General features: G+C 63.3%; 56 protein-coding genes (1 of these 56 cut by a window edge). 26 read left to right on the top strand and 30 right to left on the bottom strand.

The features are described 5' to 3' along the window. The first annotated feature begins 581 nt into the window (after positions 1-581). Positions 582-1175 (top strand): 3-keto-disaccharide hydrolase, encoded by a 594-nt coding sequence (locus J6497_RS28040; RefSeq protein WP_225707505.1) that lies wholly within the window; start codon positions 582-584, stop codon positions 1173-1175. Between the two features lie 168 nt (positions 1176-1343). On the opposite strand, the gene J6497_RS28045 is transcribed toward J6497_RS28040, so the two are convergent. From J6497_RS28045 to J6497_RS28065, 5 genes are all read right to left on the bottom strand, one after another. Continuing rightward, positions 1344-3638 (bottom strand): Wzz/FepE/Etk N-terminal domain-containing protein, encoded by a 2295-nt coding sequence (locus tag J6497_RS28045; protein WP_225707506.1) that lies wholly within the window; start codon positions 3636-3638, stop codon positions 1344-1346. 156 nt (positions 3639-3794) lie between these two features. Beyond that, entirely contained in the window at positions 3795-4547 is a 753-nt protein-coding gene (locus J6497_RS28050) for a polysaccharide deacetylase family protein (protein WP_225707507.1), read from the bottom strand. A gap of 4 nt (positions 4548-4551) precedes the next feature. Further along, a complete protein-coding gene (locus tag J6497_RS28055) occupies positions 4552-5358 on the bottom strand; it encodes a class I SAM-dependent methyltransferase (protein WP_225707508.1) in 807 nt (268 codons plus the stop codon). A 6-nt stretch (positions 5359-5364) separates the two neighbouring features. Beyond that, the gene (locus J6497_RS28060; protein WP_225707509.1) at positions 5365-6807 is read right to left on the bottom strand and encodes a lipopolysaccharide biosynthesis protein; all 1443 of its coding nucleotides are present in this window, start codon (positions 6805-6807) and stop codon (positions 5365-5367) included. Continuing rightward, positions 6801-7754, bottom strand: a complete 954-nt coding sequence (locus J6497_RS28065) for a DUF6492 family protein (RefSeq protein WP_225707510.1) — start codon at positions 7752-7754, stop codon at positions 6801-6803. Before J6497_RS28065 ends, J6497_RS28060 begins: the two co-directional genes overlap by 7 nt. A 384-nt stretch (positions 7755-8138) precedes the next feature. On the opposite strand from J6497_RS28065, the gene J6497_RS28070 reads away from it, so the two are divergent. Continuing rightward, entirely contained in the window at positions 8139-9125 is a 987-nt protein-coding gene (locus J6497_RS28070) for a glycoside hydrolase family 26 protein (protein WP_225707511.1), read from the top strand. 15 nt (positions 9126-9140) lie between these two features. On the opposite strand, the gene J6497_RS28075 is transcribed toward J6497_RS28070, so the two are convergent. Continuing rightward, the gene (locus J6497_RS28075) at positions 9141-10274 is read right to left on the bottom strand and encodes a radical SAM protein (protein ID WP_225707512.1); all 1134 of its coding nucleotides are present in this window, start codon (positions 10272-10274) and stop codon (positions 9141-9143) included. Between the two features lie 394 nt (positions 10275-10668). On the opposite strand from J6497_RS28075, the gene J6497_RS28080 reads away from it, so the two are divergent. Both J6497_RS28080 and J6497_RS41630 read left to right on the top strand, forming a co-directional pair. Next, positions 10669-11679 (top strand): glycosyltransferase family 2 protein, encoded by a 1011-nt coding sequence (locus J6497_RS28080; protein ID WP_225707513.1) that lies wholly within the window; start codon positions 10669-10671, stop codon positions 11677-11679. Then, a complete protein-coding gene (locus J6497_RS41630; RefSeq protein WP_225707514.1) occupies positions 11676-12989 on the top strand; it encodes an O-antigen ligase family protein in 1314 nt (437 codons plus the stop codon). Before J6497_RS28080 ends, J6497_RS41630 begins: the two co-directional genes overlap by 4 nt. On the opposite strand, the gene J6497_RS28090 is transcribed toward J6497_RS41630, so the two are convergent. Then, on the bottom strand, positions 12959-14077 hold the full coding sequence (locus J6497_RS28090) for a glycosyltransferase family protein (protein WP_225707515.1): 1119 nt from the start codon (positions 14075-14077) through the stop codon (positions 12959-12961). The two genes, J6497_RS41630 and J6497_RS28090, sit on opposite strands and share 31 nt — an antisense overlap. A 182-nt stretch (positions 14078-14259) precedes the next feature. Between J6497_RS28090 and J6497_RS28095 the strand changes: the two genes are divergently transcribed. The 3 genes from J6497_RS28095 to J6497_RS28105 all read left to right on the top strand — a co-directional run bounded on the left by J6497_RS28095 (position 14260) and on the right by J6497_RS28105 (position 16734). Further along, positions 14260-15195 carry a cupin domain-containing protein gene (locus tag J6497_RS28095; protein ID WP_225707516.1) on the top strand — a complete coding sequence of 312 codons (936 nt, stop codon included), beginning with the start codon at positions 14260-14262 and terminating at the stop codon, positions 15193-15195. Positions 15196-15206: 11 nt separating this feature from the next. Then, positions 15207-16394 carry a GNAT family N-acetyltransferase gene (locus J6497_RS28100; RefSeq protein ID WP_225707517.1) on the top strand — a complete coding sequence of 396 codons (1188 nt, stop codon included), beginning with the start codon at positions 15207-15209 and terminating at the stop codon, positions 16392-16394. A gap of 148 nt (positions 16395-16542) precedes the next feature. Next, on the top strand, positions 16543-16734 hold the full coding sequence (locus J6497_RS28105) for a hypothetical protein (RefSeq protein WP_225707518.1): 192 nt from the start codon (positions 16543-16545) through the stop codon (positions 16732-16734). Positions 16735-16817: 83 nt separating this feature from the next. Here the strand turns inward: J6497_RS28105 and J6497_RS28110 are convergent, their stop codons facing one another. The 3 genes from J6497_RS28110 to J6497_RS28120 form a co-directional block, all read right to left on the bottom strand. Then, entirely contained in the window at positions 16818-17765 is a 948-nt protein-coding gene (locus J6497_RS28110) for a DUF5996 family protein (protein ID WP_225707519.1), read from the bottom strand. A gap of 381 nt (positions 17766-18146) precedes the next feature. Continuing rightward, the gene (wrbA, locus tag J6497_RS28115; RefSeq protein ID WP_225707520.1) at positions 18147-18746 is read right to left on the bottom strand and encodes an NAD(P)H:quinone oxidoreductase; all 600 of its coding nucleotides are present in this window, start codon (positions 18744-18746) and stop codon (positions 18147-18149) included. 136 nt (positions 18747-18882) lie between these two features. Then, entirely contained in the window at positions 18883-19581 is a 699-nt protein-coding gene (locus J6497_RS28120; protein ID WP_225707521.1) for a pirin family protein, read from the bottom strand. A gap of 111 nt (positions 19582-19692) precedes the next feature. Between J6497_RS28120 and J6497_RS28125 the strand changes: the two genes are divergently transcribed. The 3 genes from J6497_RS28125 to J6497_RS28135 all read left to right on the top strand — a co-directional run bounded on the left by J6497_RS28125 (position 19693) and on the right by J6497_RS28135 (position 22206). Beyond that, positions 19693-20601, top strand: coding sequence for a LysR family transcriptional regulator (locus J6497_RS28125; RefSeq protein WP_225707522.1), 909 nt, complete (start codon positions 19693-19695; stop codon positions 20599-20601). An 85-nt stretch (positions 20602-20686) separates the two neighbouring features. Beyond that, positions 20687-21679, top strand: coding sequence for a tripartite tricarboxylate transporter substrate binding protein (locus tag J6497_RS28130; protein WP_225707523.1), 993 nt, complete (start codon positions 20687-20689; stop codon positions 21677-21679). A gap of 170 nt (positions 21680-21849) precedes the next feature. Next, entirely contained in the window at positions 21850-22206 is a 357-nt protein-coding gene (locus J6497_RS28135) for a hypothetical protein (RefSeq protein WP_225707524.1), read from the top strand. On the opposite strand, the gene J6497_RS28140 is transcribed toward J6497_RS28135, so the two are convergent. From J6497_RS28140 to J6497_RS28155, 4 genes are read right to left on the bottom strand one after another with little or no spacing between them, the layout of a single operon-like run. Further along, positions 22188-22688 (bottom strand): YbaK/EbsC family protein, encoded by a 501-nt coding sequence (locus J6497_RS28140; RefSeq protein WP_225707525.1) that lies wholly within the window; start codon positions 22686-22688, stop codon positions 22188-22190. The two genes, J6497_RS28135 and J6497_RS28140, sit on opposite strands and share 19 nt — an antisense overlap. Positions 22689-22691: 3 nt before the next feature. Then, entirely contained in the window at positions 22692-23438 is a 747-nt protein-coding gene (locus J6497_RS28145) for a haloacid dehalogenase type II (RefSeq protein WP_225707526.1), read from the bottom strand. After that, positions 23435-24286 carry a dienelactone hydrolase family protein gene (locus tag J6497_RS28150; RefSeq protein WP_225707527.1) on the bottom strand — a complete coding sequence of 284 codons (852 nt, stop codon included), beginning with the start codon at positions 24284-24286 and terminating at the stop codon, positions 23435-23437. Before J6497_RS28150 ends, J6497_RS28145 begins: the two co-directional genes overlap by 4 nt. Before the next feature lie 42 nt (positions 24287-24328). After that, positions 24329-25213, bottom strand: coding sequence for an amidohydrolase family protein (locus J6497_RS28155; protein WP_225707528.1), 885 nt, complete (start codon positions 25211-25213; stop codon positions 24329-24331). 253 nt (positions 25214-25466) lie between these two features. Between J6497_RS28155 and ykgO the strand changes: the two genes are divergently transcribed. From ykgO to J6497_RS28170, 3 genes are all read left to right on the top strand, one after another. Continuing rightward, positions 25467-25592, top strand: a complete 126-nt coding sequence (ykgO, locus tag J6497_RS28160) for a type B 50S ribosomal protein L36 (RefSeq protein WP_002718645.1) — start codon at positions 25467-25469, stop codon at positions 25590-25592. 99 nt (positions 25593-25691) lie between these two features. Beyond that, on the top strand, positions 25692-26351 hold the full coding sequence (locus J6497_RS28165; protein WP_225707529.1) for a tetratricopeptide repeat protein: 660 nt from the start codon (positions 25692-25694) through the stop codon (positions 26349-26351). 99 nt (positions 26352-26450) lie between these two features. After that, complete coding sequence (locus tag J6497_RS28170; protein WP_225707530.1) at positions 26451-26699, top strand: hypothetical protein; 249 nt, start codon at positions 26451-26453, stop codon at positions 26697-26699. Positions 26700-26734: 35 nt separating this feature from the next. Here the strand turns inward: J6497_RS28170 and J6497_RS28175 are convergent, their stop codons facing one another. Continuing rightward, a complete protein-coding gene (locus tag J6497_RS28175) occupies positions 26735-26914 on the bottom strand; it encodes a hypothetical protein (RefSeq protein ID WP_225707531.1) in 180 nt (59 codons plus the stop codon). Positions 26915-27174: 260 nt separating this feature from the next. Here J6497_RS28175 and J6497_RS28180 point away from each other — a divergent pair, with 260 nt between their 5' ends. Next, a complete protein-coding gene (locus J6497_RS28180; protein WP_225707532.1) occupies positions 27175-28158 on the top strand; it encodes an alpha/beta fold hydrolase in 984 nt (327 codons plus the stop codon). Positions 28159-28744: 586 nt separating this feature from the next. Here the strand turns inward: J6497_RS28180 and cycA are convergent. Beyond that, a complete protein-coding gene (gene cycA / locus J6497_RS28190; protein ID WP_225707534.1) occupies positions 28745-29140 on the bottom strand; it encodes a cytochrome c-550 CycA in 396 nt (131 codons plus the stop codon). 226 nt (positions 29141-29366) lie between these two features. Between cycA and J6497_RS28195 the strand changes: the two genes are divergently transcribed. Continuing rightward, positions 29367-30860, top strand: a complete 1494-nt coding sequence (locus J6497_RS28195; protein WP_225707535.1) for an FAD-linked oxidase C-terminal domain-containing protein — start codon at positions 29367-29369, stop codon at positions 30858-30860. A gap of 197 nt (positions 30861-31057) precedes the next feature. Here the strand turns inward: J6497_RS28195 and J6497_RS28200 are convergent, their stop codons facing one another. Beyond that, positions 31058-31393 carry a putative quinol monooxygenase gene (locus tag J6497_RS28200; protein WP_225707536.1) on the bottom strand — a complete coding sequence of 112 codons (336 nt, stop codon included), beginning with the start codon at positions 31391-31393 and terminating at the stop codon, positions 31058-31060. Between the two features lie 279 nt (positions 31394-31672). Here J6497_RS28200 and J6497_RS28205 point away from each other — a divergent pair, with 279 nt between their 5' ends. The 4 genes from J6497_RS28205 (at position 31673) to J6497_RS28220 (ending at position 36217) form a co-directional block, all read left to right on the top strand. Further along, positions 31673-32911 carry an FAD-binding protein gene (locus J6497_RS28205; protein WP_225707537.1) on the top strand — a complete coding sequence of 413 codons (1239 nt, stop codon included), beginning with the start codon at positions 31673-31675 and terminating at the stop codon, positions 32909-32911. Next, entirely contained in the window at positions 32908-34221 is a 1314-nt protein-coding gene (gene glcF / locus J6497_RS28210; protein WP_225707538.1) for a glycolate oxidase subunit GlcF, read from the top strand. The genes J6497_RS28205 and glcF overlap by 4 nt, the downstream gene beginning before the upstream one ends. A 212-nt stretch (positions 34222-34433) precedes the next feature. Further along, positions 34434-34808, top strand: a complete 375-nt coding sequence (locus tag J6497_RS28215; protein ID WP_225707539.1) for a histone — start codon at positions 34434-34436, stop codon at positions 34806-34808. A 398-nt stretch (positions 34809-35206) separates the two neighbouring features. Next, complete coding sequence (locus J6497_RS28220; protein WP_225707540.1) at positions 35207-36217, top strand: TorF family putative porin; 1011 nt, start codon at positions 35207-35209, stop codon at positions 36215-36217. A 100-nt stretch (positions 36218-36317) separates the two neighbouring features. Here J6497_RS28220 and J6497_RS28225 read toward each other — a convergent pair whose 3' ends face one another. Then, entirely contained in the window at positions 36318-38063 is a 1746-nt protein-coding gene (locus J6497_RS28225) for an ABC transporter ATP-binding protein/permease (protein WP_225707541.1), read from the bottom strand. 300 nt (positions 38064-38363) lie between these two features. Here J6497_RS28225 and J6497_RS28230 point away from each other — a divergent pair, with 300 nt between their 5' ends. Both J6497_RS28230 and J6497_RS28235 read left to right on the top strand, forming a co-directional pair. Further along, positions 38364-40028, top strand: coding sequence for an L-lactate permease (locus J6497_RS28230; RefSeq protein ID WP_225707542.1), 1665 nt, complete (start codon positions 38364-38366; stop codon positions 40026-40028). 164 nt (positions 40029-40192) lie between these two features. After that, positions 40193-40603 carry an META domain-containing protein gene (locus tag J6497_RS28235; RefSeq protein ID WP_225707543.1) on the top strand — a complete coding sequence of 137 codons (411 nt, stop codon included), beginning with the start codon at positions 40193-40195 and terminating at the stop codon, positions 40601-40603. A gap of 118 nt (positions 40604-40721) precedes the next feature. Here J6497_RS28235 and J6497_RS28240 read toward each other — a convergent pair whose 3' ends face one another. From J6497_RS28240 to J6497_RS28250, 3 genes are all read right to left on the bottom strand, one after another. Continuing rightward, positions 40722-41921: a hypothetical protein gene (locus J6497_RS28240; protein ID WP_225707544.1), complete on the bottom strand. Its 1200-nt coding sequence runs from the start codon at positions 41919-41921 to the stop codon at positions 40722-40724. Positions 41922-42162: 241 nt separating this feature from the next. After that, positions 42163-43800, bottom strand: coding sequence for a chaperonin GroEL (groL, locus tag J6497_RS28245; RefSeq protein ID WP_225707545.1), 1638 nt, complete (start codon positions 43798-43800; stop codon positions 42163-42165). 159 nt (positions 43801-43959) lie between these two features. Further along, complete coding sequence (locus J6497_RS28250; RefSeq protein WP_225707546.1) at positions 43960-44256, bottom strand: co-chaperone GroES; 297 nt, start codon at positions 44254-44256, stop codon at positions 43960-43962. Between the two features lie 333 nt (positions 44257-44589). Here J6497_RS28250 and J6497_RS28255 point away from each other — a divergent pair, with 333 nt between their 5' ends. Then, complete coding sequence (locus J6497_RS28255) at positions 44590-45105, top strand: hypothetical protein (protein ID WP_225707547.1); 516 nt, start codon at positions 44590-44592, stop codon at positions 45103-45105. 240 nt (positions 45106-45345) lie between these two features. Here the strand turns inward: J6497_RS28255 and J6497_RS28260 are convergent, their stop codons facing one another. Then, on the bottom strand, positions 45346-46134 hold the full coding sequence (locus J6497_RS28260) for a protein phosphatase CheZ (protein WP_225707548.1): 789 nt from the start codon (positions 46132-46134) through the stop codon (positions 45346-45348). A 306-nt stretch (positions 46135-46440) separates the two neighbouring features. Here J6497_RS28260 and J6497_RS28265 point away from each other — a divergent pair, with 306 nt between their 5' ends. Continuing rightward, on the top strand, positions 46441-47241 hold the full coding sequence (locus J6497_RS28265) for a L,D-transpeptidase (RefSeq protein ID WP_225707549.1): 801 nt from the start codon (positions 46441-46443) through the stop codon (positions 47239-47241). Positions 47242-47309: 68 nt separating this feature from the next. Here J6497_RS28265 and J6497_RS28270 read toward each other — a convergent pair whose 3' ends face one another. The 6 genes from J6497_RS28270 to J6497_RS28295 form a co-directional block, all read right to left on the bottom strand. Beyond that, positions 47310-48116: a DUF2076 domain-containing protein gene (locus tag J6497_RS28270; RefSeq protein ID WP_225707550.1), complete on the bottom strand. Its 807-nt coding sequence runs from the start codon at positions 48114-48116 to the stop codon at positions 47310-47312. Between the two features lie 208 nt (positions 48117-48324). After that, positions 48325-49179: a ChbG/HpnK family deacetylase gene (locus tag J6497_RS28275; RefSeq protein WP_225707551.1), complete on the bottom strand. Its 855-nt coding sequence runs from the start codon at positions 49177-49179 to the stop codon at positions 48325-48327. Then, positions 49176-50222 (bottom strand): glycosyltransferase family 2 protein, encoded by a 1047-nt coding sequence (locus J6497_RS28280; protein ID WP_225707552.1) that lies wholly within the window; start codon positions 50220-50222, stop codon positions 49176-49178. The genes J6497_RS28275 and J6497_RS28280 overlap by 4 nt, the downstream gene beginning before the upstream one ends. 74 nt (positions 50223-50296) lie before the next feature. Beyond that, positions 50297-51274, bottom strand: a complete 978-nt coding sequence (hisG, locus tag J6497_RS28285; protein WP_225707553.1) for an ATP phosphoribosyltransferase — start codon at positions 51272-51274, stop codon at positions 50297-50299. Beyond that, positions 51271-52434: an ATP phosphoribosyltransferase regulatory subunit gene (locus J6497_RS28290; RefSeq protein WP_225707554.1), complete on the bottom strand. Its 1164-nt coding sequence runs from the start codon at positions 52432-52434 to the stop codon at positions 51271-51273. Before J6497_RS28290 ends, hisG begins: the two co-directional genes overlap by 4 nt. Before the next feature lie 154 nt (positions 52435-52588). Beyond that, positions 52589-53338 (bottom strand): 16S rRNA (uracil(1498)-N(3))-methyltransferase, encoded by a 750-nt coding sequence (locus J6497_RS28295; protein WP_225707555.1) that lies wholly within the window; start codon positions 53336-53338, stop codon positions 52589-52591. A gap of 200 nt (positions 53339-53538) precedes the next feature. Here J6497_RS28295 and J6497_RS28300 point away from each other — a divergent pair, with 200 nt between their 5' ends. Both J6497_RS28300 and ubiA read left to right on the top strand, forming a co-directional pair. Continuing rightward, positions 53539-54219, top strand: coding sequence for a hypothetical protein (locus tag J6497_RS28300; RefSeq protein ID WP_225707556.1), 681 nt, complete (start codon positions 53539-53541; stop codon positions 54217-54219). Continuing rightward, complete coding sequence (gene ubiA / locus J6497_RS28305) at positions 54216-55142, top strand: 4-hydroxybenzoate octaprenyltransferase (RefSeq protein WP_225707557.1); 927 nt, start codon at positions 54216-54218, stop codon at positions 55140-55142. Before J6497_RS28300 ends, ubiA begins: the two co-directional genes overlap by 4 nt. Before the next feature lie 156 nt (positions 55143-55298). Here the strand turns inward: ubiA and J6497_RS28310 are convergent, their stop codons facing one another. Further along, positions 55299-55823 (bottom strand): DUF6101 family protein, encoded by a 525-nt coding sequence (locus J6497_RS28310; RefSeq protein WP_225707558.1) that lies wholly within the window; start codon positions 55821-55823, stop codon positions 55299-55301. A gap of 48 nt (positions 55824-55871) precedes the next feature. After that, the gene (locus tag J6497_RS28315; RefSeq protein WP_225707559.1) at positions 55872-56060 is read right to left on the bottom strand and encodes a hypothetical protein; all 189 of its coding nucleotides are present in this window, start codon (positions 56058-56060) and stop codon (positions 55872-55874) included. Between the two features lie 16 nt (positions 56061-56076). Between J6497_RS28315 and J6497_RS28320 the strand changes: the two genes are divergently transcribed. Then, positions 56077-56092: the start of a TldD/PmbA family protein gene (locus J6497_RS28320; RefSeq protein WP_225707560.1), read on the top strand. Its footprint extends 1370 nt past the window's final position; only the first 16 of its 1386 coding nucleotides appear in the window; its start codon is at positions 56077-56079; its stop codon lies beyond the right edge, outside the window.

The raw sequence follows: 56092 nt of genomic DNA on the forward strand, positions 1-56092 counted from the left end.
GATGGATGATGACCGTGCCACCCATGGGCCGAACAAACAGCCGTTTTGTAGATGGGTCTCATCCTCAGGGCTTCCTCGCCGCAAGCATGCGGAATGTGGGTCCGGACCACACCAGTCCGACCGGATATGAGGTGATGCAGTGAGCTGCAGAAATCTTCGGAAGCCAATCCTCGCCCGGAACACGGTCGGCGCGCTGCGCTACGCATGGCTCCGCGCGCCGCCCTCGCACCGTGCCAACCTCACTCAAGCCAATCGAAAGGCCTTGACTCACAAATCCCCATATGAGGGTGGGCAAAGCATGCCCGCCATCGCCGGCGGAGTACTTCACGGTGGGCACGCTGCGCTTTGCCCATCCTACGAAGCTGTCACTTCTCTTCCGCCGCCGTCTAGGCTCTCGATGCTATTCGGGCGCGCTGGCGCCGGACAAGACGCACACATGCATGCGTGATCGGCGGATGCGCGGCTTTTTGCACAACGCAACTTTGCACAACGCAACTGCAGCATCGAAATCGATTTACGCTTGCGCGGGGCAGTGATTAGTTTGCCCGCCCAATCAAGACAACATCGGGAGGATGCCTTTCATGAAACATGTATGGACGCTTGCGGCCGGTCTTCTGATCGGCGCCACTCTGTCCTTTAATCTCGCTTCCGCCGAAGGAGACGGCTGGATCACATTGGTCGACGGCGCCAAGAAAGGCGACTGGGACGAGGTGGGCAAGGCGAACTGGACGTTGAAGGATGGCACGCTGGTCGCCGACAAGCTCGACGGCAAGGATCTGTCCTATCTCGTCAGCAAGAATTCCTACAAGGATTTCCAGATCAAGGCTGAGTTCTGGACCGATGAGGAAGCCAACAGCGGCATCTTCATCCGCTGCGACACCAACAAAACCATCGATTCCAAGGTCTGCTACGAGGTCAATATCTTCGACAAGCGACCCGATCCGACCTACGGCACCGGCGCGATCGTTGATGTCGGCAAGGTCAATCCGATGCCCAAGGCGGCGGGCAAGTGGAACACCTTTGAGATCACGGCGCAGGGCCCGCATCTCGTCGTCGTGCTCAACGGCGAGAAGACCGTCGACGCGCAGGACAGCAAGCACGCGAGTGGTCCGATCGCGCTTCAATATGGCTCGGGCGTGGTCAAATTCAGGAAAGTGCAGATCAAGCCGATGTAGTGATTCTCCCTCCCCCTGAAAGCCCCTGAAAGGGGGAGGGCGGGGTGGGGGTCGGCCACGGGTGCAGATGTGCGTGGGGATAGAGCTGATCCCCACCCGGTTTGCGCGTTCCGCGCAAACCGACCTCCCCTTTTCAAGGGGAGGCGAAGCGGGCGGCTGGTGCGGCGATCACGCAGATTGCCTGGTTCGCTCACGGCTCTCCACCGTCGGATTGAGCTCGTTCAGGACGACACTGATCAGCTTGCGCTCCGCCCCGCCGAGCGCACTGATGATGTCTTCCATGCAGTCGTTGATATCGAGACGGACCGGGAGCACGGCGAGGAGACCATCGGCGAGATCGAGCAGCTTGCGGTCCGCCGCGCTCCACGGCAGAGCCGGCCCGTCGAGAACGATGAGATCGTAACCGCCGATGGATCGCGCTTGCGCGACCGACTTGCGGATCGCTTCCGCCACTTTGGCGTCGCCGCCCTGGATGACGGGCAGGATGGAAATTCCATTCGCCGTGTTGATGGCGCGCGTTGTCTTGCTGCCGATGCTGAGCCAGCCGAGGCGGCCGGCCTCGCTCTTGCCGAGCCTGATGACCTTAACAGACAATTCGCGATCGCGATGATCTGCATCGATCATCAGCACCTTGGCACCGTCTCGCGCCGCCGAGAGCGCGACGTTCAGCGCCACGACGCTGCGGTCGGTGGACGAACCCGCGCCGATCACCGCCATGACCGGCGCGCCGGTCGCGGCCGCGCGCTTCGTGAGCGTCGCGCGCACGTCGCGCATGACGTTGAGGAAGCTCATCAGCGGAAAGCCCGCGCGCAATGTCGGCCAGCCGAGCCGGGTGACGTCGGCGACCTGGCCGCCGGCGAGAATGCCGCCCAGCGTCCGCATCACGTCGGATTCCTGCAGCCGGGCGATCACGGGCTTCTCGATAGCGCCGACGGCCGCTTGCGGCTGCGGCTTGCTGGCGACCTGCTGTTTCGCTGGTACCGCCGTCGTCTGCTTCTCCGGCGCGGTCGACTTGCTCGGCCGAATCGGGTCGGCGCCGGGGGCAAGCTGGTCGGCGGCGATGATCCAGGCGGCGGCCGCGAGGCCTCCGAGCAAGAAACCGATCATGGCGAGCAGGCTCATCGCCGGCGGGAAGGTGCGCCGCTGCGGCACCGTGGCTTCGCCGATGACGCGCGCGCTCGAGGTGTTCAGGCTTTCCTGTTCCTCCGTCTCGCGCGAGCGCTTGAGGAAGGACTGGTAGACGTCGCGGCTCGCCTCGACATCGCGTTCGAGCTCGCGCAGGCGCACCGAGGCCTGACTCATCTGCACGCTCTGGCGCTTCTGCGCGTCGAGCGCCTTGTTCAGCGACGCCTCATAGTCGCGGGCGCGAGTCAGGTCGTTCTTCGCGGCCTGCGCGAAGCGGTCAATTTCTTCCTTGATGGTGCGGCGGAGATCCTCGACCTGCTGCTCGATCTGCCGGAGCGCCGGATGTCGTGGACCCAATTCGCCCTGCAGCTCGGCCTGCCGCTTCTTGGCGTCTGCATATTGCGCGCGCAGGTTCGCAATGGTCGGCGACTGCAGCGCCTCGGGGATCGCACCGGGGTCGCTCGAATTGCGCCGGCTGGCCTCGATCTGGTCGTACTTCGCCTGCGCATCGAGCGTCAGCGCCCGCGCAGCGGCGAGCTGCTGGTTGCTGGCGGAAAGCTGCTGGTCGGCGATCAGCGTGTCCTGGGTGCCGACGAAATTGTTCTGCGCCTTGTAGACCGCAAGCGCGTTCTCGGCGTTGCGCAGCCGCTCCTGCAATTCCTTCAGCCGCCCCGACAGATCTCTGGTGGCACGCCGGGCGGCGGCGGCCTGCGATTGCTTGGACTCGGCGAGATAGGCGCTCGAAAGTGCGTTTGCGAGCATCGCCGCCTTCGCAGGCTGATGGGACCAGACGTCGATGTCGACGACGAAGGTGCGATCGGTCTTGCGCACATTAATGTGGCGATTGAGCGCGTCCAACGCGCTCATCGTCGCCTGCTGTTGCTGTTCCGCGGTCGGACGCAGCTCAATCCCGATCAGGCCAAGCAGCGAGCCGAGGAGGCTCTTGCCATCGCCGCCGCCGAACTCAGGGTCCTTGTCGAGATTGGTGTTCTTAATGACCTGCAACAGGACGCTGTTGGAGGTGATCACGCGCGCTTCGCTGTCCACCACCATCGCAAGGCCCGAAACGTCCTGCGCGCGCGGGGTCAGCTCGCGCTCGACGAGCTGCAATTCGCGCGGGTCGACATAGAGCTGCGCGATCGCGGTGTATTTAGGCGTGAGGCTCTTGCCGATCGTCAGCGCGATACAGGCGCAGAGCAGTGCGGCGGCCGCGATCGCGGCCTTGCGCTGCCACAGCAGCAGGACCAGATCGACCACATTGAAACCCTGACCTCGGCGCGGCTCACCCGCAGCCTGGCCCTTGGTCTGGCTGTTTATCGGCTGGTCATAATCAAGCATCGACCCCAGCTTCCATTCCAAACGCCGCACGCATCGGCTGAGGGGCTACTCTCCGGGCTGCGCGATGCGCGACAGCGGACCGCGCGGTAACAACGCAACAGCAAAAATTAACCATAGTCTTTGAGGGACTATTCACCGAAAAGGCAAACAAAGCGTTTAAGCGCCCGCGCATCGGAACGCCTCCGCCATGGTGAGGACCCGAATATTCCGCTTTGCCGCGGTTTCGAGCGCGTGGTTCAGGAGCTCCGGCGAGCAGCCATAAAAACTGGGCGACGCGGCCACGTCGTGGCTGTAGAAAATTAACCAGCCGTTATGGATTTGAGTTTCGTCGAAGACGCGTTCGATCGCACCGCGATCCATCTGGCGGTTGATCAGCGGCATCGCGCGCAGGAACTGCAGGTCGACATTGCCGTAGTTGACGCCCTCCACGATCGAGCGGCAGGTCGCAAATCTGGATTTGAGCAGATGTTTGTGTGCGAACGAGCCGTAGCCGAACGGATAGGCGAAGGTCTCGATCTGCATCGAGGGATCGAGCAAGTCGAAGTAGCGGCGGTTGCAGGCGATATCGCCGGCAAGCGACCTCTCATCGAGGTCACTGGTGCGCCGGTGTGAAAAGGTGTGACAGCCGATCTCGTGGCCGCGGCGATGGAGCGACAGCACGTCGTCATCGTCGCCCGACCTCCAGTTCGCGGTATCGACGCCGACCAGGCCGCCCGACACATAGAATGTACCGCGGGCGCCGTGCGCCTCCAGCAGGTCGGCGCCCGATGTCGCCGCGCTCTTTGGAAGATCGTCGAAGGTGAAGCTGACCATCGGCGTGGCATTGCGCAGCCGGACGCGATCGACCGGCAGATGCATCGCCAGCCGGTGGCTGAGCTTCACGACCGCTTCGGACCACAATGCGTGCATCTTCTCACAGCTTCCGCAGGATCACGTGATAGTCGCCGTGCCGCACGTCGGTCTTGCCGGGCAGGAAGAAGTTCATCGCTTTCGCGGCGGCGTCGACCAGCGCGGCGAGCAGGGGCTTGCGCAGGCGCATCTCCGGATAGCGCGGGCTCTCGTAGACCTTGCGGTAAATCACCTGCAGGCCATGCGCCCTGGCGAAGGCGTCGAGCTTGGAGAGCGTGACCAGCGGATGGAAATGCGTCGGGAACGGCGCCTCGCCGGGCAGGCCGGCCTTCTTGTCACCGCGCACATAGCGATAGAACCAGACATGGAACCAGTGCGGCGAGTATTTCGTCACCACGCCGGACAGCGAGTGCGGATTGGGCGCGCCGATCAGGATCAAGCCGTTCGGCTTGATCGCCTCGCAGAAACCGCTGAGCGCAGCCTCGACATCAGGCACGTGCTCGATGACGTTGTAGCAAACGATGAAATCGAAACTCTTCGGTGCAAAACGATAGGTCTGGATGTCGCCCAGGATCGTTGCCTGCGCGTAGCTGTTGTTCTTGGCCTGGTCCTCATCGATGTCGACCACTGTGATGTGGCTGCGGCGTAGCACCTTGAGCGGCAGGAAGCTGGTCGAGCCGCCGCCCGCCTCGTAGATCGCGAGCGGGCCTGCCGGCAGCGCCGCCTCCAGGATGCTGTGTACAGTGAGGAGACTCTGCCGCGCCTCGCCCGGCGGCAAATCGAGCAGCGATTGCGGATGCACGGCCGGCCCTGCCGCGTCCAGATCGGGGAGTGTTGTATAGATGCGATCCAAAGTGAGGGTGTCGGTCATTGGCTGTCATCCAATGTTGCTGTTTGCGAATTTTGCTCTGAACGCTACGAGGCCATGCTTCAGCCGACCGCGAATCCGGGCGATGTCGAACAGCCAGGCCAGCGCGGCGTAGGTGAGGATGCCAATTCCCGCCAGCACGATGCAGGCGGCGAGATCCGGAATGCGCAGGATGCGATCGAGCGCCGCGACCGTCAGCGCCATCGCGAGCGCGGCGATCAGGACCAGCGCCAGCCGGCCGAGCGGCAGCGGAACGCGGAAGGCGTAGCGCGTCAGCACCAGCGCACAGGCAAAGCCGATGATGTCGGCACCGAGTCGCGCCCAGGCGGCTCCGACTGTGCCATAGTGGCTGACCAGGAAGTAAGACAGGATAACGTTCGCTGCGATCAGCGACGCCGTGTTGACGAGATAGAAGCCGTTGCGGCCCGACAGCAGGAAGCTCGCATGCAGATATTGCTGCGTCAGGATCTGGAACACCACGGCGACCGCGATCACCGGCATGATCTCCGCGGCGAGTTCGCGGAATTCGGCGCCGAGGATGATGTTGGCGACATGCCCGGAGATGATGGCAAAGCCGAGCGAAGCCGGCAGCGTGACTGAGAGCAACAGCTCGAGGCATTCAGCGAGATGCGAGCGCACCGCCCCGTCACCCTGCTTGGCGTGGATCTGGACGGCGAGCGGAAAGAACGCCGCTGCCATGCTCATCGCCGGCATCATCAGGGCTTGCCGCACGAGGTCGAGCGAGGCGACATATCGGCCGGCATCGGCCGCGCCGACGAGGTTGGCGATCATGAAACGGTCGGTGACGCTGGCGATTGCGAGCAGAGTCAGCGATACCGTCAGCGGCAGGCCGGTCTTGGCCACGGCGACAAGGCCGCTGCGATCGAAGCTGGGATGCGCGCCGCGCCAGGCGGTGCGTGACTGCACGAGCACCGCGAGGAGATAGGCGAGGGCGGACGAGAGCAACAGCCAGAAACCGTTCGGGCTGACCAGCGCGACGACAATGCCAAGCCCGAGCACGGAAACGGCGCGCGCCAGCGTCGCCTTCATCACCGAAACGGCCATCAGCCGCGCGCGAACGAGGTCCTGCGTCAGTTCGAAGAGACCGATCGCGACCGAGAGCATCACGGTAGCGAATGCCGCGGTGTTGTCGAGGCCGGCGAAGCGGGCGAGCACATAGGCGATCGGCGCAGTCAGGCAGCAGATCATATAACCTGACAGCACAATTCCGCGGACGTCGGTGCCGTCGTTGCGGGCGTGTCCGCTCAGGATCAGATTTCTGAACCAACCGACCAGGAACACGCTGATCACGGAAGCGAAGCCGATGCCGAGCAGGTAGACGCCGTAGTCATGCGGCGAGAACAGCCGCGTGAAAACGAACACGCTCAATAGCCCGAGCAGCGCCGAGAGGATGTTGGCGGTCAGGTTGATGCTGGCTTGCCCGATCAGCATAACGCCGCGAACTCCGCGCGTTCGCTGCCGGCGAGGGACAGAATCTCATTGCTCTCGGCGATCGCGGCGCGGATGGTCTCGACCGGCGTGCCGGAAAAGGACGCGATCGAGAAGGCGACGTCATCCTTGTTGGCGCGCCGCAAGAGATCCTGCAACTCGCTCTTGCTGAGCCTCGGATCGTCCCAGTAGCTGACGCAGGGCGTACTCGGCACGGCAGTGTGCCGCAGCGAAGCGGCGGCATCGTTCTGCACGAAATAGCCGTACAGCATGTATTCGGAGAATTCGCGGGTCTTGCACAGCGCATCGATCCAGTCGAGGCCGGTGACAGCCTCGATCCGTTCGGCCAGGGCGCAGGTGGTCCCCTTGTCCCAGAAAATGATGTGCCCGATGAAATCGTCGGCCGGGAACGGCGGCGTCGGCAGCCCAAGCAGCTCATGGCTGGTCACGAGCCACCGCGAATGCCGCGGCTGGTCTGCGGTTACCACGTTCGACATGGTCAGCATCGGGATCGCGTTCGGATATTCGAACCGCGTCAGGTCGAAATCACGGAAGAACACGATGTCGGAATCGAGGATGCAAAAACGCTGGTGGGGCAGCGCGATGGTCGCGGCGATCTTGAGGACTTGCTGCACGTGCCAGCCGTTCACCGGCTTGGCCCGCAGCGACCACCAGAACTGGCGGCGCCTACGCTGGATGATGCGCGGCAGTGGCCGCAACCAGTCGGGCAGGAAGGTCGAGGCCGGGATGATGACGCGACGCTCGCTGGCAAGCGGCGCAAACAGCGGCAGGTCGCAATCGGGAACGAGGAGATAATGCTTGGAGAACGAGGTGACGTGCCGGTCCACGCTCTCGCAAAGCAAGGTGCAGATTTCCAGGTCGCGCCCGTAAGTCGGGGTTAACAACGCAACTGAGTCCATCTCGTAGATCTCTCTGGCGATCACGTTCACGGCTTCGCCTTCCAGGCCGCCGCTCTTCCTCGGCTAGCCTTTCAGCAAGATCGGTGCCGAACCGGCACGCCGGCTTCGGTTGGGATCTCCGTTGGTTAATTTGGTCTGCAACTGACGACCGCTGCGCGGTTAACGGCACGCAGTAACCATAAGAAGCCGTGTTCTGTGCCCGTCTGCGCGGCTTGCGCGGATATTGCAGAGCGGGACCCGCGCATCGCCGATGCTGTTCGGCGCAGGTATGAGTGCATGCGGTATTACAGGTTTTCCGGGCGCGGCCTCGCAGCGGATGACACGAAGGCTGTGCAGCCTGTCCGTTTCGGCACAGCCGTTCCGTCCGCGATGTCCGCTTTTGAGACGACGTGCAAGAGCCCGCGAGGACAGCAAATGGCTCGAACTGAACGATTAAGCCGGCGGCGCTTCGTCGGTGGAATCCTGACGGCTTCAGCTGGCGCGGTTCTCGGCGGCGTCGCCGCTGCGCGGGATGCGGCCGGCGCAGCCTCGCGCTTGGGCGCCGATCCGGCCCGGTTCGCCGGCGCCTTCGTGGACTGGGGATCTGACGGCCGCGAGCATGTGCTGCAGGCCTGGGAGAAATGGCTGCGGCAAAAGCCGTCATCCGTGCTCGGCGTCGATTTCTACGGTCAATCTACCTGGGAAGATTTCCGCAAGGTCGATTGGGTGCCTAGCGTCTGGAAGAGGCTCAATCCGAAACGCAACGTGGTCTGGTCGATGCCGCTGACGATCATGGGAACGCCGCTCGCCGACGTCGCCGACGGTCTGCACGATTCCGACTTCGAGGCGGCAGCACGCGCGATCTCCGATGCGCAGCCGCGCGCCATCATCCGGCTCGGCTGGGAGATGAACCTTCCGCAGATGGGCTGGTTCGCCAAGGGCCAGGAAGCCGACTACATCAGGGCGTTTCGTCGCGTGGCCGACATCTTCCGCCGTGCGTCCGGCGAGTTCAAGTTCGACTGGTGTCCCGGCTGGGGCCCGCAGGAGATGCCTGCCGATCTCGCGTATCCCGGCGACGATGCCGTCGACTATATCGGGCTCGACGTCTACGATTTCAAATCGGAAGGCTCGGTGGAGGAGCGCTGGCAGACGCTCTATCTCAAGGCGCCCTTCGGTCTCGAATGGCACCGTGATTTTGCTGCACGGCATGGCAAGCGCATCAGCTTTCCGGAGTGGGGCGTCGGCCACGGCGGCGACAATCCCTACTTCATTCAGAAGATGTACGACTGGTTCGTCGAGAACCGCGACAGCATTGCCTATGCGGCGTACTTCAACGTCGATGGTCTATGGCCGACGCAGATCGATACCGGTCGTTTTCCCGAATCGGAGAAGCTGTTTCGCAAACTGTTCGGAGCCAAGTGACGTCGCGGCCTTTGGTTACGCTGCCGCTTCACCCGGGGTAGGGTTGCGACTGCCTTCGCTCGCCTGCGCCTTTGTTCCCGTCAACAGGGTCAGGCCCATCTTGAGTTTGTCCTGCAGCGTGCGCTGGGCGAGGCAGGTGAAGAGGCAGAGCTTGTCGCAGGCCACGGTTTCCTTGCGGCGCATGCGGGCTTCCTCGCTATACCAGATCTCGCGCGCGGTTTGCGTGCGGACGTTGCCGATCGGCTTGAAGAACCAGCAGACCTCGAGGCGGCCGTCGGAGCGGATGAAATAGTTGCGCATGCCGACCCGGCAAGGCATCACCTCCGGCGGCGCCTTCTCGCGGCGGAAATGATTGGGCCAGGCGTTCAGCACGGCCTCGCCGTTGAGGATCGGCGCGCCCTGGCGCTTCAGCCGCAGCAACTCGTCGCGAACGGCGATCAGATCATCCATCTCCTTTTCGCCGATCCACAATTCGTCCTCGACCTCCTGCGTGCCCATTTCGACCGGCTGGAAGCTCAGCGCGGTGGCGCCGATCTGCTGGATCCAGTCGACCATCTCCGGCAACTGGCGGAAATTCAGCCTGTGCACGACTGGCTTGATGATGATCGGAAAATCCAATCCTTCGGCCCGGCGCTTCTCGGAAACGTTGCGGATGCCCTGGACGATGTCATGCAGCGAGTTCTCGATGCCGCGCGAATAGTTGTGGATCTTCGGGTCCCGCGAGTCGATCGAGATATTGATGTTGAAGGGATGCGCCTCGACTGTCTGCGCGACGATCTTCTTGTTCAGATAGGCGCCGCCATTGGTGGTGACGCCCCAATGGATGTCATTGTCGCGGCAGAACCGGACGAGGTCGAGAAAGCCCTTTTTGATATAGGGCTCGCCGCCGGCAAATTCGACGTGATAGGCGCCGATGAATTCCTTGAGGCTGGAGAGTGCGCGCTGCCATTCCTCGATCGTCATCTCCTCGCGGTAATTCGGACGGCGCCAGTAATCGCAATAGCGGCACTTGTAGTTGCAGCGCTCGACGACCTCGGCGAAGATCGCGGCCGGCCGGGTGACATCGCGGCCGGTGCGCAGATAGAGTTCTTCCGACAGCGCGTTGCGGACATGCCGGCTGCCCAGCGAGACGAGGTCTAGCGCTTTCAAGGTGAAACCTCAGACATTTGCGAGTGTTGTTGCGAGCTCGGTCGATTTCTTTGTCGTACCGAGGGACAGCAAATCGGATGCCAGTGGGGATGAAGGCCTTTCGTGCCGGCGCTGCGGACGGGTTTAACCTTAATGAATTGCTGCCAACGCGTGGGCGCGTCCATGCGGATCGAATGGCAGTTGAGCGCAAAGCGCGCTGAATGCCGCCGGATTAACCCTCGCAAGAGATCGTCGCGGCTTCGCGCGCTGCTGGATCGGATTTTGCCACGACCTAGCCATATCGTTGGGAATCGCTTTCGTGCGGCTCCGCCCATCAACGATTTCGGGACGATTGCGTCTCATGATGGTGACGTGACCCGTTCTGGGACGGCGTGTCGCGGACTGGGAAGACGCCATGAACAAGATGTCGATTTCGACTGAGTTTCTTGCAACGGACCGCGCCTGGGTCGCAGCCTCGCCCGGGCTCGACTGCTCTGTCGAGACGGTGGTCTGCATCCCGAGCTTTCGCCGGCCGCAGCATCTGCGGCTGACGCTGGAATCGGTCGCCACGCAGCGCAGCACGCGCCGCTTTGCGGTCGTGGTGGTCGAGAACGACGCGGCCAACTGTGAAAGTGCGCCAGTGGCCGCGGAATTCCTGGCGTCGGGAAAGCTAAATGGTCTCTGCCTCGTCGAGCCGCGGCAGGGCAACTGTCACGCCATCAATGCAGCGTTCGAGACGGCGCTCGCAACCTTCCCGCAGGCTATGAACTTCCTGATGATCGATGACGATGAAATCGCCTCGCCCGAGTGGCTCGAGCGCATGATCGAGGCGGCAGAGACGACCGGCGCGGACGTGATCGGCGGGCCGGTCTGGCCGAAGTTCGACGATGAGCACAAGCGCGGATTGACGCGTCATCCCGCCTTTGCGCCAGCCTATCATGACAGCGGGCCAGTGTCCGTCATCTATGGCTGCGGCAACTGCCTGATCCGCCGCCACGTCTTTGACCGGCTTGGCAGCCCCGCCTTCGACCTGCGCTTTAACTTTCTTGGCGGCGGCGACCATGATTTCTTCGCGCGTTCCCGCCGCGCCGGCTTCCGATTCTACTGGGTGACGGATGCGACCATCACGGAGACGGTGCCGCGGAGCCGGACCAAGCTCGGCTGGATCGTGCGGCGCGGGTTGCGGATCGGGGCGATCAATTATCACATCGAGCGCAAGGGGGCGCAGTCGTTCTGGTCGCGCGCCGCTGTCGTGGCCAAGATGTTCGGCCTGGTGCCGTTCTCGCTGTTCCGCGCCACGCGTATCGTCTTAAGGGAGCACCAGCCCATCATTGCCATGCATCCGATGACGGTTGCGGTCGGCAGCGCGCTTGCAGTGCTCGGCCTCGAGCCGCAGCCCTACGCCGCCTCGAAGATCGTTTCGTGACCGAGTTCCTCATCACGTCCGAAGCCCGGGCCGTCTTTGCCGATGTCTGGCGACGGCCGGTGATGGACTTCGTCCGCGCCGCGGTCTTCATCGGGATTCTGCTGCTGTTGTGGATCTCGCTGCATCCATTCGACGATCTCAGCGACATGCGCATCGGCGAGGTGACGTCAGGCAAGGAAGCCGTGCTCTACGCGCTGTTCGGCGTGCTCATGGTGCTGATGCTGTTCTTGACCATGCGCGACAACATGCCGGCGCTGGCGTCGTTGCTGACCCCGACCTATGTGCTGTTCGGGACCTGGCTTTGCCTGACCGTCGTGCTGTCGTTCGATCCAGCCACCTCGAGCCGCCGTTTTGCGCTGTCAGTATTCGTCGTGGTGGTGACGGCGACAATGATGCTGTTGCCGAAGTCGCAGAGCGAATTGATGCGCTGGTTCGGCATCGCCGCGCTGGCTTTGCTCGCGGCCTGCTATCTCGGGTTACTGCTGGCCCCGAACCTGTCGATCCATCTGGCGACCGACCCGCAGGAGCCGGCGCTTGCCGGAAATTGGCGCGGCGTGTTCGGGCACAAGAACGTTGCCGCCGCGATGATGGCGATAATGATGTTTTTCGGCGTCTACTTCATCCGCGCCGGCGGATGGATCTCGGGCGTCATCGTCATAGCGCTCTCGGCCCTGTTCCTGGTCTACTCGGCAGGCAAGAGCTCGATCTCGCTTTGCCTGGCTGTGCTGCTGCTGACCTCGCTGACGTCGGTGGTCCGCTCCTTCTGGGGACGCGCATTGCTGTTGCTGCTGCCGCTCATCGCGCTCAATCTGTTCAGCGTCGGCACGGTGCTGAGCGACACGCTTGCCTCCATTGCGAAGCTCCTGCCGCTGGATACGAGCTTCACTGGCCGCTCCGACATCTGGGTCTTTGCTGTCGATTCCCTGCATCAGCGGCTTCTGACCGGCTATGGCTTCGAAGCCTTCTGGGGCAGCGAGGCGATCACAAATCTCAAGGAAGGCAAGGAATGGGCGGGTTATGCCTCGCACAGCCATAACGGATATCTCGACACCGCTCTCGGCGCTGGCCTGCCGGGTCTCGTGCTCCTGATCGTAGCGATCGTCGTCAAGCCGCTGCGCGACTTCCAGACCGCCGACGAGGGCGGCAATGACGGCCCGCTCTCGATGATGTTCCTGAGAATATGGCTGTTCGGGCTCTATTTGTCGTCGATGGAGAGCTTTTTCCTCGACCGAGCCGATCCGATCTGGGGGACGTTTCTGATCGCCGTGTTCGGTCTGCACTATCTCGCGCGATTCCGGCTACGGGCATAGATGACCGCGGCAACAGTTGTTGCCACATCGTGCCACCATCCGGAGAAGTCGAAAGGCGCTTCTGGCGGCGGCTGTCTCACCGCGGCCAGGATCGCATCGGCATAGACCTCGCGCGCCGACCCGCGCGGAACCAGGACGATCGCGCCGCGATCAATCAATTCCCTGAAACGCGGATGGTGACCGAATTCGCCAGGCAGGGCAGGGCCGGTCGCGATCAGCGGCCGGCCAGATTGCGCGCAGGTGAGGATGCTCGAACGGCGCGCCGTGATGCCTTCGTCCAGCGGATAACAGAATGCGTCGACCTCGCCGAATAGGCCAAACACTTCGGCGTCCGAGGCAACGAAGCCGGAGACGATGACGTCCTCGCCGAGACCAAGCTCGGCGGCGCGGGCGCGGAAATTCTCCTCGACTTTGTCGACGCCGCGGATGAAGGAGCCGATATAGACAAGCAGCGGCCGCAACCCGCGCGCCTTCAGGATCGCGCCGATCTCGAGCAGCGCATTCGGCTGCTTGCCCGGGTAGATCGAGCCGAAATGGCCGATCACCAATCGTCCACTGGCGCGTGCCGCTGATAGCCGCTGCCGCAACTCGGAATCGTCAATTTTCGCCGGCGCCTCGACATTGGGGGGCAAGGGCGCCAGCACAGATTTGTTGACGGCAGAAGCGACCACAGCGTCATCGGCAAGCTCCTTCCGCACCAGCGGCGAGAACATGACGATGCTGTCAGCAAGCCACACCGCGGGGATGTAGGTGATCCGCCGCATCCAGTTCAGCCCGGCCCATTCATGTTCGACCAGGATGATCTTGCGCCGCCTGAGCTTTGCGATCGCGAGCGTAAGGAGCGGCCGCAGGATCACGCGCTTCCAGGCGACGATCGGAAAATTGCAGACCACGCTCTGCACCGAACCGACTGCGCGCCAGATGTCGCGGAGCGATCCCTGGCTGCGCGTCAGGGTTAACGTCTGGCTACTCCCGGGGTCGAGCTTTTCGATCGCTTGACCCAGCAGCTGTGTGAACTGCCCGACGCCGCAATGCATCTCGGCTCCCGCGCCGAGAAACAGCGCCCGATATCGGGGTGTGGAGGTCATCGCTGCAGCGGCATGGCTTCCGGGCTGATCCTAGTTAGCCATATCGCGCAGACCTTAGCTTCCGGTAAGCGCCTCAAGAAGTGCCGGCACTGATTTTGCCAATCCTGGCGTGAAGGCCGCCCGGGCGTCCCGTAACGGGACATCGGAAGATCAAAACGACGCAAGGCGAGCAGGAGTGCGACATGACGGCAGGCAAGATCTTTACGAAATGGGACGCCACCCATTCGCAGCTCTGGAGCCATCAGCCGATCCGGCTCGATCACGTGATGCACAAGCAGCCCGCGTTCTCCATGGACGAGCTCGCGAAGCTGATCGAGAACTATCCGCGCGAGCATTACAGCCTGGTCAAGACCGGCGGGAAGGGTTCCAGCCGGGTCTGGCGCGAAGGCGAGATCGGCAAGCTGAGAGGTCGCCAGGTGATCGAGGCGATCTCGCGCGGCGGTCTGTGGCTCAACCTGCGCAACGTCACCTCCGTCGATCGCCGCTTCCGCGAGATGGTCGGCCGGATGTTTGCGGAGATCGGCGCCAAGGTCCCCGGCTTTGACGCGCCGACATATCAGGCGGGCATCCTCGTCTCCTCCCCGGACGCGCAGGTCTATTACCATGCCGACCTGCCGGGGCAGGGATTGATCCAGATCGCCGGCCGCAAGCGCGTCTATATCTATCCGAACACGCCGCCGTTCATCCGGCCGGCGCATCTCGAAGACATCGCGCTGTTCGACGTCGAGGTCGATATCCCCTATGCGTCCTGGTACGACCAACATGCCCAGGTGATCGATCTCGAGCCTGGCCAGATGTTGAACTGGCCGCTGAACGCGCCGCATCGCGTCGAGAATCTCGGCGTCGTCAACATTTCGATGACGGTATCCTACGTGAACGACGAAATCCGGCGCGCGCAGATACTGCACCTCGCCAATGGCATGCTGCGTCATCGCTTCGGCTACACGCCGAAGAGCCGCAGCCTGCGCGGTCCGTCATTCTTTGCCAAGCAGGTGATGCAGAAGCTGCTGCGCGACGGCAAATGGGTGAAGCGCGAGCGCTCGGTGCGGCGTCCGATCGACTTCCGCCTCGACGAGACCGAGCTTGGCAAGATCGTCGACTTGCCGAAGGCGGCGTAAGCGCGACGGCGATGACGGTACTCGCGACATCGGCGGGCAAGCTCTCGGCGCGGGCGAAGGCGCGCGCGGCCGGCTACCGCGTCGACATCTTTTCCGACTGGACGCAGGCGGCAGTGCGATGGGGTACGTTCGCTCCTCCGACCGCGTTCCAGAATCCGCAATGGTATGAAGCCTGGTACGCCGCTTTCGCCGACACCGAGGGCGTCTCGCCGGTGATCGCGTTGGTTACCGATGCCGCGACTGGCGAGCCGGCCGCGCTGTTGCCGTTGATCCGTCATCGACACGGCAGCCTTCGAACCATCGAATTCGCCGACCTTCATCTCACCGATTATAACGCGCCGTTGCTCGGGCCCGCCGCGCCCCGCGATGCCGCGGCAGCACGTGTCTTCTGGCGTGACTTGCGCGCTGCGTTGCGCAAGCTGCCCGGCGGCGCCGATCTGATCCGCTTCCGCAAGGTTGCGCCCGATCTCGACGGCCGGCCCAATCCGCTGGCGCTGCTCGATACCGCGGCGGTTTGCCCCGTCAACGGCAATCTCGTCACTACGGGCGAGGACTACGATGCCTGGCGCCACACGCTGGAGCGGACCACGCGCAAGGAATTGGAGCGGAGCTGGCGCGTGTTCACGCGCGATCCCGCCGCTGCATTTGGCATTGCGCCAGACCCTGACGAGGCGTTGCGCATTCTCGCGACGACCGAGGCTCAGCAGAGCTCGCGGATGCAGAATCTGGGAGTCAATTTCATCCTCAATGACGAAAACTGCGCTGCGTTCTATCGCAGTCTGGTCGGTAACGGTGTCGCCAGCGGCTATGCCATTGTGTCGGCTTTGACAGCGGGTGAAGAGGTGGTGGCAACGCTGCTCGGTGTCCGCAACGGCTCGCGCTATGTGATGATCCGCATCAGCAACGCCGGCGACAAATGGAGCAACTGCTCGCCGGGACGGCTGATCATCGAGCGCACCATGGCGGCGTTGCACAAGCAGGGCGTCCGCGAGTTCGATTTCTCGATCGGCAACTATGCCTATAAGCGCCGCTTCGGCGTGAAGCGCCTGCCGCTGCTCGATATCAGCGCCGCATTGAGCTGGCGCGGACTAGCCCATGCGCTCCGCGACCGCGCCGCGCAGGAATTGCGCCGCTATCCGAAGTTAACAACGTATCTGAAACGCGCGCTCGGCAAGCCGCCCACCCGCGAAGAAAGCTGATCTGCTTCAATGCAGATTTGTCACACTCACACGGATTGTGGGGATGTTCATTCTATGTTCGCAAAAGTCCACAATTGTGGTCGCTGCAGCGCCGTATGCTGGCTCTCGGGCAAAGGGCCACCGGGAATGTTCCGCAAGGAGAGCCGACATGCCAGCCTACATCCATCGCCATGCCGTGGAACCCGACTTCGTCATCTGCCCGAGCTGCGCAGGGCTTCCGATGTTCGTCACGGATGTTGAGCCGCATTGGAGCCTGGCGAAGATCGACTTTACCTACGAATGCTCCGATTGTGGCGCGCAGGTCAGGCAAACGGTGACAAAGCCGGAATTGCTGAACTAGAGCGTGATTTCCGAAGTGATCATGCTCAATCGGAGAGACGAGATCATGATCTTGATCGGATCATGATCCAAGGCTGGCGCTGCTCAGAGTTGCCGGACCACGCCGGGTCGGCCAAGCGGGCATTCCAGCGCTGTGCGATCCCATTTCCCGGCAATCGCGGCAGCCTCATAGGTGCTTTGCAGAAATTCCAGCACCGCCTGGTCGGGATCACCGGAGGTGCGCGCCGCATCATAGGGCAGGATGAATTCGCCAAGCTTTTCACTGAAGAAGGCTGCATCGGGTCGCACCTTGGCGGCGCGGAAGCCTGCGGGCTCAGGATAGGCGTAGGAATAGAACGCCGGATAGTCGATGGCGCCGCCGCCCGGCCAGAAACCTGCGCTGCTCACCTCGTGCGAATAGGCTTCATACGCCACCGCGTCCGGCAGATTCGGCACACCGCCGGGATGGCGTGGTGCGCTCCTGCCGGAGAAACGCGTCACCGCGAGATCAAAGCTGCCCCAGAAGAAATGCACGGGGCTGGCTTTGCCGAGGAAGCCGGTGCGGAACTGCTTGAACAGCCGGTCGCAGTTCAAGAGGATCTGGAAGAAGCGCCGCACCGCATCCGGATCGTAGGAGTGGTGCCGGTTGTCGTCAGAGAACCGGATCGGGTCAGGCAATTCGTTTGGCGTTTCGTCAATCGCAACATCGATGCCGAGCTCCCTCAGCGCAGCGAGCACCGCGGTGTAGAAGCTCGCCACCGAGAGCCCGGCCAGCGCAAAATGCCGCTCGGCGCCGTCGCTGGTCGAAATGCGCAAGGCGTGATCGATGAAGTCGAAATCGATTTGAAACATTCTAATGCCGTCAGGGATCGGCGAGGTGGTGAGCCCGCGCGCGGTGACATAGAGCGTGACGTGCCAGGAGTGATTCAGCCAGGGCGACTTCACCAGCCGGATCTTGCCGACGATCTGGGTCCAGAGATGCAGAGTGGCAGAGGTGTCACGCCACGCCGCGGTCGGCAGCTCTGGCCATAAAATTTGTTTGGTGTTGTTCATGCCTAGACCTCACGCGCGACGGCGCTTGAGCATTCATCCTATCACGAATTCGTTATGGCAACTCCCAGGATGCGGCCTGACAATTGACATCACGACTTCGTGCATTCCGGACAGCGGCGTCGCCCGCGCGTGGCGCGGAACAGACCCGTGCACCACCAGCGCCGCGCCATCGCCTGAAGCGGTCTGCGCACTAGCTGCGCCATGAAAAGCATTTCAACCATGTCGGGACCCCAACGCGCATGTGCCGCCAGGTCCGGGGGGCAAGGACCTGGCGGCTGCAGTCATGCGGTTTTGAACATGAAGGTGCGATCGAAATGAAATCTCCGACCGCACGCTCGATATAGGGCCACGCTCGTAAACGAGAACGCCCTCAAGCTCGTATCAGCCATGCAGTTTTTTCGCGGTCTCTGCGATCACACGTCCTTGATAGCGCGCGCCTGCAAGCTCGTTGGCGCTCGGTTGCCGGCTGCCGTCGCCGCCGGTGATCGTGGTGGCGCCATAGGGCGAACCGCCGGTGATTTCGTCGAGCTTCATCTGGCCGGCAAAGCCATAGTTGAGGCCGACTACGGTGAGGCCGAAATGCAGGAGGTTGGTGATGATCGAGAACAGCGTCGTTTCCTGCCCGCCATGCTGGGTCGCGGTCGAGGTGAAGGCGCCACCGACCTTGCCATGCAAGGCGCCCTTGGCCCAGAGGCCGCCGGCCTGATCGAGGAAGTTCGCCATCTGCGAGGACATGCGGCCGAAGCGGGTGCCGGTGCCGATGATGATTGCATCATAATTGGCGAGATCGTCGATCTTTGCGATCGGCGCTGCCTGGTCGAGCTTGTAGTATGAGGCCTTCGCGACCTCGGCCGGCACCAGCTCAGGCACGCGCTTGATATCGACGCTGGCGCCGGCTTCGCGCGCGCCTTCGGCGACCGCATTCGCCATGGCCTCGATGTGACCATAGGCGGAATAATAGAGGACGAGAACTTTGGCCATGATGGCTCTCCTTTGGTTTGGATAGGCAGAGTTGAACTTGGGAGGTCATTGCCGGGGACCCGGCAGTCCATCATCTCGGGAAGACTCTTACGGGAGAGATGGATGCCCGGGTCGAGCCCGGGCATGACGAGTGGAATTACGCCGCGTCGACCAGCACCAGTTCGGAATCCTCCAGCGCGGTGATCGTCAGCTTGGCTTCATCACGGATTGCGGCGCCGTCCCTGGCATCGACACGCACGCCGTTGACTTCGATGCTGCCGGTCGCGGGCACGAGATAGAGATGCCGCTTTTGCTCCGGCGCATATTCCGCGCTTTCGCCGCCCTTCAGCGTGGTGGCAAGCACGCGCGCCTTGGCGCGGATCGGCAGCGCGTCGGCATCGTCATCGAAGCCGCTCGCGATGGTGACGAGCGTGCCGGAGCGATCGGCTTTCGGGAACGGCTTGGAGCCCCAGGTCGGCTCGCCGCCTTGCGTCGTCGGCTCGATCCAGATCTGGAAGATCTTCGTCTTCGACGGCTCGAGATTGTATTCGGCGTGACGGATGCCGCTTCCCGCGCTCATCACCTGCACGTCCCCGGCCTCGGTGCGGCCCTTGTTGCCGAGCGAGTCCTGATGCGTGATCGCACCTTCGCGGACATAGGTGATGATCTCCATGTTGGCATGGGGATGCGGCGGGAAGCCGGTGTTCGGCGCGATCTCGTCATCGTTCCACACGCGCAACGCACCATGGCCCATATTGCCCGGATCGTAGTGGCTGCCGAACGAGAAGTGGTGCTTCGCCTTCAGCCAGCCATGATCGGCGCCGCCGAGCTTCGCATAGGTTCTGACTTCGATCATCGGAGTTTCCTCAAATTTCGATTGGGTTTGGATATGCCGTCGGCCGTGGTATAGAAATAGAAACTATCGAAACTCATTGTTTCCATTTACGGGCAAAGGCCAACCGCCAGAATGTCAAAGCTCCCGGATTTCGAAGCGCTCGCAATCTTCGCAAAAGTCGTGGAATTACGGTCGTTTGCGGCGGCCGCAACGGAGCTTGCGCTGTCGAAGGCCACCGTCTCCAAGGCGGTCAGCCGGCTCGAGGACCGGTTAGGAGCCCGGCTGTTCAACCGCACCTCGCGGCGGTTGGCACTGACGGATGCGGGGCAAAAACTGTCCGAGCGCGCGGCGCGCCTGCTTGCCGACGGTGAGGCGGCCGAGAACGAGGCGTTGGCGCAATCGGTCACCCCGCGCGGGCTGGTGCGGCTCGCGGTGCCCATGACCTTCGGGGTGAAATCAGTCGCGCCGTTGCTGCCGGAGTTTCTGGAGAAATATCCGGAAGTGTCGATCGACCTGCATTTGAGCGATGCCACCGTCGACCTGATCGGCGAAGGTTTTGATGCGGGCCTCCGCATCGCGCGCTTGCCCGATTCATCCTTGATCGCACGGCGGCTCTGCGCGATGCCGCGCTACACGGTGGCCGCGCCGTCCTACCTGAAGCGCTACGGCCGGCCGACGCATCCGATGCATCTCGCCGAGCACAAGTGCTTCGGCTACGCCCATCTCTCGACCGCGGGCGTCTGGCACTATACCAACGCGGCGGGCGAACAGGCGAGCGTGCGACCCTCGGGACAGTTGCGCGTCAACAACGGCGAAGCGCTGCTGCCGGCCGTTATCGCCGGCCTCGGCATCGCCGATCTCCCCGATTTCATCATTGGAGAATCAATCGCGCGCGGCGAGGTCGAGGTGATCCTGAAGGGCTGGAAGCAGCCCGAAGGCGCCGTGCACCTGGTGATGCCTCCCGGCGGCCCGCGCCCCGCGCGCGTCGAAGTGCTGGCGGACTTCCTGGCGAAGCATTTTGGCAAGGGCAGGAAGCGGTGAGGCGAAGGCCGCCTTTGCCTATCGCGCCCTCTATCGGCTACGCTCTTCCCACAAAGGAAAACAAAACCACTGGGAGAAAATGCCGATGAATCGCCGGGAGATTCTCAGAGCCGCGGCCGTCCTGCCGCTGGCGCAGGCCGCGCTTTCCCACGCTGCTTTCGCGCAAGGCGCTGTTTATCCCAACCGCAATATCACCATGATCGTGCCGTTTCCGGCCGGCGGGCAGGCCGATCTTGCGGCGCGGCCGGTGGCGGCGGCATTGGAGCGGATCCTCGGCAAGCCGGTGATTGTCGACAACCGCGCCGGCGGAGCCGGCGGCTCGGTCGGCAATGCGCAGGCGGCGCGCGCCGAGCCGGACGGCTACACGCTGTTGATGACGCTGTCCTCGCTCGCCGTACTGCCCGAAGCCGATCGGCTGTTCGACCGCCCGGTCGCCTATGAAGTCTCGCAATTCGCACCGATCGCGCGCGTGCTTGCCGATCCGACGCTGCTCGCGGTGCCGGCCTCCGCCCCATGGAAGACGCTGCAGGATTTTGTCGACGACGCCAAGAAGCGTCCTGGCCAGATTCCCTATGGTTCGTCCGGTCCCTACGGCACGCTTCACGTCGCGATGGAGATGTTTGCCGCGAGCGCCGGCATCAAACTGCTGCACGTGCCGTTCCGCGGCGCTGGCCCGGCGCTGACCGCGCTACTCAGCGGCACGGTGCAGGCGGTGGCATCCGCGCCGGGGACGCTGAAGCAGCAGGTTGCCGACGGCAAGATGCGGGTGCTCGCCAATTGGGGCGCCGAACGCGTCGCCAGTTTCCCGGAGCTGCCGACGTTCAAGGAGCTCGGCTACAAGGATGTCGAGTTTTACATCTGGGCCGGCCTGTTCGCGCCGCGCGCATTGCCCGCGCCGATCATGACGCGACTGCGCGAGGCGATGGCGGAAGCAGTGAGGATGCCGGAGGTGGTCAAGACCTTCGAGACCGCGGGCAGTCCGGTTGCCTATCTCGATGCGCCCGAGTTTTCCAAATTCGTTGCCGACGACAGCGCGCGGCTGATCGCGGCGGTCAAGAAAATCGGCAAAGTGGAGTAGGCGGTTTCACATTTTGTTGCGGGCCGCGAACCTTCCGCAGTCTCATTCATTTGCCACAGTTAAAGCGTGGCTTGTGCCCATGGTTGGAGTGTGACTTGTGCGTGGAACCCGCGCGCCGAGACAGCACCGAACGAGACGTTTATCGACAAGATATTGGAAGAGGATCCCGCATGCGAACGCCGCGCATTGTCCTGGGTTGTGCGATCCTGATCGGCACCGGACCGATCGTGCAAAACCCGGCATTCTCCGAAGAGTATCGCGGAACCTGGGAACAGCAGATGGCCTGCACGCCGGATGTCTGGCGGCTCTGCAGCGATCAAATCCCCGACGTCAACCGCATCACGGCGTGTTTGCGGCAGAACACGCCGCAACTCTCACATGATTGCCGTGCGGTATTCGAATCCAGTGCAAGCGCCCAGCAGCCGCCCTCACGTGCGCTGCCGCGAACTGTGCCGCGTGCAAGGGGCGCGCCGCCGCCTGCGCAGCCTCAGCAGGCGCCGCCGAGACCTTATGACGACGACGAATAGGCCGACGCTTCCTCCTGCGACCGATGCTCGCAGACGTCGACCCATTCGGCCGACGTCAATTCCGCGAGCCGCGCCGGCGAGATTTTGACTGCGCTGTGGGTCGAGCCCGCAGCGGGCACGACGATGTCGAAGGCCTTCAGCGACACGTCACAATAGACCGGCAGCGGTGTCCTCAGGCCGAACGGGCAGACGCCGCCGACCTCGTGCCCGGTGATATCGGCAACCTCGTGCAGCCCCAGCATCTTCGGCTTGACGCCGAACAGCGCCTTCACCTTCCTGTTGTCCATCCGTGAGGTGCCGCTGGTGACGATCAGAACCACGCGCTCGCCGACCCGCAGCGACAACGTCTTGGCGATGCGCGCGGGCTCGACGCCATAGGCCTCTGCCGCAAGCGCCACCGTCGCGGAACTCTTGGTCGATTCGATCACGGCAATGTCGGGCGCCTTCTCGGCGAAGAAGGCGCGAACGGATTCCAGACTCATATTCTAGGACCTGTAGGAAGAAATCAGCGCAGGAAGCTCTGACAAATTATGGATGCGATGGTCCGGCGCAACGCCGAGCTCATCCATCTGGGTGCGGAGTGCCTTGAACATCGTGAGCGGCGGCAAGGTCTCGTTTTCGACACAGGCGAGCGCCATCGCCTCTGGCGTCACCCGCTCGATCCAGGCGACATTCAAGCCGAACGCCTTTGCGCCGCAGGCGTCCCACGGATTCGAGGAGATGAACAGCACGTCCGAGGGAGGCACGCGAAGCACCTCTTCGATCAGCGTGTAGACCTCGACGCTCGGCTTAAATATCTTCTTGGCATCGACGCTGATGGTTGCGTCGAGCACGCGGTCGAGTCCGCTGTTGCGCACCAGCGCGTTCAGCATGTCCGGGCTGCCATTGGAGAGGATCGCGAGCTTCTTGCCCCTCATCGCTTCGAGTGAGGCAAGCGCGTCCGGATAGAGATCGAGGTGCAGGTATTTGTCGATGATTCTGTCGAACGTCCCGGCGTCATATTGCAGGCCGAGGCTCCGCAGGGTGTAGGCGAGCGAGTCGCGCGTGACGACGGAGAAGTCCTGGTAGCGCCGCATCAGCGAGCGCAGCCAGCTATATTCGAGCTGCTTGATGCGCCAGATCTGCGTAATGAGCTCGCCATAGCCCGGGAAGGCATCCTCGGTCACTTCAGCGACCGACTGGACGTCATAGAGCGTGCCATAGGCATCGAAGACGACGGCTTGGATGGTCATTGTAACTTCTCTTGCCCGCCGATTGTCGCATACAGGAATTTGCGGACTGCGTCGACCGATTGATCCCTGGCTGCCTGGTTGAATTCGAGGTGATGCCCGAGAAACTTCAGTGGCGTTGCGAGGCCCGGGACATCGAAAGCGTGATAGGCGCCGGGATAGACGATGAACTCAATCGGAACGCCCAGGCCCTTCTGGCGCGAAATGCCGTAGTCGTCGCGGCCTTCCACCAGGTTGCGGCACTCCCTCGCCAGCGTCCAGTCGTCGAGCTCGCCGATCAGGATCAGCGTCGGCACAGTCATGCTGTCCTTGATGCCGAGGCACGGCGGATAGAATGCGATCGCTGCGCGGAATTTGTCATTCGACGTCCGCTCGATCATCCCGCGCTCGACCGAAGTAAGCGCGAGCAACCCGCCCTGCGAGAAGCCGATAACCGCGACGTGATCGCGATCGACAAAGGGCTGCTGCACCAGGAAGGCCAGCGCCCGATAGGCGTCGAAGACGGCTGCGGCGGGCGGGCCGCTGGTGCAGGTGCTGGTGAGGCCGCGTGGGCCAAAGCGGTCCAGCGTGAGCGTGACATAGCCCCAGGATACGATCAGCTTGCCCCAGCGCTGGTCGAGCTGCCGCGAGCCGCCGCTGCACCCGTGAAGCAGGACCACCGCGGGCGAAGTGCCGCTATCGCGGGGCTGACGCAGGTATCCTTGCAAGGGCTGCGAACTCGCCAGCGGATTCTCGACTTCGACGATGCGGCTCTCCGGCGCGTCAGCCGCGCGGCATGCGGTCCCGCCGCCGATCAGGAGTGCGGCGACAATCGCGGCGATAGTGGTAGCGATCCTGGCGAGGCTCGTCATCGACACCTCCCGCTTGATCGCCAGCCGGCGATCACCGATCGCTTATATACCCAAAATCTTCCGCGCGTTGGCCTTCAGGACCTTTGGCCGAATCTCCTCGCGGATGTCGAGCTTGGCGAAATCCGCAAGCCAGCGGTCCGGCGTGATCACCGGCCAGTCCGAGCCGAACAGCATCTTGTCCTGAAGGATCGAGTTGATGTAGCGCACGAGGATCGGCGGAAAGTATTTCGGCGACCAGCCGGAGAGGTCGATATAGACGTTCGGTTTGTGGGTCGCGACCGAGAGCGCCTCTTCCTGCCAAGGGAAGGACGGGTGCGCGAGGATGATCTTCAGGTCGGGGAAGTCGGCGGCGACATCGTCCATATACATCGGGTTGGAATATTTCAGCCGCATCCCCATGCCGCCGGGCATGCCGCTGCCGACTCCGGTCTGGCCGGTGTGGAACAGCGCGATCGCGCCGCCGTCATTGATCGCTTCATAGAGCGGATAGGCCAAGCGGTCGTTCGGATAGAATCCTTGCATGGTCGGATGGAATTTGAAGCCGCGGACACCGTAGTCCTCGATCAGCTTCTGTGCCTCGCGCACGCCAAGCTTGCCCTTGTGCGGATCGATGCTGACGAAGGGGATCAGCACGTCGAGATTTTCGGATGCGACTTCCAGCACCTCGTAATTGTTGTAGCGGCGGAAACCGGTCTCGCGCTCGGCATCAACGGGGAAGATCACGGCCGCGATGTTCTTGGACCGGTAATAGGCGGCGGTCTCCGGCACCGTCGGCGGATGTTTGTGCGGTGACTTGAAATACTCCGCCATCTGCGCCTGGAAGTCGTCATAGCCGTCGTCGCCATGCATGCCGCAGGGCTCCTCAGCATGGGTGTGGATGTCGATCGCGACGACATTGTCGATGTCGGGCAGCTTGAGCTTGGGCATTCTTGGGGTTCCTTTGGGGTTCCCGGCTTCTTCGCGGGTTTCCAAATTGATTATACTACATAACGAATTTCGCAAGGCGGCCGAAACCCTACGGGCGGAAGGCCTATTAAGATTGACATTTACGCCCCCGATCGCCTAGAAGGCGCGTGTCCCGGGCGGCAAGGCCTTTTTCGGGACAAATCCCATTTGCCATATTTGGGCAGGTTTTAGGTTCGGGCTTGAGCACGGCCTTTCAACGCATCAGGATTGTCCCATGAAGGTCCGTAACTCGCTGAAATCGCTGCGCGGCCGCCATCGCAACAACCGTCTGGTCCGCCGCAAGGGCCGAGTCTATGTGATCAACAAGGTGCAGCGCCGCTTCAAGGCTCGCCAGGGCTGATCGCGGGTCCCTGTTCCCGGTTCGCCCCAACGCATCGTTTCACACGTCTTTGACGTCGCGCTGCTTTGCAGCGCGACGTTGTGCGTTTAAGCTGCGGCAATGGAATTGGGATTCCTGAGGCCGATAAACCGTCAGCTCGCGCTCCTGCTCGCCGCGATCGTGATTGCGGCGCCGGCGACTGCGTTCGCCCAAGGCGATCCCCGGGTCATCCCCCCGCCCAAGGAGCAGAAGAAGCTCCCCGAGGCGCCCAGTAAATTGCCGAACGTGGGCGCCGACCGGATGCGCGGACTCGATTTCCTGTTTGGCGCACTGAAGGCCGCGCCCGATGATGCCAGCGCCAAGCATGTGGAGGCGCGGATCTGGGCGCAGTGGCTGCAGACGCCGAGCGATACCGCAATGCTTCTAATGGTACGCGCCAAGGCCGCGATGGACGCCCAGAACATTGATGTCGCGCTGAAATTGCTCAATGCCGTCGTGAAGTTGCGCCCCGACTATATCGAAGGCTGGAACCGGCGCGCGACAATCTACTACTTGAAGAATGACTATGTGCATTCGCTGGAGGACCTCCAACAAGTCCTCACGCGTGAACCCCGCCATTTCGGCGCGCTGGCTGGCCTCGGCATGATCATGCAGGACTTGGGCGACGACAAGCGCGCGCTTGACGCGTTCCGCAAGGCGCTTGCCATCAATCCGCACCTGGAGAAGGTGCCGGAATTGGTAAAGCAGCTCAGCGAAAAAGTCGAAGGCCGCGATATCTAGTCCCGGTGGATTAACCACGACTTCGAGCAGCCGATTGCGGTGCGGAACAATTGCCGCTAACGCGCTTGGTTCCCACTCGAACCTGCTCGGAGCGAAGCCATGAAAGCGGTGTTGTTGGCCGGCACGGTAATCGTCGCGACGACGGCCGTCGGTCTTGCCGACGGGCTATATTGGGTGGTGGGCAACCACGCCACCGACACCTGCGACATTGTCACCAGCAACCCGATCGTCGACGGGAACATCTGGTTCGCCGACGGCCCTTATAACTCGGTCGACGACGCCAAACTCGCGCGCTCCACCATCAGCCAATGTCCAAAGGATCAACCGCCGGCCGACAATCCCAAGTAGGGCCCACTCGGCGGCGCGGGGTTGACCCGCTGAACTCAGTGCAGGAGCCTCCCGCCGCGGGTGAATTCGTCGCGCGCCGCCGCAGCATAAAGCTGCTGCAGCTCGGCCTCGAGTTGCTCATTGACCAACAGCAACGCCCTCAATGCGCCATGCAGGTCACCATTGCAGCTTGCGACGATCTGGTCGATAGCCGCTTCGCACGGATCGGAACTCATTGATACTCCTCCGAATTTCCTTGTGAACTGTTGCTGCGGCGTCCTGTTCCTGTGGATTCTGTGGACAGGCTTGCCGTGTTCCATCTCGATCAAGCCGCGCGTTTTGGCAGAATGCCGGCGAGAAGTTACGGAATAGGCGATGACGCTGATATGAACCCGCTATCCACAGGATGGGCGCGCTGTGGAAAACCGGCAGCGTCGGATGATGTGCCGTCGGCGGGCGCCGTTTACCCCTCCAACAGATCATCCGGGCCTGCTCGATGGCGATTGTGATCGCGGTGGCGGCGCTGGCGTTGCTGGTCGCAGCCACACAGGTGGGCATCGTGCTGGTGCAACGGGCCTTTCCCGCGCAGGGCGTGATGGTCGAGGTGACAGGCGACGCGCTGCACGTCGTCGATATCGGCCCGCGCGGGGCGGCCTCGCCACCGATCGTGATGTTGCATGGTGCAAGCTCCAATCTCGAGGTGATGCGCCGCCCGCTCGGCGAGCGCCTCGCCCGAGACCACCGGGTGATTCTGATCGATCGTCCCGGCCATGGCTGGAGCACCCGCGCGCGGGCCAGCGATTCCACGCCTGCGACCCAGGGCCGGATGATCTCGGAGGCGCTGACAAAGCTCGGCGTCGAGCGGGCGGTGGTGGTGGCGCACTCCTGGAGCGGCGCGCTGGGCCTACGGTTGGCGCTCGATGATCCGGACCGCATGGCCGGCCTCGTGCTGCTCGCGCCGGTCGCCTATCCCTGGAAGGGCGGCGTCGGCAAGTACAACGAGCTGATCGCTACGCCTGTGATCGGCCCGCTATTCGCCTACACCATCACGCTGCCGCTCGGCACGCTGCTCACCGGGCCGGGCGCACGCGGCGTATTCCTGCCGCAGACCATGCCGGACGGCTTCGTGAAGGACACAGCGACACCGCTGTTGCTGCGGCCGCGCGAGTTCATCGCCAATGCCCGCGACCTGGTGACATTGAAGGCCGCGGTTGCCGAGCAGGCGCCGCGCTACGGCATGATCAAGGCGCCTCTCACCATCATCACCGGCGACGCTGACAGGACGGTCTCGACCGACATCCACTCCCGTCCGCTCGCCGCCGCGGTGCGGCATGCCAGGCTGATCGTGCTGCCGGGCACCGGCCACATGATCCAGAACGCAGCCGCGGATCTGGTGATCGCGGAGATCGAGGCGATGATCGGGAAATCGCGCATCGCCGCGGCCGGAGGAGAGTGGCAATCGAGTCATGGACGGATATAATGCCAATTATGACTAAGTTACTTGAACGTGCCATCGAGCGGATGCGAGGGCTCCCTGTGCAAGATCAGGACGCTCTTGCTAACGCACTGCTCTCTCTCGCCGGAGAGCCAACACCCATTGTCTCTCTCGATGACGATACCCGCGCTGCTATTGCGGAAGGCCTTGCTCAAGCCAAGCGCGGCGACTTCGTTTCGGACGAAGAGGTGAGAAACGCCGAGAAACGTCGGGGTCTATGAAGGTCCGATACACTCGGCGCGCGTTCAACGATCGCGAAGCTATCTACGATTTCCTAGAAGAGCGAAGCCCAAACGGCGCAACCAACGTTCAGCGCGCCATTCTCAATACGATTCACGTGCTCGAAACGTATCCGCGGCTCGGGCAGCGAACCGAATTGCGGACGTGTACGAGCTAGCCGTTCCCCGCTATGCGTACAAAGTTTACTACCGGCTTGAGGGTGACGAGGTGTGGATACTTCATATTCGCGACGCTCGTCGTCGCCCGCTGCAGGAGCAAGATTTACCTTAGCACGGGTCGTCGGCGTCGCAACGCCCCGCCAAAGGGACGTTACGACGCAAGATGACCGCTGCTACTGCTTGATTTTCCCGTCCTTGTCGAACTGCGCGAGGTAGGCCCAGAGGTTGTTGGCTTCGGTCTCGTTCTTGATGCCGGCGAACGCCATCTTGGTGCCGGGAATCTTGGCCTTGGGGTCCTTGATGTATTCGAGGAACTGTTCCTTGTTCCAGGTGATGCCGGATTTCTTGTTGGCGTCCGAATAGTTGTAGTCGGGTGCGGTACCCGAGTGGCGGCCGTCGAGCCCGTTGAGCTCGGGACCGACCTTGTTCTTGGCGCCTTCGCCAATCGCATGGCAGGCGAGGCACTTGTTGAACGAGGTCTTGCCTGCGGCAACATCCTGCGCCTGCGCGCCCGGCGCAACGAACACTGAGGTGACGACGGCCAGCGCGCTCAAGATCGATGTTTTCATGTGGTGCTCTTTGTTTCTTCCCTGATTAGGTGGGCAGGTTGCTTGTGGCAAACCCACCTTGGTTGGACAAGTGACGAAACTTTGACAGTCTTCGCGGAGGCAGGCTTGCCCGAGAGAGAACTTGATCTGCAGGAGCAGCGGGTTTCGCGCGGCCTTCCCATTTGAGCCCGGAAATGCTTGATTTTCCCGGACAAATCGATAAATCGCAAGGTTTGGAGGGACCCGCATGGCCATCATGATGCCGGCTGCCGATCAGGCGGTTCTCAGTCGCCGCAGCGAAATCGTTGCTGCATTGCGGGCGATCGTGCCGGGTGAGGGCGTGATCGACAGTGCGGCCGAGATGCTGGCCTACGAATCGGATGGCCTTACCGCCTATCGCCAGCCGCCGATGGTCGTGGTGCTGCCCGATACCACCGAGCAAGTCTCACAGGTGCTGAAATATTGCCACGCGCGGGGCATCAAGGTGGTGCCGCGCGGCTCCGGCACGTCGCTGTCCGGTGGCGCGCTGCCGCTCGCCGACGGCGTGCTGCTCGGCCTCGGCAAGTTCAAGCGCATCCGCGAGATCGATTTCGACAACCGCGTCGTCGTGACCGAACCCGGCGTCACCAACCTCGCGATCAGCCAGGCGGTGGCGCATGCCGGCTTCTACTACGCGCCCGATCCGTCATCGCAGATCGCCTGCTCGATCGGCGGCAATGTCGCGGAAAATTCCGGCGGCGTGCATTGCCTGAAATACGGCATGACCACGAACAACGTGCTCGGCTGCGAGTTCGTGCTGATGAACGGCGAGGTCCTGCGCATCGGCGGCAAGTCGGCGGAGAACGCCGGTTACGACATCATGGGCATCATCACGGGCTCGGAGGGCCTGCTCGGCGTCATCACCGAAATTACCGTGCGCATCCTGCAGAAACCGGAGACGGCTCGCGCGCTGATGGTCGGCTTCGCCGAGGTCGAGGCCGCGGGCGAATGCGTGGCGCGCATCATCGGCGCCGGTATCATCCCGGGCGGCATGGAGATGATGGACAAGCCGGCGATCCACGCCGCCGAAGCCTTCGTCCATGCCGGCTATCCGCTCGACGTCGAGGCGCTCTTGATCATCGAGCTCGATGGTCCGAGCATCGAGGTGGATGAGTTGATCCGGCGGGTCGAGACAATCGCGCAAGGCTGTGGCTCCACCAGCTGCCAGATCTCCAGTTCGGAGGCCGAACGCAATCTGTTCTGGGCCGGCCGCAAGGCGGCCTTCCCCGCGGTCGGGCGGATCTCCCCCGATTATCTCTGCATGGACGGCACCATCCCACGCGGCGCGCTGCCGAAGGCCTTGGCGCGCATCCGCGAGCTGTCGGAAAAATACCAGCTCGGCGTCGCCAACGTGTTTCACGCCGGCGACGGCAATCTCCATCCGCTCATTCTCTATGATGCCAACAAGCCCGGCGAGATGGCGCGGGCGGAAGCCTTCGGCGCCGATATCCTGCGCTGCTGCGTCGAGCTCGGCGGCGTGCTTACCGGCGAGCACGGCGTCGGTATCGAGAAGCGCGACTTGATGCCGGAAATGTTTTCCGAGATCGATCTCAACCAGCAGCAGCGCCTGAAATGCGCCTTCGATCCGCAAGGCCTGCTCAATCCCGGAAAGGTGTTTCCGACCCTGCACCGCTGCGCCGAACTCGGCCGCGTCCACGTGCATGGCGGCAAGCTCGCGTTTTCGGATATTCCGCGGTTCTAGCCGAGCGCGTTCTTCCCCGCTCCCCTTGGTTTGAGAAGGTGGCGCGAAGCGCCCGATGAGGGGTTGCCTCCGCGGGCGATAGTGCTCGTGGAGAGAGACCCCTCACCCAAGCGAGTTCGTTGCAGGCAGCGGAACTGCCCTCTCCCACAAGGGGAGAGGGCGCAACAATTGGCACCGCGACACGCGACGATCGGCAATCACAGCAACGCGTATTGCGTGCGTTCGCGTTTTGCCAGCAGCGGCAGCGCTTCGCCGGCGATGTAGGTCTTGAAATGCGCGCTCTCCTGATGCGCCTTGAAGGCGGCTTCGTCGCGGAACAGTTCGTAGAACAGGAACTGCGCCGGATTGTCCTTGGCGCGCGAGATCAGGAACAGCTTTGCGCCAGGCTCGCGCTGCGCCTCGGGCAGGAAGCGCGACAGGATATCTGCGATCCGGTCGGCTTGGCCTTCCTTCGCCTCCCATTGCGCGACCACCAGCAGGCCGCCGCCGCCGACGGCTTCTTTCACGGTCTTGTCGATTGCATATTGACCCATGGCCATTTGCTCCTTTGATAGGTCGAGTGGAAGCTGCTTCCTACATCCGCACCTGCCGACGATAATTCGATATCGGACGAATGATGTACGAAATCGCTTCGATGTAGGACGAAGTGTCTCGTCGGATGGAGACGCCAGAAATGCGACCCGAACGGATCGCAGGGAGCGATCGCGAGACCTCTATCTCCCCGCCACGGTGCCCTTGTGTCCGGCATCGATGCCTATAGAAGGGATAGCGGAGAACAGCAGCGGCTGCGGTGGAAAGGCAAGGCGGTAGGCGTGGATATCCGGAAGGTACGAGATGCGGCTGATGTCGAGCAGGCGGTACGGGCGGCGATCGCCGCCGAGCAGCCGCTCGAGATCATCGGCCATGGTTCCAGGCGAGAAATCGGCCATCCGATGGCGACCAACGCGGTGGTCGATCTCTCCGCGCTGAACGCGGTCGTCTCCTATGAGCCGAACGAACTGATCATCACCGTTGAGGCCGGCGCCCCGCTTGCCGACGTGCAGTCGCTGATCGATGCCAGGAACCAGCAATTCGCCTTCGAACCGGTCGATACCTCGGTGCTGCTCGGCACGAAGGGGAGCGGCACCATCGGCGGTATGATCGGGGTAGGGCTCGCCGGGTCGCGCCGGATCAAATCCGGCGGCGTCCGCGACCACCTGCTCGGCGCCCATGCCGTCTCCGGCTTCGGCGACAGCTTCAAGACGGGCGGCAAGGTGGTGAAGAACGTCACCGGCTACGATCTCTGCAAATTGCTCAGCGGTTCGTGGGGCACGCTCGCCGTGATGACGGAGGTGACGCTGAAGGTGATGCCGAAGCCGGAGGCCGAACGCACGCTTATCCTGCGCGGTCTCGACGACGTCGCCGCCAACCGTGCGATGACTGCGGCGCTCGGCTCGCCCTTCGATGTCTCCGGTGCGGCACATCTGCCCAATTCGGCGTTGCGGCCGACCGACGCTGCGCTTGCTCCTCTGGGGGCGCCGGAGCAGGCCGTCACGCTGCTGCGGCTCGAGGGGATTGCGGCATCCGCCGCGCACCGCGCCGCCAGTCTCGCCAAGGCGCTCGCCCCATATGGAGCGGTTGAGACCATCGAGGATGCCGTCTCCCTGTCGATCTGGAGCGCGCTGCGTGACGTCACGCCATTCGCGGCGAACGGTGCGCTCGGCGCCTGGCCGGTGTGGCGGATCGTCTGTCCGCCAGCTTCCGGCGGCGCGCTGGGCCAGGCCGTGGCGCGGGAGACCGGCGGCGACGTGATCTACGATTGGGGCGGCGGGCTGATCTGGGTAGCGGTGCCGCCCAAGGCGGACGCGCAGCGCGCGCAGGTTCGGGGCCGCGTCGAGGCCGCCGGCGGCCACGCCACCCTGATCCGCGCCTCCGAGGAGGTGCGGCGTGCCGTGGACGTGTTCCATCCGCAGCCGCGCGGGCTCGCCGATCTCAGCGAGCGCGTCCGCCAGAGCTTTGACCCCAAGAACATCCTCAACCGCGGCCGGCTGACGCGGGGGACTGCATCATGAAGACCGAATTCTCGCTCGCTCAACTCGCCAACCCTGATATTGCCGAAGCCGACAAGATCCTGCGCGCCTGCGTCCATTGCGGCTTCTGCACTGCGACCTGTCCAACCTATGTGCTGCTCGGCGACGAGCTCGACAGCCCGCGCGGCCGCATCTACCTGATCAAGGAAATGCTGGAGAAGGACAAGCCGCCGACTGCGGAGGTGGTCAAGCATATCGACCGCTGCCTGTCATGTCTCGCTTGCATGACCACCTGTCCGTCCGGTGTGCACTACATGCACCTCGTCGACCAGGCACGGGTCAGGATCGAGAGCGACTATCGGAGGCCGCTCACTGAGCGGCTGCTGCGCTCCGTGCTTGGCTTCGTGCTGCCGCGAGCCGGCGCCTTCCGCACCAGCATGGCGCTGGCCCGGTTCGCCCGGCCGTTCGCGGCGCTGTTGCCGACGCCCGGGGCCGACGCCACCCCAAGCCTGCTCCGCCGCATCAAGGCGATGCTGGCGCTGGCACCATCCCGCCTCCCGCCAGCGGGTCCGCCGGGGGGAAGCGTGTTCCCCGCGGTTGGGACACGGCGGGGACGGGTGGCGCTATTGCAGGGCTGCGCGCAGCAGGTGCTTGCCCCGCGCATCAACAAGGCCGCCATCAATGTGCTGACCCGCCACGGCATCGAGGTGGTGCTGGTCAAGGACGAGCAATGCTGCGGCGCGTTGACCCATCACCTCGGGCAGGATGGCGATGCGCTCGCCCGCGCCCGCGCCAACGTCACGGCATGGCGGAAGGAGGCGGAACAGCGCGGTCTCGACGCCATCCTGGTGACTACGTCAGGCTGTGGCACCGTGATCAAGGACTATGGTTTCATGCTGCGCGAGGACCGGGAATTCGCTGCTCCCGCCGCGAAGGTCTCCGCGCTGGCAAAGGACATCACCGAATATCTTGCCGGCGTCGAACTCGATCCGCCGCGCCTCGAAGACGAGGTCACTATCGCCTATCACTCCGCTTGTTCGCTGCAGCACGGGCAGAAAATCACAGGCCTTCCGAAAGAATTGCTTTCCAAGAATGGATTCGTGGTGAAAGATGTGCCGGAGAGCCATTTGTGTTGCGGTTCGGCGGGGACCTACAACATTCTCCAGCCCGACATTGCGATGAGGTTGCGCGATCGGAAGCTTGCCAACCTCGCGACAATCAAGCCGGACATGATTGCTGCGGGCAATATTGGCTGCATGGTTCAGATTGCCGGCGGTACGTCAGTTCCTGTGGTGCACACGATTGAGCTTCTCGATTGGGCGACAGGAGGTCCTCGGCCAGGGGTGAATTGATCGATTGCCTATCGAGCACGAACCGGACCCGGGGGCCGTTCTGGGGCGACGCGGGTAGCGGTTTTCTCCACGACAGGCGCACGCGTTTGCGCGGAGGCCATGCGCGACAAAGGACGGGCGGGGGGTGCTTCGAAGAAGCACGATCCCGATCCGGGCAAGCGGACTATTCGAAGCGCTCGACAGACTGAATCAGCGGCAACAGGAGGATCACGATGGCTAAAGCGAAGAAGGGTAAGAAGGGGAAAAAGGCCAAGAAGGTGAAGAAGGCGGTAGCGGCCAAGAAGAAGTCTGCGAAGAAGGTCGCCAAGAAGACGGCGAAGAAATCTGCCAAGAAGGCTGCCAAGAAGACCGCAAAGAAATCCGCGAAGAAGTCAGCAAAGAAGGTCGCGAAAAAAGCTGCCAAGAAGGCAGCGCCGAAGAAGGCCGCCAAGAAGAGCGTGGCGAAGAAGGCTGCAGCTCCCAAGCCGGCCCCGGCCGCCGCCCCCGCTCCCACGCCGGAGCCCGAGCTCGGTCCGAGCTGGGCAACCCCAAGCCCCAGTCCTTCGGAGAAGACGGAAGGCTCGGAGGACTCCTCCAGTCCGTCCTGACGCAAGCGGGTAAATCCTCACGCGAGAGCCGCAGCCTCCGTCGCTGCGGCTCTTTCGTTTTTCGGCGCATGGAGTGTCGCGCGACGCGAATGGCTTGATTCGCCGGTGCGTGGGCGCGGACCGTTGCAGGAGAGACTCAGTCGGCCGCGTTTGAGAGGTGCGGATGCACTCCACGAGGCACGGAAGTCGGTAAAGTTGTTGTGAGATTGCAACACCCGTCAACAACCTCTTTCAAAAGACCCGGAACGCCTAAAAAGTCGGCACATGCCCGTCTTTTTTGCTTCAACAGACTGGGCATCGCGTTCCAGATTGCCTGTGGATTTTGGTCGCAGTCGGTGATCGCTCGCCCCGGGGGGCCGGAAGAGCTGGACTGTTTTTTGAAAGCGTGGGGATCCTTCATGAAGAAACTGGCTTTGTTAGCAACGGCGCTGGCAATGTTCTCGAGCTCGGCAATGGCCGCCGACATGGCTGTTAAGGCCGTCAAGGCCCCGCCGCCACCCCCGTTTGCGCCCTGGGATTTCGCTTTCGGCGCTGCGCTGATGAGCGACTACGTGTTCCGCGGCATCACCCAGTCCAACCACAAGCCTTCGGTCTCCGCCTATTTCGAGCCGCGCTATAACGTCACCAAGGACCTCCAGCTCTATATCGGCGCAGCCGGCGAGAGCATTTCCTTTGCAAACCGTGCCGCGGCCGAGATCGACATCTACGGCGGTATCCGCCCGACTTTCGGCATCTTCGCCTTCGATTTCGGTGTCTGGGGTTACCTTTATCCGGGCGGACAGTGCTTCGGTTCGCAGTACACCCTGCTGCAGGGAAATTGCGGCAACGACATCGACTATTCGCAGGGCGCGCTCGGCCTGCCGATCAACGGCAACTTCGCAAAGAAGAACGCCAGCTTCTATGAAGGCTATGCCAAGCTCAACATCGCCATCAACGACCAGTGGACGGTTGGCTTCAACGAATACTACTCGCCGAACTTCCTGAACCTCGGCGCCTGGGGCAACTACGCCTCGATCACCGCCAAGTGGATCGCGCCCAGCAGCACCTTCGGCTCGAGCGGCATCGGCATGTACGTGTCCGGCGAGTTTGGTCGTCAGTGGCTTGGGAAGTCTGACGTCTTCTACGGGATTGCCGGCGATCCTCTGTACGCGAACGGTATCCAGGAGCCCAGCTACAATACTTGGAATATCGGCGTCGGTTTCACCTACAGCGTGTTCACGCTGGATCTGCGCTACTCCGACACCGACATGTCGAAGGGTGATTGCAACGCCTTCACCAGCGACCACACCTCCAAGTTCGACGGCAGCTTCACGCCGATCAACCCCGGTGGCTTCGGCTCCAACTGGTGTGGTGCGGCCGGTATCGCCAAGCTCTCGGCTGACCTGAGCGCGATCTCGAACCTGAAGTAAGTTCCACGCATGTGGATCGCGGGGCGGCGGAGTGATCCGCCGTCCCCTTTCATTTGCGGTGGCCTCGACCGTTCGTGCCCGTGCTTGCCGGCGTCAACGCCTATGACGGCGCGGCGACCTTGGCGGCATCGCGCAACGCAAACCGGTCGCCGTTGCGGACCAGCGCAATGTTGCGCTGATGGAATTCCTGCAGCGTCGAGCGATGGCCGATCGAGACGATCGTGGTGGCCGGCAATTCCTCCATCAGCAGACGATAGAGCGCGGCCTCCGAGGGCTCGTCGAGCGAGGCGGTCGCCTCGTCGAGGAAGAGGTAGTCGGGCGCATGCAGGAGCGCACGCGCGAGCCCCAGACGCTGCTGCTCGCCGAGCGACAGCACCCTGTTCCAGTGTCCCTCTTCCTCGAGCCGCGAAGCAAGCTGTGGCAGGCCGATCTGGGCGAGCACTTCCTTGATCCGATCGGCGCTGAACTTTTCGGCTTCGGCGGGATAGACGATCGCCGCGTGCAGCGAGCCGATCGGGAAATAGGGCTTTTGAGGCAGCATCATCAGCGAGGCGTGCTCGGGAATGACGATGGAGCCGCTGCCGAACGGCCAGATGCCGGCGACCGCCCGGAACAGTGTCGACTTGCCCGCGCCGGAAGGCCCGGTGACCAGCGTGCGTTCGCCGGGACAAAGCTTGAGCCCGGTCGCCGAGACCAGCGGCGCTCCATTGGGCAGTTTCACGAGAAGCTGTTGCAGGGCGATCGCTTCGCTTGCCGCCGGCGCCGCTTTGACCGTGCCAGGATCGGTGGCGAGTCGTTCCGCCTCCCCAATCGATCGCTCGAAGCCGTCAAGACGGGCGACCACCGCGCGCCATTCCGCCATGGTGCGATAGACCGATATGAAGAACGACAACGCATCCTGCACCTTGCCGAATGCCTCAAGGATCTGCATCACGGTTCCGAGCTGGATCTTGTTGGCGAAATAGGCCGGCGCGGACAGGATGACGGGAAACACCACCGCAGTCTGCGAGTAGCTCTGCGTGAACGCGGTCAGCCGCTTGGTCCGGCTCATGATGCCGTACCAGTTGGAGACCACGTGGCCGAAGCGTGTCGATAGCTGCTCGCGTTCGGCGCGGTCGCCCTTGAGCAGCGCGATCTGTTCGGAGTTCTCGCGAACCCGCACCAGGTTAAAGCGGAAATCGGCTTCCAGCCGCTGCTGATCGAAATCGAGCCGCACCAGCGGCGAGCCGATCCATTGCGTCAAGGCCGTGCCAAAGATCGCATAGACCAGCGCGCCCCACACCAGATAGCCGGGGAATGACACATCGCTGCCGAACAGATGCAACGGCGCCGCCGCCGACAGGCCCCAGAGGATCACGACGAAGGACGCCAGTGTCACGATCGAGCTCAACAGTCCGATGCCGAGCCCCAGCGTCTGACTGACGAACATCTTGACGTCGTCGCTGATGCGCTGATCGGGGTTGTCGGCCGCGTCGCCCTGAAGCTGCATGCGGTAGTGGTTCGCATCGTGCAGCCATTCGCCGAGATATTTGCTCGTCATCCAGCGGCGCCAGCGGATCTGGAGCCACTGGTTGAGATAGAGCTGATAGATCGACAGCACAGTGAGGATCGCGGCGAGCACGCAGAATATGATGAGCTCGCGGACGAAGGCGTCCCAGTTGTGGTCCTGCAGTGCGTTGTAGAAACGATTGCGCCACTGGTTCAGCAGCACGTCGTTGCCGACCAGCGCCAGCTCGATCGCGACGACCGCGGCAAGCAGGCCGCGGCCGGCCCATTTGTCTTCGGAGTTGAAATAGGGCGCCGCAATGCGCCACACCGTCGCGAGCGTCGAACGAATGTTGTTCACAGATTACCGTCTCCGGGGGATCGCCTGCAAAGGCTTGAAAAAACGGGACAATCAGGGAACCGTCAGACTAAAGTCGTAGGTTCCGTGGTCAGCGTCCACTTGTCGCAGCATGAGAGTCAACCCTAGCATGCCGGCGCGACGCGGGGCGGGGGACTTTCTGATTTCGCGAGGTTGTGAGCGTTTCGGCGTTCGCCGAGTCGCACTGGCCTGTTCCGCACGACGTGATCGTTGACCGCCCGGTGCGCCGGGACCATGCCGACGCCAAATCGCCGGCGGGAAGCTTGGGGAGGAACAAGAAAAATGTGGAACCAAATCTACAACCCGCTGGGCAACGCCGCGCTGTCGACCGTCGCGGCCGCCGTTCCCGTGGTCACGCTGCTGGTCCTGATCGCCAGCGGACGGGTGAAGGCGCATGTCGCCGCCATCATCGCGGTGATCGTGACCAACCTGATCACGATCTTCATCTTCACCATGCCTGCGAACATGTCGATCCGCGCCACGCTGCTCGGCGTGGTGACCGGCTTCTTCCCGATCGGCTGGATCGTGCTGAACGTCATCTTCCTCTATCAGATCACGGTGGCGACCGGGAAATTCGAGCTGTTGAAGCGCGCGATCGGTGGCGTCACCGAGGACCGGCGCTTGCAGCTGCTGCTGATCGCGTTCGCCTTCGGCGCGTTCTTCGAAGGCGCCTCCGGCTTCGGCACGCCGGTTGCGATTACAGGCGCAGTCCTGATCGGCCTCGGCTTTTCGCCGCTTGCGGCTTCCGGCCTGTCACTGATCGCCAATACCGCGCCGGTTGCCTATGGCGCGCTGGGCACGCCGATCCTTGGCCTTGCATCGGTCACCGGGCTTGATCCTTACGTGCTTGGCGCGATGGTCGGGCGGCAATTGCCGCTGTTCTCGCTGATCGTACCGTTCTGGGTGGTGTGGGCGTTTGCCGGCTGGCGGGGCATGAAGGATGTCTGGCCGGCGGTCCTGGTCACCGGCGTCTCCTTCGCAGTCCCGCAATTCGTGATCTCGAACTTCATCAATCCGTGGATCGTCGACATCGGCGCCTCTCTGATCTCGATGGGCTGCCTGATCCTGTTCCTGCGCGTTTGGCAGCCGCGGCAACTATGGTTGTCGCCGGCGCTGCGCGGCCACGATGAATCGGCCGCCACCATGGCGGCGCCGAAGGCGCTGGACAAGACGCCGCTGACGCAAAGCGAATTGTGGAGCGCGCTTCTGCCGTGGATCATCGTCTGCATCCTGATGCTGATCTGGGGCAACGGTGCGTTCAAGACCTGGGCCAATGCCAATTTCGTCTGGAACTATCCGGTGCCCGAGCTCGACAAGCTCATCAACAAGATGCCGCCGGTCGCCGCCAAGCCGACGCCGGAAGGCGCGGTGTTCGGTTTCACCTGGCTGTCCTTCACCGGCACGGGCATGCTGATCGCCGCGATCATCTCGGGCCTGTTGATGGGCTTCTCGCCGCTGCGGCTGATCACCGAATATGGCCGCACCATCCGCCTGTGCGCGATCTCGCTGATCACGATCTCGGCGATGCTCGCGATCGGCACGCTGACGCGGCTCTCCGGCGTTGACGCCACGCTCGGCCTGGCGTTCGCCGCAACCGGTGTGCTCTATCCCTTCTTCGGCACGCTGCTCGGCTGGTTGGGCGTGGCGCTGACCGGATCGGACACTGCCTCCAACGTGCTGTTCGGCAATCTGCAGAGGATCACCTCGGAGCAATTGGGCCTGTCACCGATCCTGATGGCCGCCGCCAACTCGTCCGGCGGCGTCATGGGCAAGATGATCGACGCGCAATCGATCGTGGTCGCCTCGACCGCGACCAACTGGTACGGCCATGAAGGCTCGATCCTGCGCTACGTGTTCTGGCACTCGATCGTGCTCGCCTGCCTCGTCGGCATCTTCGTGACGCTGCAGGCCTATGTCTATCCGTTCACCGAGATGGTGCTGAAGTAGCGCCACACGCGGACTTCTCCCTCTCCCTCCAGATCTCCGCGAAATCACCTGGTTTCGCGGGGATCTGCGTTTCAAGCGCTGTGCCGCTGTCGGCCGATCTCGCCAACGTCATCGGTGTCCAGTAAAAGCGCGTCGGTGCAGCTTGGGGATTTGCGAGAGGAGTCATGGTCTCACGGATTTGCAGGAGAGGTGCCTTTGTCTTCGCGCTGCTCGCGACCGCAGTCGTGGCTGGTCCTGCATGCGCTGATGAAGAATTCCCCTTTGGCTTCGAAATGACGCTCGATGCCGCGCGGATGCCTGGCTCCAAGCGCATCCCCTCGCTCGACATCGGCGACAATGGCGAGGTGGTGCTCGAGCTCTGGTGCAAGGGCGGCAAGGGCCAGTTCTCGGTCGCCGGCAACACCATCATCTTCGTTCCCGGCGCAATGGAGATGCGCAACTGCCCGCCTGAGCGGGCGCAAGCCGACGACGACCTGCTTGCGGCGCTATCCGACGTCGCCACCTGGCGTCGCCAGGGCGATGCCATCACGCTCATAGGCTCAAAGGCCCTGCGCTTCCGCCTCAACACGAACTAGCGGGTGACTTCGTAGCCCGGGTGGAGCGCAGCGCAACCTGGGATGTCTGCGTCAACGTCTACGAGCGGTCACAGATTACGCTGCGCTCCACCCGGGCTACAGTGCTGCGTGCGTTGCCTTACTTCCACGCCGATTTGTCGGCGTCCCAGCGCTGGGCCTTGAATTCCTTCGCCAGCGCCTCGATCGAGCCGTTGTCGTCGGGCGGCTCGCCGCCTTCCTCGTCGCCGACGGAGTCTTCCGAGAGGTTCAGCTTCGGGCCTGAGCCTTCATCGGCGGTGCTGACCACCGGGCTCGAAACCCACAGCATGAGTTTGTCCGACGTGCCGGGCTTGTCCGTGGATACCAGCGCCGACATCTCGATGGTCTCGGTGAGGCCAAGCGCAGGATAGATCTGGCTCGGCCGTTTGAAGGTCAGTTTCAACTTGCCGGTATTGGCGTTCCATGACGCCTCCGACGGCTTTGCCGCCAGCGTCTTGCTCAATACGCCGGATATCACTGATGCGATCTTGTCCTTGTTGATCTTGTCGCCGGTGAGCCAGTCGGCGGCGGCGAAGTGGATCGTGCGGTCCATCTCGACGCTGCCCGTGGTCCAGCCGGCCGCGACCACGCCTGGTGTCGCCTTGGCCTTGGCGACGAAGGCCGATGCCTGTTCCGGATCGACGGTCAGGTTGATGGTCTGCTCGCCGGCGCGCAGCGCGTCGCAGTTGACGCTGAGGCTCGAGAGACCAACCTCGACGACCTGCCCCTTGAGGCCCTTCAGGAACTCCAGCGCCGCGTCGAGCTTGACGCGCACGCCGACGGATTCGGGAGAGACTTCGGTAAAATCCTTCGGTGCCGGCGTGATACCGTCATCAGTGGTCTGCGTTTCCTGAAATTCCCGCTCCGAAAGGTCGGTATTGTCGGAGGAGGCCACTTCCGTCACCGCCTGGCCGATCGTGATCTGGCCGCGGAATTCGAAACTGTCGCCGGTCGGCTTGCGCACGAGCTTCACCGTGACGGGCGATTTGTCGTTCAGGCTTTGCGTCGTGCCGCTGAGGTTCTGGCCGTTGACGGCGAGATTGACGACGAAGCGATCCTTGCGGTCGGAACCTTTTTCCATGGGATAGCAGACGTCGAGCACCGCCGCGGTGACGTTCTTGCCCTGACGGGTTTCCTTCAGCACCGCGTCGGCATTGCCCTCCATGAGGCCGTCGATCGAGGTGAAATAGCGCGTTTCGGTCGCGCCCGGCGCCGTCTTGGACGGCAGCTTCATCTGGGCAAAAGCGAGATCCGACGAGGCCGTGATGAGGCCGAACAGGCAGAGCAGGAGCGCGCGCATAGGAACTTCCTCGGCGACAGAATCAGCGACGTCGTAACTAGAGCATATTCGGTTCTGATTGAATCAGAACCGAGGCTCTAGATTGTTGTTTTGACGCGTTTTCTTCACGCGAACCGGTGTCCACTTCGCTCGAAAACGCTCCGGCAAACCTCGATCCTATTGGCCAAAAAAGAAGGCCGCCCGGAGGCGGCCTTCGCGTCTGATATTTGCGGGTTGGCGCAGATTCAGAAACCCATTGGGCTCAGAAGCCCATGCCACCCATGCCGCCGCCTCCGGGCGGCATGGCCGGCGCCGGCTCCTTCGGCAGTTCGGCGACCATGGCTTCCGTCGTCACCAAGAGGCCCGCTACCGAGGAGGCGTCCTGCAGCGCGGTGCGCACGACCTTGGCGGGGTCGATGATGCCCTTCTCGACCAGATCGACATATTCCTCGGTCTGGGCGTCGAAGCCGAAGGTCTCCGACTTGTTCCCGAGGATCTTGCCGACCACGATCGAGCCTTCGACACCGGCGTTTTCCGAGATCTGGCGCACGGGGGCTTCGAGGGCCTTCAGCACGATGTTGATGCCGGCCTGGACGTCGGAATTGTCGTTGGAGAGACGGCCGACCGCCTTCTTGGCGCGCAGCAGCGCCACGCCGCCGCCGGGCACGATGCCTTCCTGCACCGCGGCACGGGTCGCGTTCAGCGCGTCCTCGACGCGGTCCTTCTTCTCCTTGACCTCGACCTCGGTCGCGCCGCCGACGCGGATCACCGCGACGCCGCCGGCAAGCTTGGCCAGTCGCTCCTGCAGCTTCTCGCGGTCGTAGTCGGAAGTGGTCTCCTCGATCTGCGCCTTGATCTGCGTGACGCGGGCGTCGATGTCGGCCTTCTTGCCGGCGCCGCTGACGATCGTGGTGTTCTCCTTGTCGATCACGACCTTGCGGGCGCGGCCGAGCATCTTGATGGTGACGTTCTCGAGCTTGATGCCAAGCTCTTCGGAGATCAGCTGGCCACCGGTCAGGACCGCAATGTCCTCCAGCATCGCCTTGCGGCGGTCGCCGAAGCCCGGCGCCTTGACGGCGGCGACCTTCAACCCGCCGCGCAGGCGGTTGACCACCAGCGTCGCCAGCGCCTCGCCTTCGACATCCTCCGCGATGATCAGGAGCGGGCGGCCGGACTGCACCACCGCTTCCAGCACCGGCAGCATCGCCTGCAGGCCGGACAGCTTCTTCTCATGCAGGAGGATGTAGGCGTCCTCGAGCTCGGCGGTCATCTTCTCGGCATTGGTGATGAAGTAGGGCGACAGGTAGCCACGGTCGAACTTCATGCCTTCGACGATGTCGACCTCGGTCACCAGGGACTTGTTCTCCTCGACCGTGATCACGCCCTCATTGCCGACCTTCTGCATGGCCTGGGCGATCATCTTGCCGATTGCGGTGTCGCCGTTGGCCGAGATGGTGCCGACCTGGGCGACCTCGGAGGAGGCGGCGACCGGCTTGGCGCGCTTCTCAAGGTCCTTGACCACGGCGGCGACGGCGATGTCGATGCCGCGCTTCAGGTCCATCGGGTTCATGCCGGCGGCAACCGCCTTGCCACCCTCGCGCACGATCGCCTGCGCCAGCACGGTCGCGGTGGTGGTGCCGTCGCCCGCGGTGTCGTTGGTCTTGGAGGCGACCTCGCGCAGCATCTGCGCGCCCATGTTCTCGAACTTGTCCTCGAGCTCGATCTCCTTGGCGACGGTGACGCCGTCCTTGGTGATGCGTGGGGCGCCGAAACTCTTCTCGATGACGACGTTGCGGCCCTTCGGGCCGAGCGTGACCTTCACCGCATTGGCAAGGACATCGACGCCGCGCAGCATACGCTCGCGGGCTTCTCCGGAAAATTTAACGTCTTTGGCAGCCATATCTTGCTCCTGGAATGATTGAGGGCAGATGGGCCGCGCTTTCCGGGCGTCATTGCCGGGCTTGACCCGGCAATCCATCCTTACTGAAGAATGATGGATGCCCGGATCAAGTCCGGGCATGAGAGCGGAGAGCGCGGCTGCTTCGCTTGAGCTTGCGGCTTAAACCAGCACGCCCATGATGTCGGACTCCTTCATGATCAGGAGTTCCTCACCGTCGAGCTTGACCTCGGTGCCCGACCATTTGCCGAACAGCACGCGGTCGCCGACCTTGACATCGATCGGGATCAGCTTGCCGGTCTCGTCGCGGCCCCCCGGCCCGACGGCGGTGACTTCGCCCTGCGAGGGCTTTTCCTTGGCGGTGTCGGGGATGATAATGCCGCCCTTGGACTTCTCTTCGGCTTCGATGCGCTTGACCACGACACGGTCATGCAGCGGGCGGAATTTGGTTTTAGCCATGACATTCCCTCTTGGAGGCTCGGTTTCAGGTCTCATTCATCGAGGCCGGGATTGAATGCCGGCCGGTCGATGGCTCGCGGGCAGGATATCCAGCGCCTTAGCAATCGTCGCGCCAGAGTGCTAATTTGTGGGGCGGGGAATATGGCTTGGCGCCTTTCCTGTCAAGCAAAGTGGTTAAGGCCTTGGTGAGGCCAATATAGGATGCTGCAACCAAACCAAATCAGAACCCGGGTTGGAGTTCTCACGTCATCGTTTCGACGTCATTGCTCTGCCTTACGTTTTACGCTTGGCTGCAGGACGGGTGCGGCCCAAGGATATTTCGGGGGAATACGGATGATCGGATCAGGTGACGCGCGCGCGGTTGCGAAATTTGCGACCGTCTCGGCGCTGACGCTTCTGTTGGGCGCGTGCAGCAGCGTCAACCTGCCATCCTTGTCATCCAACCCGGAGCCCGCGCCCGAGCCGGGGGTGGCGCCGGAAATGCCCGCCACCATCCGTTCCGACGAGATCGTCGGCCGCTGGGGCCTGGCCTCCTACCAGAATCCCTCGGATCGCGCCCGCACGGAAAAGATGGCGCGCGACCAGTGCAAGCAGCCTTACGTGATCGGCGCCGGCCAAGCCGGCGGCGTGGTCATGCATCTGGCCGACCAGGCGACCCCGCAGGAACTGCGTCTGAAGGGCTCTCCGAGCGGCAAGAACTATATCGGCCCGCCCGGTCCGGCCGGCGGCGAGCAGGATCGCGAGATCGTCTCGTTCGACGGCCGCGTCATGATCACCCGCTTCGTCGACAAGGACGCCGGCGTTCGCTACGGCAACATGGTCTACGTCCGCTGCGCGCCACGGGCGTGAGGCGCCAATTGCTGCGCCCTCTCCCCTTGTGGGAGAGGGCCGCTCCGCTGCTAGCGTCAGACTTCACTTGGGTGAGGGGTTCTCTGCCCGAGCACTGTCGCCCGTGGAGGCAACCCCTCATCCGGCGCTTCGCGCTACCTTCTCCCACAAGGGGAGAAGGGAAGGGCATTTGCCGGAGCGTACAAAAATAAAACGCCGGCAGTGATCCCGGCGTTTTGCTGTGTCCCTTGATCCGCGAGTTCAGTCGAACATCGCGTCGATGTCGTCCTGCGAGGCGTGGCCTACATCGCCATCAAGCTTCGGGCCGTTGAGCAGGCGGGCGTCGCCCTCGCGGCTGTCGATGATCGGCGGCGCGTGCGCCTTGATGGCGTCGACACCACCCCAGATCTCCATCATCGCATTGATGTGCTGCTCGATGAACTTCATCGTGGTCATCACTTTGCTGATGCGCTGGCCGGTGAGGTCCTGGAAGTTGCAGGCCTCGAAGATCGAGACCACGCGCTCCTGGATATCTTCGGCGAGCATCTTCTGCTGTTCGGGCGAGGCGACCTTGGTCAGCGCGGTGGCGGCCTGATCGATCGCTTCGGTCGCCTCGAGGATCTGCTGGGTCGCCTGTTCGGTGCCGCCGACGACGGCCCCGAGCTCGCCGTTCACCTTGGCCATCTCCTGGCCGTCAAAGCTCTTGCCGTGCAGCACCGCGATCTCGCGTTTGGTGCGGTTGATGGCGTCGTGGATCAGGTCGAGCTCGACCTTCAGCTTCTCACATTGCTCGATCTGCGCGCGATAGGTGTCGAGCAGCGCATGCGCTTCCGCGACCTCGCGGGCCACCGCCGCCTCGGTGGCTTCAGTTGCGACTGGACGCTGGGCATGGACGCCGAGCGCCATCTGCGCGCGGATGGAACGAAGCTCCGCCATGATCTCCCGATGCATTGGACCGATTTCGCCGCCTTCCACCGTAACCGGTGCCGGCATCGGCATGTCGCCCATAATGGCTTGTTCAACACGAAAACGCTTGCGACTAACTGACATGAGACTATTCCCGCCCCCTTCACTCGCACTGTTCTACGCAGACGCGATTTAATATGGAGTTCACGTGGGAATGTTTTGCCGCGTGCGTTTCGCATGCGCGCCGCATACCGGTGATTAACCATGTGCGCCCTGCATTCAAGCAAAATAAACGCTAATTCTGAAATCCGCGCTCGATTGCCGGCGTGGTGAATCCAAACGCTCGATACGTTTACCAAACCGATGCGGTTTTGATTTTGATTGGCTGCATGCCACGGCACCTCACGCCGAGTGCAGTTGACGATTGACGAAACAGTACAGAGTACGTCGATGAAGAAGATATTCTTTGCGCTTATTGCCGGCGCGTCCTTCCAGCTTGCCGCTCCGCACCAGGCCTTTGCGATTGATGCCGCGCCGCTCGCCGAGCCGACCGTGATCTACGCGAGACAGCCCGCGCCACCCTCGCCCCGGCCGGTGCGTACCGCTTCCAACCTCGGCGGCGGCTTCATCGAATTCCTGTTCGGTGACGGACCCGGTCAGGGTTATCCGCCATCCTACGAGCAGCAGCCGATGTATCAGCAGCAGCCCGGTTATTATGGCGGACAGCGCATGATGCTGCCGCCGATGGATCCGCAACAGCCGATGATGCGGCAGGAGGAGGCGGCCGATCCCGCTCAGCGGCGCTTCGATCCGAAATATGAGAAGCAGCTCGTCGATTATGACGGCAAGGAAGGTCCGGGCACGATCGTCGTCGATACGCCGAACAAATTCCTTTATCTCGTGCAGGCCGACGGCAAGGCCCTGCGCTACGGCATCGGCGTCGGCCGCCCCGGCTTCACCTGGTCTGGCGTGAAGACGATCTCCGCCAAGCGCGAATGGCCGGACTGGACACCGCCGCCGGAAATGCTGGCGCGTCGCCCCGATTTGCCCAGGCACATGGTGGGCGGTCCGGAAAATCCGCTCGGCGCGCGCGCGATGTATCTCGGCTCCTCGCTCTATCGCATCCACGGCTCGAACGAGCCCTGGACCATCGGCACCAACGTTTCCTCCGGCTGCATCCGCATGCGCAACGAGGACGTCATCGACCTCTACGGCCGCGTCAATGTCGGCACCAGGGTGGTCGTGATCTAGAGACGTTGCGACAACGAGAAACGGCCGCTCACTCGAGCGGCCGTTCTGTTTTTCAATTCGTGCAGCGCTTACGCGTAATCGCTGCCGCCGTCGTCGCCGCCGTCATCGAACCCGTCGTCGTCATGGTCGGGACCGTAGCCATGGTCCTCGTTGTTGTTGTTTGACGCCTGGTCGAAGAAGCCTGAGCGCGAGTCATTATCGCGTCCGCCAGAGCCGATGTCGTTGACGCCGGCATCGCGCGCAAGATCGCCGCCAGACTGATCATTGCCCCACGGCTTGCTGTCGCCGGAACTGCCGGAATCGGCAAAGGCCTGGTGACCGCCACCGCCCATCAGACCGCGGATGCTGTTCATCAGCAGCGAGCCACCGACCACGCCGGCAGCGGCCGCCGCCGCGGTGCCGAGGAACGAGCCGCCGCCACCGCCGAACGGGCCCGCCTGCGGCGCGCCATAGGGCTGCTGGCCGAAAGGTGGCTGGCCATACGGTCCAGGACCCTGCGGCTGCTGCATCGCCTGGCCGCTATTCCAGACCGGACGGCCGCCACCCTCCGGCGGGCGTACTGGCGGAACCGAGCCGCGCGATTGATTCTGGTTCTGGCCGAAGATCGCATCGCGCATCGAATCGAGGAAGCCGCCGGTTTCGCCCTGCTGCTGTCCGCCGCCGAGCTCAGCTTCCAGTTGCTGGATGTGGTCATTGGCGCGCTTCAGCGCCTCGTCCTGCACCAGCGCCGTCTGCACCAGCGCATAGGCGGCGTTGGGTGCCTTGCGCAGCCCTTCCGAGATGGCGGCCAGGGCCTCGGGATCACGCGGAGCGTTCTCCAGCTTGGCGAGCCGGTCGAAGAGATCGTCGATCAATTGGCGTTCTTGCGGGGTCATGGCCTTCTCCATCGCGTCGATTGAATCGAAGCGCGGAACATGTAGGGCCGCCTTTGTGGCGCAAGGAGTGGGGCAGCGAATTAAATTTCCGTATGCGACAAAACGACCAACGGATATCTTTCAGCCTTCTTGTCTGAGCATGATCTCCGCGCAAACGCTTCGCGTTTGTCGCGAGGGAAAACCGGTATCCACTTTTCCGGATCATGCTCTAGTGATTCCAGGCGAGTGTAACATTGTTCGCCGCAAGCAATTGCGGGAAATGCTCGCTGACGAGAAAGGCATGTTCGTTCTCGCGCTGTGTCGTTAGCGGATCGAGCTCGTTGAGCGTCTCGTCGACGAAGCCGGGATGGCACATCACGAGTCCGCCGTCCGGCAGTCCTTCGAGAAATTGTCGCATCAGGGGACCGAACTCGGGCGATCTCGAAAAATCATAGGCGCCGGCGAAAGCGGGGTTGAAGGGAATGCCGGCCCGTCGTGCTCGCTTCCTGAACTGCGCGCTTAGCGCATCGAGCACCAGCGCCTTCGGCGCGCGCATGCGCTGCGAGAGAGGCTGGTTGCGTCCGCCCTGGCGCACCCAGGCTTCGGGTGCGGCTTCCTTCACCGCGCGCAAGAAGGCGTCGCGCACCTGCGGAAATAATTGCACGTGCTGATGGCCATCGACAAAGTCAGGCGCGCGGCCGAACATGTCCTTGAAGGTTGCAAGCTGCTCGACCAGCTCGGCATGGATCATCTCGCGATCGAGTCGCCGGAGGAGGCCAGCGCGCAACATTTTCGGGAACGGCAGGAACAGCCCGCCATTGACAGGCCGGAAATGCATGGTCAGCGGACGGAATGGCGCGCTTAGCGTCGCATGCAGCCCGACCGCGCAGCGCGGGCTGTCGGCGACAACGCTCTTTAGCGCCGCCACTTCGTCGCGGCCGATTGCCGCGCCCACCACCATCACCGAGGTCGCGTTGAGACGGCCGCGCGCGATCAGATCGCGAATGGCGCGGTTGACTCCCTCGCTCAATCCGTAATCGTCGGCACAGAGCCAGATCCGGCGCGGCTGCGCGGCGTCATTCATTCGGCCGCGGTCCGTTCGCTGCCTGCGGCAGCAGCATCGGGACCGGCGCGCTTCTCGCTATGCTCGGCGACGAAATAGATCGGCCGCGCCTTCAGCTCCGACAGGATCTTGCCGATATACTCGCCGACGATGCCGATCATGATGAGCTGCACGCCGCCGATCGTCATCAACCCGATCACTAGCGAGGGATAGCCCGGCACCTGCTTGCCTGTCGTGAAGACCTCCCACAGGATCGACAGCCCGAAAATGAACGCCGCAGTCGCCAGCAGCACGCCGAGCAGGCTCGCGAAGCGCAGCGGCGCCACTGAGAACGATGTCAATCCTTCGATCGACAGGCCAATCAGCCGTGTCGCGCTGAAGGTGGTGACGCCATGCGAGCGCGGCGCCGGCTCGTAGTCGACCCTGATCTGGCGGAAGCCGATCCAGCTTGCCAACCCCTTGAAGAAGCGGTTGCGCTCGGGCAGTTGCCGCAGCGCCGCCACCGCACGCGGCGACAGCAGGCGGAAGTCACCGGCATCTTCGGGGATCTTCTGCCGTGCGCCCCAGTTGATGAGCGCGTAGAAGCCGTGCACCGCAAGCCGGCGCAGGAACGGCTCGTTGTCGCGATGCGCCTTCGCGGTATAGACGACATCGTAGCCGTCCTCGACCCAGTGCGAGACCAGTTTCTCGACCAGCGTCGGCGGATGCTGGCCGTCGCCGTCCATGAACAGCACGGCGCCGCGCCGGGCATGATCGAGGCCGGCCATGAGCGCCGCCTCCTTGCCGAAATTGCGCGACAGCGACACCACCTGGACATCCAGCGTGTCAGGGACAAGCGAACGCGCGATCGAAAGCGTGTTGTCCTTGCTGCCGTCGTCGACATAGACGACCTCGCAAGCGAGCCCGTAGCGATCCTTCAGCGTCCGCGCGAGGGCGATCAATCGCTCGTGCAGCAGCGCCAGCCCTGCAGCCTCGTTGTAAACGGGAACGACGATCGACAGGCCCTGTGCCGCGGCATTCGCCGCAGTGGTGGTCAGGCCGGAAACGTCAGAGCCCAGCGTCATCGATCAGGTTCCAGGTTCTCCAAGATATATGATACCGCCCGCCGGCTGTCGCCACGATGAACGGGCCGGACGCCTCATTGCCGCAGGAAAGCCTCGAGCCTGGCGAACAGCGGGTTCTCGCGGTCGAAGACGTAGTCGAGCGAGACCACCGACACCGTATCGGCGCCATGCTCGCGCAGGAAGCTGCCGAGCGCATAGAGCTGCGCCGGTGGGCAGTGCAGCGTCAGCATGCCTGACGAGGTCGGGCCGCCGAACGGGGCGACCACGCCGAAACGGTTATGGGCTTCCGCCAGCAATGCTGCATCGCATCCTTTGAAGCGGGTGCGGACCTCGCGATATTTGTTCGCCCGGGCGCGAGCGGCGATGTGATCCAGGATGACGCGGGCGGTCTCGCGGGCCTCGGTCGACCAGTCGGCGTCTTTCGAGGCGACGAGGTTCGCCTGGCTACGCAGGATCACGCCGTCGTCGAGCACCTTCAATCCGTTCGCGGCGAGCGTCGCGCCGGTCGTGGTGATGTCGACGATCAGTTCCGCGGTGCCGACCGCGGGTGCGCCTTCGGTCGCACCGGCGCTCTCGACGATGCGATAGTCGAGGATGCCGCGGGACGCGAAGAAGGTCCGGGTCAGGTTGATGTACTTGGTCGCGATCCGCATCCGCCGGTGATGCTGCTCGCGGAAACCCGTGGTGACATCGTCAAGATCGGCCATGCTGCGGACGTCGATCCAGGCCTGCGGCACCGCGACCACCACATTGGCGTAGCCGAAACCGAGACCGTCGATCAGGTGCACGCGCTTGTCGGCGTCCGCGATGCTCTCGCGCACGAGGTCCTCGCCGGTGACCCCAAGATGCACCATGCCGCGCGCGAGCTGTGAGGCGATCTCGCTCGCGGAGAGATAGGCGATTTCGACATTGTCCAGTCCCGCGATGGTGCCGCGATAATCGCGTGCGCCGCCGGGCTTCGACAGCGTCAATCCGGCGCGGGCGAAAAACGCCTCGGCATTTTCCTGCAGACGTCCTTTCGAGGGGACCGCGAGAACGAACGGCGCGCTCATGCCTTGCCTCCGCGCACGGGCATGCCGAGCTGTGTCAGCGCCTCGATCCAGACGGAGAAGCCGACCGCCGGGATCGGCTCGGCCGAGCCGAGCTGCGTCATCAATCCATCATAGCGGCCGCCGGCGACCAGCGGCTCGGCGCCGTTGCCCCTGGCGTGTAGTTCGAACTCGAAGCCGGTGTAGTAGTCGAGCCCGCGCCCGAACGACGCCGAGAAGCGCGTCTTGCGCGTATCAATGCCGCGCGCGGCCATGAAGCCGACGCGGCGTTCGAATTCGTCGATCGCGCCGGAGAGGTCGAGCCTCGCGTCCTCAGCCAGCGCGCGCAGTTGTGCGATGGCGTCGTCCGGTTCGCCCGTGATCGACAGGAAGCGCTTGATGGTGGCGATCGCGTCGCGCGGCAGCGCGCCGGCTTTGAGCGTCGATTGTTCGAGGAAACGGTCGGCGATCTCGGCGACGCTGCGGCCGCCGACATTGGTGGTGCCGGCGATCGACATCAGGTCGGTGACGAGCGCCAGCGCCGCCTTGCGGTCGGAGCCGGCAAGTGCGGCCAGCACGCCCTCATATTCGGCGCGGCCAAGCGTGCCCGCGAGCGTCAGCCGCTCGATATCCTCGGTGAGGCTGACCTTGCGGTTGAAATCCTTGATCAGGCGGCGGCGCCACACCGGATAAAGCCCGAGCGCCTCGATCAGGGCAATGAACAAGGCGACGTCGCCGGTGCGGATCTCGACGTCGGTCAGTCCAAACGCCGCCGTCGCCTCCAGCGCCAGCGCCAACATCTCGGCGTCCGCAGCGGCGCGGTCCTGCCGGCCGAATGATTCGATGCCGGCCTGCAGGAACTCGCTGGGCTGGCTGCCGCGATAACGGAATACCGCGCCGAGATAGCTGAAGCCGGCTGGCTTCCCGGCCTCCGGCGAGGCGAGGTAGTCGCGTGCCACGGGGATCGTCAGGTCCGGGCGCAGGCACAGTTCCTCGCCGCTCGCGTCGGTGGTGAGGTAGAGGCTCTTGCGGATGCCCTCGCCGGAGAGGTCGAGGAACGGCTCGGCCGGCTGCAGGATCGCCGGCTCGGACCTGATGTAGCCGGCCTGCGCAAACGATAACAGCAGCGCATCCGCCCATGCGGCGGAGGAGGCGGCACCGCGGGTGGTGGCGGTTACGGTCATCTCGACGTCCAAATAGCCCGAAATAGGTTCCCGAAGCGGCTCAAGGTAGCCCAAGTGTTTCCGGCGAGCCCTTAGCACGGCAAAAGCGCCGTTTCGACCGGCATCGGCCAAATCGCTTAATGGGGCGTGCCTTACCGATTTAAGCCGGTATTGCCTAGCCCTTTGGACGCCAGTCGCCGAGGGCCGCCTGAACCAGGGCCAGCGCCGCGACCCCTGTGGTGTCCGCGCGCAGGATCCGCGGCCCCAGCGACAGCCGCATGATCCTGGACTGGCGCAAGAGCAGCATACGCTCCTCCTCGGCGAACCCGCCCTCCGGGCCGATCAGCACGTCGATGCCATCAGTGGCGGCGCCCTGTTGCAATGCCTGCAGGGGATCGCCGAGGTCGGCGGTTTCGTCGCAGAACACCAGCAGGCGGTTATCGACGCGGTCGGTGAGGAAACGCTCGAGCGGGACGGGGTCGGCGACCTCGGCGAGGGCCGTGATCCCGCATTGCTCGGCCGCCTCGACCACATTGGCCCGCATGCGCTCGCTATTCACCCGCGAAACCTGGGTGTAGCGGGTCAGGACCGGCTGCAGGCGCGATGCGCCCATCTCGACCGCCTTCTGCACCATATAGTCGAGCCGGGCGTGTTTCAGCGGCGCGAAGACATAGGCGATGTCGGGCAGGCGATCCTGCGGCCGGGTCTGGCGGTGGATGGTCAGCGTATCCGCCCGCTTGCGGCCATTGAGTTCAGCCTGCCATTCGCCGTCGCGGCCATTGAACACCAGGATGGTGTCGCCGGCCTTCAGCCGTAATACGTTACCGAGATAATTGCTCTGGTTGCGGTCCAGCGCGACGGTTTGGCCCGCTTGCAGGGGCACATCGACGAACAGGCGAGGGGCGCGAAAGTCATAGTCCGGCATCTGTTAATGTTCCGTCGGCACGCAATTCGGCCGCGCTTTTAGCCTAAAGCGCTAGAATTCGTAGCCTATTTTTGATCTTCGGCGCGACGTGACGCCGCGCTGTTGCCCCAATCCACGGGTTGTTAAGAAACGGCTGGAATCGTAAAAAGCCGCATGGAAATTGTGCTTCGACTCGAAGCCGGCTGCCGGAGAAATATCCCTTGATGACCCGCCTGATGGTGTCGCTGACGGTTGCCGCCGTGGTGCTCCACGCCGGCCACGCTCTTGCGCAGGGCGCGTTTCCCGCGCCGCTGCCCGGCCAGCAGGCCGCAGCGCCTGCGAACGCCTCGCCCTTCCCACCGGTGAACGGCGGGGTACCATCCGCGTCCATCGGTACGCCGTCGGCCTTCCCGAGCCAGGGCGCGGCGCCGATCGCGGGCGGCGGTGGGGCATTTGCACCGCCGCGGCCACCCCAGAGCGCGGGCGCGGGTGCGGGCCCGCAGGATGCTTGCATGAAGGGCTTCATCCCCTTGCGCGAGGAGACCGAGCGGCGCGGCAAGCTGATCAAGATCGCCGGCGAAAAGAAGGCCGGACCGGATGAGGCCTGCAAGCTGATCGGCAATTACAGCCAGGCCGAGCTGAAGATGATGAAATACGTGAAGGAGAACTCGGCGAAATGCGGAATCCCGCCGCAGATCCTCGATCAGCTCCAGAACGGCCACAAGAATACCGAGGCGATGCAGAAGAAGGTCTGCGCGGTAGCGCAGCAGATTCAGAATCGCCCGCCTGCCGGCCCCACCTTGAGCGAAGTGCTGGGGTCCGCCTCCGCGCCCGAGGCGGTGCCGACCCGCAAGGGCGGCAGCACGTTTGACACGCTGAACGGCAACGTGCTGGCGCGATGAGCGACGTCACGGCCCGTGTTGCCGATGCGACCGGCAACTGGGTCGACACCCGCGCGCCGTCCTGGTCGCGGCCTTACTTGCGTCTCTCCCGTTTCGACCGGCCGATCGGCTCGTGGCTGTTGTTGATGCCGTGCTGGTGGTCGGCGGCGCTCGCGGCCGGCGTCGGCCATGACCTCCACCAGCTCCCGCTTGTCGTCGTTCTGTTCTTCATCGGCGCCTTCGTGATGCGCGGTGCGGGCTGCACCTGGAACGACATTACCGATCGCAATCTCGATGCGAAAGTGGAGCGGACGCGGTCGCGGCCGATTCCGGCGGGGCAGGTGAGCGTGACGCAGGCGCTGATCTTCCTGGTCGCCCAGGCGCTGATCGGTCTCGTCGTGCTCCTGCAGTTCAACCGTCTTGCGATCGCAACCGGCATCGCCTCGCTCGTCATCGTCGCGATCTATCCGTTCATGAAGCGCATCACCTGGTGGCCGCAAGTGGTGCTGGGGCTCGCCTTCTCCTGGGGCGCCCTGATGGGATTTGCCGTCATCCTCGGGCGCATCGATCTGACCGCGCTTGCGCTCTATGCCGGCTCAATCTCTTGGGTGATCGGCTACGACACCATCTATGCGCATCAGGACGCCGAGGACGACGCGCTGATCGGCATCAAGTCGACCGCACGCCTGTTCGGCGCGGGCACGCACAAGGCGCTCGCGGTGTTCTATTCGCTCGCGGTGGTCCTGATCGGCACGGCGCTCGTGCTGGCGGGCGCGCGTTGGTTCGCATGGATCGGCCTCGCCGCCTTCGCATTGCATCTCGCAATCCAGATTAGGCGGCTCGACATCCGGGATCCCGCGTTGTGCCTGCGCATCTTCAAGTCCAACCGCGACGCCGGCCTCATCCTGTTTGCCGGATTGCTGATTGATGCCGTGATGCGCTGACGCTTCTTCGTCATTCCGGGGCGCGCCTCTTGGCGCGAGCCCGGAATCCATCGGGCCGCATATACCGGTGTTGAAATGGATTCCGGGCTCGCCGCTTCGCGGCGCCCCGGAATGACGGCGTGTATTATGGCGCGAGCCGTCGTCCCGGACTCTCGCTCAATCCCGAGCGATGATCTCGCGTTCGCCGTGATGGACACGGGCCGCATCGAGCGCGCCACCACCACGGCGGCGTACCAGGAATCGCGGGCGGCGCGTGAAAATGACATTGCGGCGGCGGCGCCGGGCGGCAGGCTCGCGCGGAGCTTGCTCGTCAAGCCGCGGGAGGCGCAGCACGTCGCTCCACATCTGCCAGGTGGTTTGGATCTCGTCGCGATCGGAACTGACGCCAAGCGGAATCGCCAGCGACGGATCGCGGTGAACGAGCGTCAGCATCTGCTCGTCGCCAAAATCGCGCAACGCCACGCCAATGAAGTCGCTGACGCGAACATTGATCGCCATCCGCATGCCATTAACGGCACGGCGCAGCACGACGCGCTCGTGGTGAAGTTCAACCTGCCGCACGCCACCGTCCGCGCGGACATCTTGCGCATGGAAGCTGAGCGGAAGAGAAAGCGGGTCGAGCCGCTGCACACGGCCCGACCCGGCGGGGTTGAGCCCGCCTGTTGCTGTTTGACGCCTCACGGCTTTATCTCCCCGCCGGGATTATGTTCCCGGTCGATGCGCGAGACCTTAGCGCAGCCGTTTCCGGATCAGCTTAAAAAGGCTGGTTAAAGAGAGGTCAAAGGCGCACATGCTTGACAAGACCTTGCCGGGCTCAAGCAATTCTTCTTCATCGCGCGCGGCAAAAATGCTTGAAATCGCTGCAAATCCGGCACATCTGGTGGGCTTGGCGCATCGCGTTGCGTTGAGCCCCTTCAACGTCAGGAATCTGTTCGTGAACCCTTCGCCAT

Origin of the sequence: Bradyrhizobium cenepequi (assembly GCF_020329485.1) — a bacterium.
GTDB classification, from domain to species: domain Bacteria; phylum Pseudomonadota; class Alphaproteobacteria; order Rhizobiales; family Xanthobacteraceae; genus Bradyrhizobium; species Bradyrhizobium cenepequi.

Coding starts and splice junctions, on each gene's coding strand:
- J6497_RS28040 (WP_225707505.1), top strand. CDS start 582: ATGAAACATGTATGGACGCTTGCGGCCGGTCTTCTGATCGGCGCCACT.
- J6497_RS28045 (WP_225707506.1), bottom strand. CDS start 3,638: ATGCTTGATTATGACCAGCCGATAAACAGCCAGACCAAGGGCCAGGCT.
- J6497_RS28050 (WP_225707507.1), bottom strand. CDS start 4,547: ATGCACGCATTGTGGTCCGAAGCGGTCGTGAAGCTCAGCCACCGGCTG.
- J6497_RS28055 (WP_225707508.1), bottom strand. CDS start 5,358: ATGACCGACACCCTCACTTTGGATCGCATCTATACAACACTCCCCGAT.
- J6497_RS28060 (WP_225707509.1), bottom strand. CDS start 6,807: ATGCTGATCGGGCAAGCCAGCATCAACCTGACCGCCAACATCCTCTCG.
- J6497_RS28070 (WP_225707511.1), top strand. CDS start 8,139: ATGGCTCGAACTGAACGATTAAGCCGGCGGCGCTTCGTCGGTGGAATC.
- J6497_RS28080 (WP_225707513.1), top strand. CDS start 10,669: ATGAACAAGATGTCGATTTCGACTGAGTTTCTTGCAACGGACCGCGCC.
- J6497_RS28090 (WP_225707515.1), bottom strand. CDS start 14,077: ATGACCTCCACACCCCGATATCGGGCGCTGTTTCTCGGCGCGGGAGCC.
- J6497_RS28095 (WP_225707516.1), top strand. CDS start 14,260: ATGACGGCAGGCAAGATCTTTACGAAATGGGACGCCACCCATTCGCAG.
- J6497_RS28100 (WP_225707517.1), top strand. CDS start 15,207: ATGACGGTACTCGCGACATCGGCGGGCAAGCTCTCGGCGCGGGCGAAG.
- J6497_RS28105 (WP_225707518.1), top strand. CDS start 16,543: ATGCCAGCCTACATCCATCGCCATGCCGTGGAACCCGACTTCGTCATC.
- J6497_RS28110 (WP_225707519.1), bottom strand. CDS start 17,765: ATGAACAACACCAAACAAATTTTATGGCCAGAGCTGCCGACCGCGGCG.
- wrbA (WP_225707520.1), bottom strand. CDS start 18,746: ATGGCCAAAGTTCTCGTCCTCTATTATTCCGCCTATGGTCACATCGAG.
- J6497_RS28120 (WP_225707521.1), bottom strand. CDS start 19,581: ATGATCGAAGTCAGAACCTATGCGAAGCTCGGCGGCGCCGATCATGGC.
- J6497_RS28125 (WP_225707522.1), top strand. CDS start 19,693: ATGTCAAAGCTCCCGGATTTCGAAGCGCTCGCAATCTTCGCAAAAGTC.
- J6497_RS28130 (WP_225707523.1), top strand. CDS start 20,687: ATGAATCGCCGGGAGATTCTCAGAGCCGCGGCCGTCCTGCCGCTGGCG.
- J6497_RS28135 (WP_225707524.1), top strand. CDS start 21,850: ATGCGAACGCCGCGCATTGTCCTGGGTTGTGCGATCCTGATCGGCACC.
- J6497_RS28140 (WP_225707525.1), bottom strand. CDS start 22,688: ATGAGTCTGGAATCCGTTCGCGCCTTCTTCGCCGAGAAGGCGCCCGAC.
- J6497_RS28145 (WP_225707526.1), bottom strand. CDS start 23,438: ATGACCATCCAAGCCGTCGTCTTCGATGCCTATGGCACGCTCTATGAC.
- J6497_RS28150 (WP_225707527.1), bottom strand. CDS start 24,286: ATGACGAGCCTCGCCAGGATCGCTACCACTATCGCCGCGATTGTCGCC.
- J6497_RS28155 (WP_225707528.1), bottom strand. CDS start 25,213: ATGCCCAAGCTCAAGCTGCCCGACATCGACAATGTCGTCGCGATCGAC.
- ykgO (WP_002718645.1), top strand. CDS start 25,467: ATGAAGGTCCGTAACTCGCTGAAATCGCTGCGCGGCCGCCATCGCAAC.
- J6497_RS28165 (WP_225707529.1), top strand. CDS start 25,692: ATGGAATTGGGATTCCTGAGGCCGATAAACCGTCAGCTCGCGCTCCTG.
- J6497_RS28170 (WP_225707530.1), top strand. CDS start 26,451: ATGAAAGCGGTGTTGTTGGCCGGCACGGTAATCGTCGCGACGACGGCC.
- J6497_RS28175 (WP_225707531.1), bottom strand. CDS start 26,914: ATGAGTTCCGATCCGTGCGAAGCGGCTATCGACCAGATCGTCGCAAGC.
- J6497_RS28180 (WP_225707532.1), top strand. CDS start 27,175: ATGGCGATTGTGATCGCGGTGGCGGCGCTGGCGTTGCTGGTCGCAGCC.
- cycA (WP_225707534.1), bottom strand. CDS start 29,140: ATGAAAACATCGATCTTGAGCGCGCTGGCCGTCGTCACCTCAGTGTTC.
- J6497_RS28195 (WP_225707535.1), top strand. CDS start 29,367: ATGGCCATCATGATGCCGGCTGCCGATCAGGCGGTTCTCAGTCGCCGC.
- J6497_RS28200 (WP_225707536.1), bottom strand. CDS start 31,393: ATGGGTCAATATGCAATCGACAAGACCGTGAAAGAAGCCGTCGGCGGC.
- glcF (WP_225707538.1), top strand. CDS start 32,908: ATGAAGACCGAATTCTCGCTCGCTCAACTCGCCAACCCTGATATTGCC.
- J6497_RS28215 (WP_225707539.1), top strand. CDS start 34,434: ATGGCTAAAGCGAAGAAGGGTAAGAAGGGGAAAAAGGCCAAGAAGGTG.
- J6497_RS28220 (WP_225707540.1), top strand. CDS start 35,207: ATGAAGAAACTGGCTTTGTTAGCAACGGCGCTGGCAATGTTCTCGAGC.
- J6497_RS28230 (WP_225707542.1), top strand. CDS start 38,364: ATGTGGAACCAAATCTACAACCCGCTGGGCAACGCCGCGCTGTCGACC.
- J6497_RS28235 (WP_225707543.1), top strand. CDS start 40,193: ATGGTCTCACGGATTTGCAGGAGAGGTGCCTTTGTCTTCGCGCTGCTC.
- J6497_RS28240 (WP_225707544.1), bottom strand. CDS start 41,921: ATGCGCGCGCTCCTGCTCTGCCTGTTCGGCCTCATCACGGCCTCGTCG.
- groL (WP_225707545.1), bottom strand. CDS start 43,800: ATGGCTGCCAAAGACGTTAAATTTTCCGGAGAAGCCCGCGAGCGTATG.
- J6497_RS28250 (WP_225707546.1), bottom strand. CDS start 44,256: ATGGCTAAAACCAAATTCCGCCCGCTGCATGACCGTGTCGTGGTCAAG.
- J6497_RS28255 (WP_225707547.1), top strand. CDS start 44,590: ATGATCGGATCAGGTGACGCGCGCGCGGTTGCGAAATTTGCGACCGTC.
- J6497_RS28260 (WP_225707548.1), bottom strand. CDS start 46,134: ATGTCAGTTAGTCGCAAGCGTTTTCGTGTTGAACAAGCCATTATGGGC.
- J6497_RS28265 (WP_225707549.1), top strand. CDS start 46,441: ATGAAGAAGATATTCTTTGCGCTTATTGCCGGCGCGTCCTTCCAGCTT.
- J6497_RS28270 (WP_225707550.1), bottom strand. CDS start 48,116: ATGACCCCGCAAGAACGCCAATTGATCGACGATCTCTTCGACCGGCTC.
- J6497_RS28275 (WP_225707551.1), bottom strand. CDS start 49,179: ATGAATGACGCCGCGCAGCCGCGCCGGATCTGGCTCTGTGCCGACGAT.
- J6497_RS28280 (WP_225707552.1), bottom strand. CDS start 50,222: ATGACGCTGGGCTCTGACGTTTCCGGCCTGACCACCACTGCGGCGAAT.
- hisG (WP_225707553.1), bottom strand. CDS start 51,274: ATGAGCGCGCCGTTCGTTCTCGCGGTCCCCTCGAAAGGACGTCTGCAG.
- J6497_RS28290 (WP_225707554.1), bottom strand. CDS start 52,434: ATGACCGTAACCGCCACCACCCGCGGTGCCGCCTCCTCCGCCGCATGG.
- J6497_RS28295 (WP_225707555.1), bottom strand. CDS start 53,338: ATGCCGGACTATGACTTTCGCGCCCCTCGCCTGTTCGTCGATGTGCCC.
- ubiA (WP_225707557.1), top strand. CDS start 54,216: ATGAGCGACGTCACGGCCCGTGTTGCCGATGCGACCGGCAACTGGGTC.